Annotated in this window: 46 protein-coding genes and 1 pseudogene (1 of these 47 running past the window's edge); 26 read left to right on the top strand and 21 right to left on the bottom strand. The window is 73.0% G+C overall.

The features are described 5' to 3' along the window. From ACFVHI_RS05090 to ACFVHI_RS05065, 6 genes and pseudogenes are all read left to right on the top strand, one after another. A protein-coding gene (locus ACFVHI_RS05090; RefSeq protein ID WP_380335877.1) for a DUF6879 family protein crosses the window boundary here: on the top strand, positions 1–474 show its 3' portion. It extends 51 nt beyond the left edge of the window; only the last 474 of its 525 coding nucleotides appear in the window; its start codon lies beyond the left edge, outside the window; its stop codon occupies positions 472–474. 31 nt (positions 475–505) lie between these two features. After that, positions 506–712, top strand: a pseudogene (locus tag ACFVHI_RS05085) (helix-turn-helix domain-containing protein); the annotation flags it as partial. 84 nt (positions 713–796) lie between these two features. Continuing rightward, a complete protein-coding gene (locus tag ACFVHI_RS05080) occupies positions 797–1,354 on the top strand; it encodes a DUF5753 domain-containing protein (RefSeq protein ID WP_380336055.1) in 558 nt (185 codons plus the stop codon). A gap of 130 nt (positions 1,355–1,484) precedes the next feature. Then, entirely contained in the window at positions 1,485–1,724 is a 240-nt protein-coding gene (locus tag ACFVHI_RS05075) for a hypothetical protein (protein ID WP_063349800.1), read from the top strand. A gap of 79 nt (positions 1,725–1,803) precedes the next feature. After that, positions 1,804–2,244 carry a hypothetical protein gene (locus tag ACFVHI_RS05070; protein WP_380335874.1) on the top strand — a complete coding sequence of 147 codons (441 nt, stop codon included), beginning with the start codon at positions 1,804–1,806 and terminating at the stop codon, positions 2,242–2,244. A 117-nt stretch (positions 2,245–2,361) separates the two neighbouring features. Continuing rightward, complete coding sequence (locus ACFVHI_RS05065) at positions 2,362–3,141, top strand: VOC family protein (RefSeq protein ID WP_380335871.1); 780 nt, start codon at positions 2,362–2,364, stop codon at positions 3,139–3,141. Between the two features lie 116 nt (positions 3,142–3,257). Here the strand turns inward: ACFVHI_RS05065 and ACFVHI_RS05060 are convergent, their stop codons facing one another. After that, complete coding sequence (locus ACFVHI_RS05060; protein WP_380335868.1) at positions 3,258–4,964, bottom strand: 2-isopropylmalate synthase; 1,707 nt, start codon at positions 4,962–4,964, stop codon at positions 3,258–3,260. A gap of 181 nt (positions 4,965–5,145) precedes the next feature. On the opposite strand from ACFVHI_RS05060, the gene ACFVHI_RS05055 reads away from it, so the two are divergent. The 6 genes from ACFVHI_RS05055 to ACFVHI_RS05030 all read left to right on the top strand — a co-directional run bounded on the left by ACFVHI_RS05055 (position 5,146) and on the right by ACFVHI_RS05030 (position 11,921). Then, positions 5,146–5,838 carry a FadR/GntR family transcriptional regulator gene (locus tag ACFVHI_RS05055; protein ID WP_380335865.1) on the top strand — a complete coding sequence of 231 codons (693 nt, stop codon included), beginning with the start codon at positions 5,146–5,148 and terminating at the stop codon, positions 5,836–5,838. A gap of 229 nt (positions 5,839–6,067) precedes the next feature. Continuing rightward, positions 6,068–9,208, top strand: coding sequence for a nitrate- and nitrite sensing domain-containing protein (locus ACFVHI_RS05050; protein ID WP_380335862.1), 3,141 nt, complete (start codon positions 6,068–6,070; stop codon positions 9,206–9,208). Beyond that, positions 9,205–9,660 (top strand): roadblock/LC7 domain-containing protein, encoded by a 456-nt coding sequence (locus tag ACFVHI_RS05045; RefSeq protein ID WP_063349794.1) that lies wholly within the window; start codon positions 9,205–9,207, stop codon positions 9,658–9,660. The genes ACFVHI_RS05050 and ACFVHI_RS05045 overlap by 4 nt, the downstream gene beginning before the upstream one ends. A gap of 5 nt (positions 9,661–9,665) precedes the next feature. After that, positions 9,666–10,142 carry a DUF742 domain-containing protein gene (locus ACFVHI_RS05040; RefSeq protein WP_380335859.1) on the top strand — a complete coding sequence of 159 codons (477 nt, stop codon included), beginning with the start codon at positions 9,666–9,668 and terminating at the stop codon, positions 10,140–10,142. Between the two features lie 3 nt (positions 10,143–10,145). After that, on the top strand, positions 10,146–10,748 hold the full coding sequence (locus ACFVHI_RS05035; protein ID WP_363366746.1) for an ATP/GTP-binding protein: 603 nt from the start codon (positions 10,146–10,148) through the stop codon (positions 10,746–10,748). Between the two features lie 39 nt (positions 10,749–10,787). After that, positions 10,788–11,921 carry an FAD-dependent monooxygenase gene (locus tag ACFVHI_RS05030; RefSeq protein WP_380335856.1) on the top strand — a complete coding sequence of 378 codons (1,134 nt, stop codon included), beginning with the start codon at positions 10,788–10,790 and terminating at the stop codon, positions 11,919–11,921. Between the two features lie 75 nt (positions 11,922–11,996). On the opposite strand, the gene ACFVHI_RS05025 is transcribed toward ACFVHI_RS05030, so the two are convergent. Together ACFVHI_RS05025 and ACFVHI_RS05020 are read right to left on the bottom strand one after the other, a co-directional pair. Then, positions 11,997–12,758: a serine hydrolase gene (locus ACFVHI_RS05025; protein WP_063349791.1), complete on the bottom strand. Its 762-nt coding sequence runs from the start codon at positions 12,756–12,758 to the stop codon at positions 11,997–11,999. A 90-nt stretch (positions 12,759–12,848) separates the two neighbouring features. Then, complete coding sequence (locus ACFVHI_RS05020; protein ID WP_380335853.1) at positions 12,849–14,168, bottom strand: thioester domain-containing protein; 1,320 nt, start codon at positions 14,166–14,168, stop codon at positions 12,849–12,851. A gap of 420 nt (positions 14,169–14,588) precedes the next feature. On the opposite strand from ACFVHI_RS05020, the gene ACFVHI_RS05015 reads away from it, so the two are divergent. Beyond that, on the top strand, positions 14,589–15,557 hold the full coding sequence (locus ACFVHI_RS05015) for a helix-turn-helix transcriptional regulator (protein ID WP_380335850.1): 969 nt from the start codon (positions 14,589–14,591) through the stop codon (positions 15,555–15,557). 90 nt (positions 15,558–15,647) lie between these two features. Here the strand turns inward: ACFVHI_RS05015 and ACFVHI_RS05010 are convergent, their stop codons facing one another. The 4 genes from ACFVHI_RS05010 to ACFVHI_RS04995 form a co-directional block, all read right to left on the bottom strand. Further along, the gene (locus ACFVHI_RS05010; RefSeq protein WP_380335848.1) at positions 15,648–17,213 is read right to left on the bottom strand and encodes an alpha/beta hydrolase; all 1,566 of its coding nucleotides are present in this window, start codon (positions 17,211–17,213) and stop codon (positions 15,648–15,650) included. Positions 17,214–17,420: 207 nt separating this feature from the next. Next, on the bottom strand, positions 17,421–18,950 hold the full coding sequence (locus tag ACFVHI_RS05005) for a hypothetical protein (RefSeq protein ID WP_380335845.1): 1,530 nt from the start codon (positions 18,948–18,950) through the stop codon (positions 17,421–17,423). A gap of 67 nt (positions 18,951–19,017) precedes the next feature. Continuing rightward, positions 19,018–19,773 carry a leucyl/phenylalanyl-tRNA--protein transferase gene (locus tag ACFVHI_RS05000; protein WP_380335842.1) on the bottom strand — a complete coding sequence of 252 codons (756 nt, stop codon included), beginning with the start codon at positions 19,771–19,773 and terminating at the stop codon, positions 19,018–19,020. Further along, on the bottom strand, positions 19,770–23,090 hold the full coding sequence (locus ACFVHI_RS04995; protein WP_380335839.1) for an amino acid adenylation domain-containing protein: 3,321 nt from the start codon (positions 23,088–23,090) through the stop codon (positions 19,770–19,772). Before ACFVHI_RS04995 ends, ACFVHI_RS05000 begins: the two co-directional genes overlap by 4 nt. A 223-nt stretch (positions 23,091–23,313) precedes the next feature. Between ACFVHI_RS04995 and ACFVHI_RS04990 the strand changes: the two genes are divergently transcribed. Continuing rightward, positions 23,314–26,565 carry an EAL domain-containing protein gene (locus ACFVHI_RS04990; protein WP_380335836.1) on the top strand — a complete coding sequence of 1,084 codons (3,252 nt, stop codon included), beginning with the start codon at positions 23,314–23,316 and terminating at the stop codon, positions 26,563–26,565. Between the two features lie 61 nt (positions 26,566–26,626). On the opposite strand, the gene ACFVHI_RS04985 is transcribed toward ACFVHI_RS04990, so the two are convergent. Beyond that, the gene (locus ACFVHI_RS04985) at positions 26,627–27,586 is read right to left on the bottom strand and encodes a helix-turn-helix transcriptional regulator (RefSeq protein ID WP_363366734.1); all 960 of its coding nucleotides are present in this window, start codon (positions 27,584–27,586) and stop codon (positions 26,627–26,629) included. Positions 27,587–28,035: 449 nt separating this feature from the next. On the opposite strand from ACFVHI_RS04985, the gene ACFVHI_RS04980 reads away from it, so the two are divergent. The 5 genes from ACFVHI_RS04980 to ACFVHI_RS04960 all read left to right on the top strand — a co-directional run bounded on the left by ACFVHI_RS04980 (position 28,036) and on the right by ACFVHI_RS04960 (position 38,928). Then, positions 28,036–28,653: a papain-like cysteine protease family protein gene (locus tag ACFVHI_RS04980; RefSeq protein WP_063349784.1), complete on the top strand. Its 618-nt coding sequence runs from the start codon at positions 28,036–28,038 to the stop codon at positions 28,651–28,653. Between the two features lie 4 nt (positions 28,654–28,657). Further along, on the top strand, positions 28,658–29,509 hold the full coding sequence (locus ACFVHI_RS04975; protein ID WP_380335832.1) for a hypothetical protein: 852 nt from the start codon (positions 28,658–28,660) through the stop codon (positions 29,507–29,509). Positions 29,510–29,933: 424 nt separating this feature from the next. Then, entirely contained in the window at positions 29,934–37,982 is an 8,049-nt protein-coding gene (locus tag ACFVHI_RS04970; RefSeq protein WP_380335829.1) for a ricin-type beta-trefoil lectin domain protein, read from the top strand. Further along, positions 37,979–38,377: a hypothetical protein gene (locus ACFVHI_RS04965; protein WP_380335826.1), complete on the top strand. Its 399-nt coding sequence runs from the start codon at positions 37,979–37,981 to the stop codon at positions 38,375–38,377. The genes ACFVHI_RS04970 and ACFVHI_RS04965 overlap by 4 nt, the downstream gene beginning before the upstream one ends. A gap of 176 nt (positions 38,378–38,553) precedes the next feature. After that, the gene (locus ACFVHI_RS04960) at positions 38,554–38,928 is read left to right on the top strand and encodes a hypothetical protein (protein WP_380335823.1); all 375 of its coding nucleotides are present in this window, start codon (positions 38,554–38,556) and stop codon (positions 38,926–38,928) included. 52 nt (positions 38,929–38,980) lie between these two features. On the opposite strand, the gene ACFVHI_RS04955 is transcribed toward ACFVHI_RS04960, so the two are convergent. The 6 genes from ACFVHI_RS04955 to ACFVHI_RS04930 form a co-directional block, all read right to left on the bottom strand. Continuing rightward, the gene (locus tag ACFVHI_RS04955) at positions 38,981–39,217 is read right to left on the bottom strand and encodes a helix-turn-helix transcriptional regulator (RefSeq protein WP_380335820.1); all 237 of its coding nucleotides are present in this window, start codon (positions 39,215–39,217) and stop codon (positions 38,981–38,983) included. A gap of 116 nt (positions 39,218–39,333) precedes the next feature. Beyond that, positions 39,334–40,302 carry a DUF4331 family protein gene (locus tag ACFVHI_RS04950; protein ID WP_380335817.1) on the bottom strand — a complete coding sequence of 323 codons (969 nt, stop codon included), beginning with the start codon at positions 40,300–40,302 and terminating at the stop codon, positions 39,334–39,336. Positions 40,303–40,457: 155 nt separating this feature from the next. Next, the gene (locus ACFVHI_RS04945) at positions 40,458–40,643 is read right to left on the bottom strand and encodes a DUF397 domain-containing protein (RefSeq protein WP_380335814.1); all 186 of its coding nucleotides are present in this window, start codon (positions 40,641–40,643) and stop codon (positions 40,458–40,460) included. 2 nt (positions 40,644–40,645) lie between these two features. Continuing rightward, entirely contained in the window at positions 40,646–41,518 is an 873-nt protein-coding gene (locus ACFVHI_RS04940; RefSeq protein WP_380335811.1) for a Scr1 family TA system antitoxin-like transcriptional regulator, read from the bottom strand. A gap of 441 nt (positions 41,519–41,959) precedes the next feature. Continuing rightward, on the bottom strand, positions 41,960–43,099 hold the full coding sequence (locus ACFVHI_RS04935) for a serine hydrolase domain-containing protein (RefSeq protein ID WP_380335808.1): 1,140 nt from the start codon (positions 43,097–43,099) through the stop codon (positions 41,960–41,962). A gap of 60 nt (positions 43,100–43,159) precedes the next feature. Next, entirely contained in the window at positions 43,160–43,831 is a 672-nt protein-coding gene (locus tag ACFVHI_RS04930) for a DUF4097 family beta strand repeat-containing protein (protein WP_380335806.1), read from the bottom strand. A 446-nt stretch (positions 43,832–44,277) separates the two neighbouring features. On the opposite strand from ACFVHI_RS04930, the gene ACFVHI_RS04925 reads away from it, so the two are divergent. After that, positions 44,278–45,525: an alpha/beta hydrolase family protein gene (locus ACFVHI_RS04925; protein WP_380335803.1), complete on the top strand. Its 1,248-nt coding sequence runs from the start codon at positions 44,278–44,280 to the stop codon at positions 45,523–45,525. A 113-nt stretch (positions 45,526–45,638) separates the two neighbouring features. Here ACFVHI_RS04925 and ACFVHI_RS04920 read toward each other — a convergent pair whose 3' ends face one another. Further along, complete coding sequence (locus ACFVHI_RS04920) at positions 45,639–46,124, bottom strand: MarR family transcriptional regulator (RefSeq protein WP_380335800.1); 486 nt, start codon at positions 46,122–46,124, stop codon at positions 45,639–45,641. Between the two features lie 92 nt (positions 46,125–46,216). Between ACFVHI_RS04920 and ACFVHI_RS04915 the strand changes: the two genes are divergently transcribed. Further along, positions 46,217–46,573: an HGxxPAAW family protein gene (locus ACFVHI_RS04915; RefSeq protein ID WP_380335797.1), complete on the top strand. Its 357-nt coding sequence runs from the start codon at positions 46,217–46,219 to the stop codon at positions 46,571–46,573. Positions 46,574–46,669: 96 nt separating this feature from the next. Here the strand turns inward: ACFVHI_RS04915 and ACFVHI_RS04910 are convergent, their stop codons facing one another. From ACFVHI_RS04910 to ACFVHI_RS04900, 3 genes are all read right to left on the bottom strand, one after another. Beyond that, complete coding sequence (locus tag ACFVHI_RS04910; protein WP_380335794.1) at positions 46,670–47,422, bottom strand: hypothetical protein; 753 nt, start codon at positions 47,420–47,422, stop codon at positions 46,670–46,672. Positions 47,423–47,512: 90 nt separating this feature from the next. Then, positions 47,513–48,118 (bottom strand): PadR family transcriptional regulator, encoded by a 606-nt coding sequence (locus ACFVHI_RS04905; protein ID WP_380335791.1) that lies wholly within the window; start codon positions 48,116–48,118, stop codon positions 47,513–47,515. A 76-nt stretch (positions 48,119–48,194) separates the two neighbouring features. Continuing rightward, entirely contained in the window at positions 48,195–50,249 is a 2,055-nt protein-coding gene (locus ACFVHI_RS04900) for an FAD-dependent oxidoreductase (RefSeq protein WP_380335788.1), read from the bottom strand. Between the two features lie 184 nt (positions 50,250–50,433). Here ACFVHI_RS04900 and ACFVHI_RS04895 point away from each other — a divergent pair, with 184 nt between their 5' ends. Then, on the top strand, positions 50,434–51,693 hold the full coding sequence (locus ACFVHI_RS04895; RefSeq protein ID WP_380335785.1) for an FAD-dependent monooxygenase: 1,260 nt from the start codon (positions 50,434–50,436) through the stop codon (positions 51,691–51,693). Between the two features lie 69 nt (positions 51,694–51,762). Here the strand turns inward: ACFVHI_RS04895 and ACFVHI_RS04890 are convergent, their stop codons facing one another. Next, positions 51,763–52,338 (bottom strand): TerD family protein, encoded by a 576-nt coding sequence (locus tag ACFVHI_RS04890; RefSeq protein ID WP_063349770.1) that lies wholly within the window; start codon positions 52,336–52,338, stop codon positions 51,763–51,765. A gap of 226 nt (positions 52,339–52,564) precedes the next feature. Here ACFVHI_RS04890 and ACFVHI_RS04885 point away from each other — a divergent pair, with 226 nt between their 5' ends. From ACFVHI_RS04885 to ACFVHI_RS04875, 3 genes are read left to right on the top strand one after another with little or no spacing between them, the layout of a single operon-like run. Then, positions 52,565–52,858, top strand: coding sequence for a hypothetical protein (locus ACFVHI_RS04885; protein ID WP_063349769.1), 294 nt, complete (start codon positions 52,565–52,567; stop codon positions 52,856–52,858). Between the two features lie 57 nt (positions 52,859–52,915). Beyond that, positions 52,916–53,353 carry a MarR family winged helix-turn-helix transcriptional regulator gene (locus tag ACFVHI_RS04880; RefSeq protein WP_063349768.1) on the top strand — a complete coding sequence of 146 codons (438 nt, stop codon included), beginning with the start codon at positions 52,916–52,918 and terminating at the stop codon, positions 53,351–53,353. Then, positions 53,350–53,754, top strand: a complete 405-nt coding sequence (locus ACFVHI_RS04875; RefSeq protein WP_380335781.1) for a hypothetical protein — start codon at positions 53,350–53,352, stop codon at positions 53,752–53,754. Before ACFVHI_RS04880 ends, ACFVHI_RS04875 begins: the two co-directional genes overlap by 4 nt. Before the next feature lie 26 nt (positions 53,755–53,780). On the opposite strand, the gene ACFVHI_RS04870 is transcribed toward ACFVHI_RS04875, so the two are convergent. Continuing rightward, a complete protein-coding gene (locus ACFVHI_RS04870; protein WP_380335778.1) occupies positions 53,781–55,376 on the bottom strand; it encodes a glycerol-3-phosphate dehydrogenase/oxidase in 1,596 nt (531 codons plus the stop codon). Beyond that, positions 55,373–55,987: a TetR/AcrR family transcriptional regulator gene (locus tag ACFVHI_RS04865; RefSeq protein WP_063349765.1), complete on the bottom strand. Its 615-nt coding sequence runs from the start codon at positions 55,985–55,987 to the stop codon at positions 55,373–55,375. The genes ACFVHI_RS04870 and ACFVHI_RS04865 overlap by 4 nt, the downstream gene beginning before the upstream one ends. Before the next feature lie 20 nt (positions 55,988–56,007). On the opposite strand from ACFVHI_RS04865, the gene ACFVHI_RS04860 reads away from it, so the two are divergent. Beyond that, entirely contained in the window at positions 56,008–57,630 is a 1,623-nt protein-coding gene (locus tag ACFVHI_RS04860) for an FAD-binding oxidoreductase (protein WP_380335775.1), read from the top strand. Positions 57,631–57,671: the final 41 nt, after the last annotated feature.

The following is a 57,671-nucleotide window of genomic DNA, read 5'->3' as shown; positions in this document are numbered from 1 at the left end:
TCGGCGCTGCACCTTGAGATGCGAGACTGGTACTCGGTGGAGAGCGAAACCGAGGGGTTCGCCGCGTGGCGCCACGGGAAGAGGCTCGATCCCGACAACCGCGAGTCCTGGTGGCGACCTTGGCTCGATCTGGTACAGGAAGTCACCGGCCGAGGCATCGCGATTCGCCGCGCCCGTGTGGTCTCGGAACCGGTGAGCGATTACATCCGCTTCGAGCACTCCGGCACTTTCACCAACATTGCCGCTGGCGAAGATATCCGCTGGCTCCCCAGACGCAGCGCGTCCGGAATCGCTCTTCCCGGCAATGACTGCTGGATCTTCGACGGTCGACTCGTTCAGTTCAACATTTTCGATGGTGCCGGCCGATGGGTCCACACGGATCAGACGGAAGACGCCGCGATGGTAGCGCTGTGTGCTTCGGCTTTCGAAGCGGTCTGGGAGTCCGGGATCCCTCACGAGAAGTTCACCGTCTAGCTCCCCGCACAGAAACCCGATCGGCTAGTTCATGTCCTCCAATCCGCTCTCCAGCGCGAAGTCCGTGCGTGCGGCGCTAGCCGCGCGCCTGGACGCGATGAAGAAGGACGCCGGGCTCACAGGGGATGAACTAGCCGCTCGTTGTGGATGGCACAAGTCAAAGTCATCTCGGATCTCGCGAGGCGTGACTCCACCATCGGACGCCGACATCCGCGCATGGTGTGCCGCCTGTGGCGTCGATGACCAGGCGGCAGACCTCATAGCCGCCTCGCGTTCCGCTGATTCCATGTACATACAGTGGCAGCAGATTCACCGTGACGGCATGCGGAAGATCCACGAAAAAACGGTTCCGCTATACCAGCGAACCCGACACTTCCGCGTCTACGCGTCCAATGTCGTACCGGGGATGCTGCAAACCGCCGAATACGCATCCGGCCTTTTGCGCTCCATCACGGACTTCCAGGGGACACCTGACGACGTCGACCAAGCCGTCCAGGCCAGGATCGAGCGATCGAGTGTCATCCGCAACGCAGGGCAGCGGTTCGCGATTCTGGTCGAGGAATCGGTCTTGTATTACCGAGTGGCCGACGATGCCGCGATGGCGGGCCAGCTCGGTCACCTCCTGTCGGTGATGGCACAGCCGAACGTATCCTTCGGAATCATCCCCTTCGGAGTGCGTCGTTCGGTTTGGCCACTTGAAGCGTTCTACGCCTTCGATGAAGACCTGGTCGCCGTGGAGACCTTGACGGCGGAAATCAACATCTCGACGCCGAGCGAAATCGGCACCTACCACAGGGCGTTCGCCGAGCTGGCGAAACTCGCCGATCGGGGTGCGGCAGCACGCGCGTGCATCACCAGGGCCGTCGACTCCCTCGGGTGAACCGGTGCAACCGAGTGCAACTTCGTGGACCGTGTCACTCATGGCTTCCTACTGTCGATCTGACGGCGCCTCATCGGTCAATGCCGGTTGGGGGCCGCCTCCCTTCAGCATCGAACAGGAAGGCAGTGCAGTGAGCGACCTGTACGAGATCGAGATCCCGGCCGGACTCGCCGCCTACAAGGCGTGTGGCGGGAACCAGGGCGGGGGTGACGACGGGGAGTCGTGCGTGACCCTGCGGGAGGTGCCGGGGGTGGCCGGCGGGTTGTGGGTGATGGGTGACACCAAGGCGCCGGGGCGGGAACTGCGCTTCACCACCGTGGAGTTGAGCTCCGCCGGTATCGACCCGGACCGCTTCACGACCTCCGCCTGACGTACCACCTCGCACCAGTGGGCCCCGTTCCCAACGCAACTGGGAGCGGGGCCCGCCGCACACCCAGGGTAGAGCGCGCATGGATCACTGGAACAGGCCCGGCCTCCACTGGCACTGCTACGTGTGGGCGGGCGGCAAGCGGCCCGATGACGCCGAGCGGCGGCCGCCGGGACCGCAGAACGGCTTACGACCCGAATGGGCCAGCCCCGTACCGCCGTTGGAGGTCATGCACTGGCTCGCCAAGTCGGCGGCGCAGATCAGGCTCACCACCAACGACCCGGCCGAGGTGCTCGACTGGCTGGGCAAGCAGCTCGCCGACTCCCCCGCCTCGGAGGCCGACCTCCCCGCGTCCACCCGGCTGGATCACGCCCTGGCGTTCCTCGACACGTTCCCGCACGACGTGGTGTGGACGTACTGGACACCCGGCCAGCAGCTCCGGTCGGTCGCCGCCGTGGCGTGCCCCCTGACGTTCGGCCCCACGTCCGAAACGCCCCCGCCCTGCCCGCTTCGACGGCGCTGACCGGCGCCGCCCGGCTAACCGCCAGCCGCTCGGCGGGTCGTGACAGCGTGTCGAGTGGCGGAGCGCGATCCGCGACGAGAGGGTGACCGACGCAGGACCTCACCTGAAGGAGCGAGAATGCCCGAAGTCACCACTCCGTACGCGACCGGCACCCCGTGCTGGGTCGATCTGATGGCGCAGGACCAGCAGGCGGCACTGGACTTCTACCGCGACCTGTTCGGCTGGCAGGGGCAGGTCGGCCCGGCCGAGTTCGGCGGGTACGCGGTCTGTGAGCTGAACGGCAAGCCGTCCGCCGGGATCGGCCCGGCGATGGCGCCGGAGGGGATGCCCACCCCGCCGACCGTGTGGACCAGTTACCTGTCCACCACCGACGCCCAGGCCACCCAGGACGCGATCGTCGGCGCGGGCGGCACCCTGCTGGTCCCGGCGATGGACGTCGGCGAGCTCGGCAGGATGCTGATCGCCGCCGACCCGCAGGGCGCGGTGTTCGGCGTCTGGCAGCCGGGCGAGTTCTTCGGCGCCCGGGTCGTCAACGAGAGCGGCGCGCTGACCTGGAACGAGCTGCACACCAGCGACGTGCCCGGCGCCACCGCCTTCTACGGCGAGGCGTTCGGCATCGAGGTCCAGCCGGCGCAGGGCGCCGAGCAGTACTGGGAGCTGCGGGTCGGCGGCCGGGCCGTCGGCGGGGTCTCGCTGCTCGCCAACGACCCGCCCGGCACGCCCGCGCACTGGCTGACGTACTTCGCGGTGGACGACGTCGACTCCACCGTGGACGCCCTGGTCAAGCACCGCGGCACCGTCCTCGCCCCGCCGTTCGACATGGTGGCGGGCCGGATGTCGGTGGTGACCGACCCGCAGGGCGCGCCGTTCGCGGTGATCACACCGAAACCGATGTAGGTAGACGGCACGGCCCACCGCGCACGGTGTCGCGGTGGGCCGTCTCCGTCCGACTTCCGTCCGTACAACTCCCGCCCGTACGGGTCACTCCGGCGCGACGGCCGTCACCCCCGCCGTCACTCCCGCTGCGCGCGGCCGACGGCGCTGAGCACCGCCCGTACGCCCGCCGTGAGCACCGAGCCGTCCCGCCCGGCGCCCCACACCACCTGTCCGCCGACCCGGGCCTCGACGTAGGCGACAGCGTCGCTACCAGCACCAGCACCCGCCCCGACGGCGTGCTCGCTGAAGTGCAGGATGTCGACCCGCAGCGCGTCGGCCACCGCGTCGAGCGGCCCGGCGCCCTCGCCGCGCCGGCCGTCCACCTCCGCCCAGTCGTCGCCGGCCTGCCACGGCCGGTCCGGCGCCGCGTCCAGGTACTCCGCGCGGAAGAGCCCGTACAGTTCCTCCGCCGTCACCTCCCGCCCGCTGTCGTCGGTGGCCTCCTGCACGACCCGGGAGAACTCGATCTGGAGCCGCCTCGGCAGTTCCAGCCCGTGCCCGGTCTGGAGCAGGTAGGCGATGCCGCCCTTGCCGGACTGGCTGTTGACCCGGATGACCGCCTCGTAGTCGCGGCCGAGGTCGGCCGGGTCGATCGGCAGGTACGGCACCGACCAGGGCGCCTCGCGCGCCGGGACGCCGGACTCCGCCGCCACCTTGGCGTGGTGGGCGAAGCCCTTCTTGATGGCGTCCTGGTGGGTGCCGGAGAAGGCGGTGTGCACCAGGTCCCCCGCGTAGGGGTGGCGCTCGTGCACGGGCAGCCGGTTGCAGTGCTCGACGGTGCGGCGGATCTCGTCGAGGTCGGAGAAGTCGAGCATCGGGTCGACGCCCTGGGTGTGCAGGTTGAGCGCCAGCGTGACCAGGTCGACGTTGCCCGTCCGCTCGCCGTTGCCGAACAGGCATCCCTCCACCCGCTGGGCGCCGGCCAGCACGGCCAGTTCGGCGCAGGCGACGCCCGTCCCCCGGTCGTTGTGCGGGTGGACGGAGAGGATCACCGACTCGCGGCGCTCCAGGTGCCGGTGCAGGTACTCGATCTGGTCGGCGTAGACGTTGGGGGTGGCGATCTCGACGGTGGCGGGCAGGTTGTGGACGACGGGCCGGTCGGGGCTGGCGTCCCACAGTTCGGTGAGGCCGTTGCAGACTTCCAGGACGTAGTCCGGTTCGGTCAGGTTGAACACCTCGGGCGAGAACTGGAAGCGCACCCCGGGCCGGCCGTCGGCCCGACGTGCCAGGTGGGTGGCGGCCTCGGTGATCAGGGCCCGCAGTTCGTGCCGGTCGCGCCCGAGGACGACCTCGCGCCAGAGCGGGGCGGTGGCGGTGTAGAGGTGGACGACGACGCGGGGCAGGCCTTCGACGGCTTCGAAGGTGCGGTCGATCAGGTCGGCGCGCGCCGCCGTGAAGACGACGACGGTGACGTCCTCGGGCACCGCGCCGGGCACGGTGGCCAGTTGCCGGACGAAGTCGAAGTCGGTGCGGCTGGCGGAGGGGTAGCCGACCTCGATCTCCTTGAAGCCCATGGCCAGGAGCAGGTCGAACATCCGCTGTTTGCGTGCCGGGTCCATGGGTTCGGCCAGTGCCTGGTTGCCGTCGCGCAGGTCGACGGGGACCCACAGCGGGGCGTGGCCGATCCGCCGGCCGGGCCAGCGCCGCATCAGTGCGGGGACGTGCACGCGCTCGTGGGCGGGCCGGTAGCGGTGGGAGGGCATGGCACCCGGGCGCTGCGGGTTCCAGGCGGGGGCGGTGACCGGGACGGGGCCGGCGGGGGTACGCAGGGTCGGGAATCGCATGATGAGTCCTTACGGAGGTACCGGTGGACCGGCAGGACGGCGCCCCGCAGCGGGGTGCCGGTCCGGTCACGCCCCGCTGCGGCCACCAAGAAGAAGGCCACCCAGGGGGAGACTCCACGGCTGCATGCCGGGTAGACTAACCACGAACCAAGTCCTCAGACAAGCTGACAGGTGAACGCGAATGTCCCCGCTCGGCCCCCTCCACCGCTCCCCCCTCGTCGACCAGGCCACCCGACGCCTGGAGGAGCAGATCACCGCAGGACACTGGCCGGTGGGCGGGAAGCTGCCGGGCGAGGTGACCCTGGCGAAGGAACTGGGCGTCGGGCGCTCGACCGTCCGGGAGGCGCTGCGCGCGCTGGCCGGCGCCGGGATGGTGCAGAGCCGGCAGGGGTCGGGCGTGTTCGTGACGGCGGACCGGCCCGCCCTGGACTGGCCGACCCGGCTGCGCCGGGCCGAGCTGGCGCACGTCTACGAGGTGCGCACCATGGTCGAGGTGCAGGCGGCCCGGCTCGCGGCCGCGCGCCGTACGGAGACGGACCTCACCGCCGTGGACGCGGCACTGGCCACCCGGCTGGCGGCGGGCGGCGCGGACGACACGGCCTTCGTGGACGCCGACATCGCGCTGCACACCGCCGTGGTGGCGGCCGCGCACAATCCGGTGCTGGACGATCTGTTCGCCCAGTTCGCGCCCGTCCTGAGGGAGCACCTGGTGGCCCTGGTGGGGGTGCTGGGGCTGCGCAGCGGGGACCCGAACCACGGCTACGCGTCGCACGCGGAGCTCGTCGGGGCGCTGCACCGGGGCGACCCCGAGGAGGCCGGGCGGGTGCTGGCGGCCGAGCTGGAGGCCACCCGGTCGCGCCTGCTGGCCGACTGAGCGGGGCAGGCGGGGCGGGTGGAGCGGCCGGGGGCGATATCCGGAGCGCGGGCACACAGTTTTCACACAGCGGCCACCCGGCCGCCCGCTCCGGCGGCCGACGCCTCGTCAACCCGCTCCGAACTGGGATGCTTCGAGCACGTACGATCAACCGTCAGATGACATTGTGTCCGGAGCGTGTGTGACCACGGTCCAGGCGGCGAACGCACTTTCACTCCAATCACACGGTATGACTAGTATCGCCTCGTCAAGCCCGTGCCCCGGACGGCCCGCCCCGCTCAGGCCGGCCGCCATCCCCAAGGAGACTGCTCTGCGCGCGCGTGCGAATCGGCGGCCCCCGACGCCGAAGGCCCCCCGCAGGCGTCCGCGCCTGTCACTGCGGACGGCGCTGCTCGTCCTCGCCGTCGTCCCCAGCATCGCCCTGGCCGCCCTGTGGGCGGTCACCAGCGGCGAGACCGTCTTCGCCTTCCAGCGCCAGGCCGCCCAGGGCCTGCTCGCCCAGAAGGCCGGCCAGCCGTCCAACATCGTCTACTACAGCCTCCAGGAAGAACGCCGGCTCAGCGCCGAGGCGCTCGCCCGGCCCGGCGGCAACACCGACCAGCTGCGCCGCCAGCGCCAGCAGACCGACGACGCGGTCCGCCAGTTCCAGGTCCTCTCCGGCGAGACCGCCGACAGCGCCCCCGAAGAGGTCCGCACCGCCGTCACCGAGGCCCGCCAGGCGATGGGCAAGCTCGCCGAACAGCGCGCCGCCGTCGACCACGGCTCGATCGACCAGCAGACCCTCTACACGTACTACACCGACCTGATCGCCGTCGACCTGCGGCTGTTCACCGCACTCAGCCACGTCGACACCGGCGAGGTCACCTGGATCTCCAAGACCCTGGTGAACGCCTTCTGGGCCAAGGAGATGCTCGCCCGCGAGGACGCCATCCTCGCCCGCGGCTGGCCCACCGGGCGGCTCACCGTCACCGACTACCAGCAGGTCCAGCAGTCCGTCGGGGCGCAGGAGCACCTCTTCGCCGTCCAGGTCGTCCCGTACATCCCGGACGGCGAGTCCGCCGCCTGGCACGACCTGATGAACAGCCCCGCCTGGCAGGCCAAGGCCGCCGTCGAGCAGTCGCTCACCAAGCCCACCGCGGCCGAGGCCAACGGCACCGTCAGACTCCCCGCCGCCCAGGACCAGTGGCGCCAGGCCCTCGACCAGCTCAACCCGCAGCTGGTCAAGGTCATCGAGACCCGCACCAGCGGCATCGTCGACGTCGGCAAGGGCACCATCCTCTCCCTCCTCACCACGGTCGTCCTGACCACCGTCGTCGGCCTGATCACCGTCGTCGCGGTGATCATCGCCTCCTGGCGGCTCAGCCGCTCGCTGCGCCGGCGCATCAAGGAGCTCCAGACCCAGGCCGAGGAGATGGAGCGCACCCTCCCCGAGGTCGTCGAACGCCTCGGCCGCGGCGAGCAGGTCGACGTCGAGACCGACTCCCGCACCATCACCGCCGGCCCGCACGGCAACGGCACCGACGAGCTCGCCCGCCTCGGCCAGGCCCTCAACCTGGCCCGCGCCTCCGCCGTCGAGGCCGCCGTCAAGCAGGCCGAACAGCACCGCGGCTTCGAGCGGCTGCTCCAGCGCATCGCCCGCCGCACCCAGCTGCTGATCGGCCGCCAGCTGCGCAAGCTCGACGAGCTGGAGCGCAAGCACGAGGACCCGGAGGTCCTGGAGGGCCTGTTCGACCTCGACCACCTCACCGCCCGCCTGCGCCGCTACGAGGAGAACCTCGTCATCATGGCCGGCGGCCAGCCGCAGCGGCGCTGGCGCAAGCCCGTCCCGCTGCTGGACGTGCTGCGCGCCGCGCAGGGCGAGGTGCAGGACTACCGCCGGATCATGATCGACGTCGAGGGCCACCCGTGGCTGTCCGAGCGGGCCGTCGGACCGGTCGCGCACGTGCTCGCCGAGCTGATGGAGAACGCCACCACCTTCTCCAAGCCGCCCACCCCGGTCGAGGTCCGGGCCGCCATGGTCGGCCGCGGACTCGCCGTCGAGATCGAGGACCGCGGCCTCGGCATGGACCCCGAGCAGTACGACGCCGCCAACGAACTGATGAGCCGCCCGCCCCGCACCGACGTGCTCGCCCGGGCGGACGACGTCCGCCTCGGCTTCTACGTCATCGCCCGGCTGGCCGCGCACCACGGACTCAAGATCGAGTTCCGGCCGTCGGCCTTCGGCGGCACCCGGGTCGTCGTGCTCGTCCCCGACGAGCTCGTCATCGACGGCGACGCCGGACTGCCCGACGACGCCCCCGTCGAACCGATCCCGCTCGTGCGGCGCTCCCGCAAGGCGCTGCTCACCGCCTCCAACGAGGCCCCGGCGCCGGCGCCGGCGGGGCCGCCGGTCGCGCCCGTGGACTCCTTCCCGCCGGGAGAGTCCTTCGCGCCGGCGGAGCCCCTCCCGCCCGTGGAGACCTTCGCCGCGGCCGACTCCTTCCCGCCGGTGGAGTCCTTCCCGCCGGTGGAGGCGTTCGGGCAGGTCGAGGCCTTCGGGCAGGTCCAGCACGTGGAGCAGCCCGGGTACGCCGAACCGCTCGGGTACGTCGAACCGGTCGGGCACGTCGAACCGCTCGGGCAGACCCAGCAGCTCCCGCAGACCCAGCAGTTCCCGCACGACCCGCTGACCGCCCCCGTCCAGGCCTTCGGCCACGTCGAGTACGTCCAGCCCGAGGCCGCGCCCGCCGCCGAGCCCGCGCCGTTCCCCACCCCGTACGCCGCCCCGTACGCCGAGCAGCCGATCGAGCACAGCTCCCCGGCCCCCGACGCCCCGGCCGACCAGCGGCCCTCGCACGACGTGCCCGCCTACCCGGACATCGCCTACGCCCGGGTCACCGACGCCGAGGCCCCGTACGCCGACGAGCAGTACCGCCCGGCCGACCACTACCGGCTGGCCGAACGGCGTCAGCGCCGCGAGTACGCCTCCGCGGTGCCGCTCAGCCCCACCGAGACCGAGCAGCCCCCGCTGCCCCAGCGCGTCCGGCAGGCCAGCCTGGCCGCCGAACTGCGCGTCCCGCCGGCGCCCCGCCCGCAGTGGGCCGAGCCCGCCGCCGGGCCCCGCGCCGAATCCGCCGCCCAGGGCACCGAGCCCGCCGGCGGCCCCTTCCAGCGCCCGGCGAAGCGCTCCGGTGCGACGATCGGCGCCTTCCAGCGCCAGTCCCGTGCCGCCCGCGCCCAGGACAGCGGCGAGCACCCGCTGCCCGGGGCCGTGACCCCACCGGCTCCCCCCACCGCCCCCGCCGGCTCCCCGACGCCCGCGTCCGGCCCCTCCCCCTGGGCCCTGCCGGCCGCGGACCCCCGAACCACACGAACGGATGACCAGTCATGAACCGAACGATCGCCACCCACCAGGACCTGGACTGGCTGCTGGACGGACTCGTCGACTCGGTGCCCGGGACCAGGAACGCCGTCCTGCTCTCCGACGACGGCCTGGTCGTCAGCCACTCCCGCACCATCGAACGGGCCGACGCCGAGCGCCTCGCCGCCGTCGCCACCGGCCAGCAGAGCCTGGCCCGCGGCGTCGGCCAGCTCTTCGACGGCGGGGCCGTCCACCAGGTGATCGTCGAACTCGCCGAGTGCTGGCTGTTCATCATCGCCGCCGCCCAGGGCACCCACCTGGCCGTCGTCGCCTCCCAGGAGGTCGACGCCGAGGTCATGTCGGTCGCCATGCACACCCTGGTGCAGCAGGTCGGCCAGAAGATGACCACCCCGGTGCGGGCCGAGGCCGGCGCCGCCTCCCCCGCCGGCTTCGACGCCTTCGCCGCCCGGAACCGGAGCTGACACCGGTGGGCCCGTACGGAAACGGGAGCGGTAGCGGGAACGGGAACGGGCAGCGCGGCGGGGTCCCGCACTGGAGCGAACTGACGGACGAGGACGCCGAGGACGAGTCGGGCGCCATGGTGCGCCCGTACACCATCACCCGCGGCCGCACCGCCCCCGAGCGCGACGACCTCACCCTGATCACCGTGCTCACCACCGTCGAGGACGAGGCCGACCGGGCCCTGGCGCGGGGCAGCCGCGCCGGTGCCCGCGGCCTCCAGCCCGAGCACCGGATGATCCTCGACCACTGCCGGCGGCCCGCCGCCGTCGCCGAGGTGTCGGCCGGCCTGGACCTCCCGGTCTCGGTCACCAAGATCCTGCTGGGCGACCTGGTCGCCCAGGGCCTGCTGCGGGCCAGGGCACCGCTCTCGGTGGCCCGGGCCGCCGGAGGCGTGGACCTCGGCCTGCTCACGGCCGTTCGCGAAGGACTCCGGAGACTCTGAACCATGGCAACACCCCACCCCAGCAGTGCCGCCGACGCCGGCGTCGCCACCGCGCCGGCCGCCGTCAAGATCCTCATCGCGGGCGGCTTCGGCGTCGGCAAGACCACCCTCGTCGGCTCCGTCAGCGAGGTCACCCCGCTGCGCACCGAGGAGTACCTGACGCGGGCCAGCGTCGGCGTGGACGACCTGTCCGGCGTCGACCAGAAGGACACCACCACCGTCGCCCTCGACTTCGGCCGGATCACCGTCAGCCCGGACCTCGTCGTCTACCTGTTCGGCACCCCCGGGCAGGAACGCTTCTGGTTCATGTGGAACGACCTCGTCAACGGCGCCCTCGGTGGCATCGTCATCGCCGACACCCGCCGGCTCGACACCAGCTTCGCCTCCATCGACTTCTTCGAGAGCCGGGGCATCCCCTTCGTCGTCGCCATCAACTGCTTCCACAGCCACAACACCCGCACCCCCGACGAGATCCGGGCCGCCCTCGACCTGGACCCGCAGGTGCCGATGCTCCTCGGCGACGTCCGCGAACGCGCCTTCGGACGCGACCTGCTGCTCGCCCTGGTCGACCACCTGATGGACCTCTCCGCCGCCCCCGTCGGCTGAACGTCGGCTGAACCACCTCCCTTCCCCAGGAGCCACCCCATGACCTCACCCCTGCGCGTCCTCGTCCACGGCGGCGGCATCGGCGGGCTCACCCTCGCCACCGCCCTCGCCAAGCGCGGCCACCACGTCGACGTCGCCGAACTGCGCGACCAGCTGGAAGCCCTCGGCGTCGGCATCATCCAGCCCTCCAACGCCCTCCACGTGATGCGCGAGATCGGCGTCCTCGACGACTGCCTCGCCGCCGGCTTCGAATGGGAGGTGCTGACCATCTGCGACCCGACCGGCGCCACCCTCGCCAAGATCCCGCAGCCCCGGATGGGCGACGCCCCCTCGAACAACGGCATCCCCCGCCCCGCCCTCGCCCAGGTGCTCGCCACCGCCGCCACCCGGGCCGGCGCCACCCTGCGCTTCGGCACCACCATCGCCGACCTCGCCGAGGACGCCGACGGCGTCGACGCCACCCTCACCGACGGGCACCGCGGCCGCTACGACCTCGTCGTCGGCTTCGACGGCATCGGCTCCCCGCTGCGCAAGCGCCTCTACGGGGAGAAGTACGCGCCCGAGTACACCGGCTTCGCCAACTGGCGCGTCACCCTGCCGCGTTCACCCGAGGTCCAGGGCGTGGTGATGTCCACCGGCAACCTCAAGGCCAAGGCGCTGCTCACCCCGATCAGCGACGACCTCATGTACCTGGGCTCGGTGTTCGCCGAGGCCGAGGACTTCCGGCCCGACCCCGGGCACGCCCACGAGCAGCTCGCCGAACGCCTGGCCGGCTTCGGCGGCCCGATCGCCGAGGCCCTCACCCAGGTCACCGACCCGTCCGCCGTGGTCTACTCGCGGATCTCCCAGGTCAGCGTCGAGGAGCCCTGGCACGTCGGCCGGATCGCACTCGCCGGCGACGCCGCCCACGCCTCCACCCCGCACCTCGCCCAGGGCGCCGCGATGGCCGTCGAGGACGCCCTCGTCCTCGCCCAGAGCCTGGACGCCGCCGAGACCGTGCCCGCCGCGCTCGCCACCTGGGAGGAGCGCCGCCGACCCCGCGCCATGTGGGTCCAGGCGCTCTCCCGGGCCATCCTCAAGCAGGAGACCGGCATGCCCACCACCCCGGAGGAGGACGAACTCCTCAAGGTCGGCATCCCCGGCGCCGCCCACGTCCTCGTCCAGCCGTACTGAGGCCCCTGTCCGGCCTGCTGCACAGCCCCGTGCAGCAGGCCGGCGGCCGGGTCACGCGCCGGCTCACGCGTCGGCTCACGCGCCGGCGAGCTCGTGCCGCCGCTGCCACACCGCCGCCGAGACCCGGGCCAGCAGCCGGGCCGCCGGGTCCGTACGATCCTCACCCGAGGCCAGCGGGCCGGTGTAGCAGACCGCGATCAGGTAGGGCGGGCAGTCCTGCGGGTGGACCAGGCCCACGCTGTGCCGGGCGCCCGGCACCCAGCCGTTCTTGAAGGCGATCCGGGTGTCCGGCGGCAGGCCCGCCGCCAGATCCACCCGGAACGCGTTGCGCTCCAGCAGCGCCAGCAACTCCGGCTCCCCGCCCAGGGAGTGCAGCAGCCGCACCAAGTCCCGCGCGCTCACCAGGTTGTGCACCCCGGCGTCGCGCGCCGCGTAGTCCTCGATCCCGCGCGGGCTCGCGCTGCGCGTCGCCCCGGCCCGCCGCCACGCCTCGGCCACCGCCGCCCGGTCGACCCGGGCCAGGCACAGGTTGGTGGCCAGGTTGGAGGAGTGCGTGATCATCCGCTCGGCGAGCAGCCGCAGCGGCACATGCGTGCCCAGCAGCTCCCACGGCAGCGGATCGCTGTCCCAGTCGGGATCGTTGCCGAACTCCCCGCCTACCACTGACTCGAACCGGTTCACCACCGGCACCTCGGCATCGAGATCCACCCCGCCACGGGCGAGCGCCGCCAACACCGCGACCTTCATCGTGCTCGCGGCATCATGCAGTTCGTCCGGCGCCCGCACGAACACCGGCTCCGCCTCGCCCGCCCAGGGGGCCACCACCACAGACAGCATGGAGGAAGAGTAGGGGAGATCGGGCCGAACCGGGCGGGCGCGGGGAACGGGAAGTCGGCGGCTCCGACGTCCCGCTCCCCGCGACCGCGCTCAGGCGCCGTTGCGGCGGCGGCGTCGCTCGTGGAACAGCACCGCTCCACCGCCCAGCAGCAGCAGCCCGAGGCCGACCACGGCGGCGAACAGGACGCCGTCACCCGCCCCGGTGGAGGCGAGCGGCCCGCCGGGGGCCGTACTCGGGCTCGTAGTCGGGCTCGGGCTCGTAGTCGGGCTCGGGCTCGTAGTCGGGCTCGGGCTCGTAGTCGGGCTCGGGCTCGGGCTGCCCGAGGCGGTCGACGCGGCGGACTCGCCGAGGCCCGTACCCGTACCCGGACTCGCGCTCGCGCTCGCCGAGGCGCTCGGGGTGGCGCTCGGGGTGGCGCTCGGGGTGGCAGTGGGCGAGGGCGAGGCGTCCGCCGCCGTCCAGCTCACCCGCGCACTCGCACCGACGGGAATCCGACCACCGCCCACGAGGATCAGCGGCTTGCTGCCGGGGCTGAGGAGCGCCCGGCCCGCCACGGCCGGGAGCGACGCCGTCGCCGAGACGGTCGCGCTGCCCGACCGTGCACCGGCCGGGGCCGTCACGAAGAGCGCGTCGCCGTTCGCGGCGGGCTCGGTGAGGGAGCCGCAGTCGTCGGAGCGGACGTTTCCGGCACGGTCGGTCAGGACCGCGCCCGCCGCCGGGCCGAGGGACGCGCCGACCGGACCGCCGGTGGAGGTGACCGCGATCGGCCCGAGCGGAGATCCCGCGGCCCCGGTCACGGCACCGGGGGCGAGGGCGAGCGGGGCGGCGGGCTCCTCGACGTCCTCGGCGTGGGACACCAGGTAGTCCACGAGCCTGGTGGCGACCGGGTCTCCCGGGAGGACCCCCTTGACGTGGTTCGTGATGCGCCAGATGGCGGCCTGGGTCGCGCCGCCCGCCCCCGCCTCGGAGAGCTCGCCGCCGACCAGTGCGCCGAGCTCACTCGCGGAGGCCCTCGGGTACCCGTTGCGCAGGATCCAGTTGACCTTCCCCGCTTCGGGATTGCCCTTCAGCAGGGGCGCCTCGGACGGGCCGGTCTCGCGATAGACCGCGTCGTCCTTCAGCTCGGACCGGGCGTCGAGCGAGTATCCGGACAGGTGGACCGCCTTATCGGTCACCATCTCGAACAGCCCGCCGAACATCCGGTCGCCCTCGTCATCGCCCAGCTCGACGGTACGGCCCTGGATGACGTCGGATTCCCCCGTCACGGTCACACCGGTGTCGACCCCGGCGCAGGCACCGCCGGAACCGCCCTCCGATCCGGCCGCCCCCGTCGGCGCGAGCCCGCCGACCGCCAGCACCCCGGTCGAGAGCACGACGGCTGCCGCGCGGATCGCACATGTCCACTTCACTGCTGCTTCTTCTCCTATGTGAGCTCCGGAACCGGGTGGGGGTGGCCGCTCTATGGCGCCATAGGCCCGGCCTATGGCCCGCCGGACGAAGTGCGGACCCGGGCGGCCGGGCCGCCGGAGTCCCCCTCCCGCTCCGGCGGCCCGGCGTCCTGCACCCGACAGCCGCAACTGCGGTGTCCCCCGTCGGGCTTGTCCCTGCGGACACGAACCAACCTAGCGACGGCCGGGCCCGGCCAGAGCCCGCTCCCGGCGGAACTGCCTGCACGACCCGCGTGCAACGTGCTGCGGGCCCCGGGACGTTGGTCCCCTCCGATCGGGGCGGAGGTCCCTGGGGAGCCCCCGGCGGCTGATGGACGATCACTCTCCTGCGGCGGCCCACCCGGGCCGCCGTCCCCGCTTCGACACCCCGAGGGCACCCGCGTGGAAGGCAACGCACTGGCAGTACTGGGCGTGAGCACCCGGGAGGAGTCGGTCTACCGGCTACTCCTGCGCTCCCCCGGAATCGGAATCACCGCGATCGCCCTCGGCTGCGGACTCGACCGGGACACCGCCGCGGCCGCCGTCCTGCGGCTCCGGGAGCTGGGCCTGGCGATCGCCGCGAGCGATCCGCCCGTGTTCGACGGCGTCGACCCGGGAGCCGCGGTCGAACGACTGGCCCGGCGCCGGCTCGACGGGCTGCAGGAGGAGATCCGGCAGGTCGTCTCCGCCCGTCACCTGGTGGACGGACTGCTGGAGGACCACCGGGCCGGACAGCGGGCGCCGTCCGGCGAGTTGCAGCGCGTCGACGGCATCGACCAGGTGATCGCGTGCATCGACGAGCTGTCGTTCTTCGCCCGCGAGGAGCGCCTGACCACCCATCCGGGGCCGATCATCTCCGCCGCGCTCGACGCCGTCCGGACCTCCGACCTGAAGTACCTGCGGCGCGGCCTGCGGATGCGGACCATCCTGCACAGCAGCGCGCTCGATTGCCGGCGGATCAGCCGCTTCGCCGGGGAGCTGGCGGAACAGGGCGCCCAGGTGCGCGGCACCGCCAGGCCGCTGCACCGGATGGTGATCTTCGACCGGCGGACCGCCCTGGTCGCGACCGACCCGCACGACATCACCCGGGGCGCCCTGGTCGTCCGCCAACCCGGGCTGCTGGCCCTCCTGTTGACCCAGTTCGAGCGCCACTGGGCACAGTCCTGCGAGCTCGGGGACACCCTGCCGAACCCGACCGAACGAGAGGTCCTGCGGACCATGGCCGGCGTCGACAAGGACGAGGCCGGGGCACGCGCCCTGGACATGTCGCTGCGCACCTACCGCGGCCACGTCGCGGCGCTGATGCGCCGGCTCGGTGCGCCGAACCGGTTCCAGGCCGCGCTGGCGGCCCGCGACCGGAACTGGATCTGACCGGCGGGCGGGGAAGGGCCAGGTGCCTCCGTCCCGTTCAGGGACGTCGGCCCGTCCGGGAAGGCCGGAAGGCCGGAAGGCCCGCGAGGCCTACTTGGCGCAGGTGCGGTCCCTGCCCGGGAGGCGGCCGGTGGCCAGGTAGGTGTTCACCGAGTCGTCGACGCAGGCGTTGCCGTAGACGCCGAAGCCGGCGTGCTGGAAGGCTCCGTCGAGGGTGACCAGCCGGGAGCTGGGCAGCATGCCGTGCAGGGCGACGCTGCCCCGATACGGGGTGCGCGGGTCGCCGCTGGCGGCCACGAGCAGGGCCGCGGTGTCGCGCCGGACCTGGGTCGGCTCCTCGCGCGGCGCGTCCCAGAACGCGCACGGGGTGATGTTCTCGGTCATCGGGCTGAACAGCGGGTGGGCGGCGCGGCCGCGTTCGATGTCGCGCCAGTACTGCTCGGGGTCGCGCGGGGCGGCCACGTCCGCGCACAGGATGGCGGTCTGCACGCTGCCGGTGGCCGAACCCGCGCTGGTGAACGCCTCCCGCAGGAAGGCGGCGAAGCCGGGCGACACCCGGGTGGGCTGCCCGTCGGCGGCCTTGGCCAGGACGGACAGCTGCTCGGCGAGGCCCGCCCGCGCCGGGTCGAGGTCGCTCGCGAGCCCGGCGAACAGCAGGGCGGGCACCTGGCTGCCGTCGAGCCGGAAGACGTCGGGGGCGGTGCCGACGGTGAGCGGCTCCCGCTCGGCCGCCGCGACGACGCGGTCGATCGTGGCGCGCACCTGCGCGCGGGTGTCGCCGAGGCCGTAGTCGGCGTGGTGCGCGGCCGCCCAGTCGGCCCAACTGTCGAGCGCCCGCTCGTGCTCGTTCTCGGTGCCCCGCATCAGCCGGGGGTTGTAGCTGCGCGGGTCGATCGCCCCGTCGAGGACCACCCGGTCGTAGCGGCCGGGGAACAGCTGGGTGTAGGCCGTGCCCAGGTAGGTGCCGTACGAGTAGCCGAGGTAGGAGATCCTCCGCTCGCCGAGCACGGCCCGGACGACGTCCAGGTCGCGGGCCGTGTTGCGGGTCGTGACGAACGGCAGCACCGAGCCGTTGGTGGCCCGGCACTTGTCGGCCACGCTCTTGGCCCGCGCCGTCTGGCTGTCGAAGCCCGCCCGGTCGGGGCCGGCCGAGGGCAGACCGGGGGCGGCGGGCAGGCCGCAGTCCAGCGGGGTGCTGCGGCCGACGAAGCGCGGGTCCATGCCGATCACGTCGTAGCGGGCGCCGGTCTCCTTCATCGCCCCGCGCACCAGGACGGAGTTGGCGAGGCCCGGCCCGCCGGGGCCGCCGAAGTTGAGCAGGAGGGAGCCGATCCGGTGCCGGGTGTCGGTGGCCTTGAGCCGGGAGATCGCGACGGTGACGGTCCGCCCCCGGGGGTCGCTGTAGTCGAGCGGCACGGTCACGTCCGCGCAGCGCGCGCCCGCGCTCTCCAGGCCGCGGCCCACCTCGTCGTCGGGTCCCAGGACGCAGCTGCGCCAGTCGAGGCGCTGGTGGTGGTAGCGGTCGAGTCCGGCTGCGGCGCTCGCGGGGCCGTCGTCGCGCTCGGCGGCGGCCGTGGCGGCGGGCGCCGTGGCGAGGCAGGCGGTCAGGGCGAGGCCCGCGGCCGCGACGCGGCGCAGGGCCTTGGGGGTGGTCATGCGGTCTCCTGGCGGTGATGGGTGCGGATGCGCAGGAAGTCGGTCAGGCCGACTTCCTGCGCGTCAGCCTTCCAGCGCACCCGGCACCGGATCATCGCCCTGGGACACGAACTGCCGGTACGTCAGAAGTACGTCAGGAGCAGTAGCCCCGCTGCCCGGCGTACCGCCCGAGCAGTAACCGGACCCCGAGCCCGGGGCGTGCCCGGGTCAGCTGCTCGGGCGCGGGGACGGCAGGGCCGCGGAGCCCGCCGCCAGGGGCCATTCGCGGTGGAACGGCGGCAGCGGGTACGTGCCCTCAATGACCGGGGTGCCGAAGACCTTGAGGTGGGCGAGCAGCGAGCCGGTCAGGTCGACGCCGCCGACCAGCGACCAACTCCCTTGGGCCTGCGGCGGGTTGCCGGAGGAGTCGGCGGTCAGCGAGCCCTCGGCCTGGGCCCGCAGGTAGGGGGCGACGGTGGTCTGGACGCCGACGGTGTCGTAGAGGCCGACGGAGACCTCGGCGCCGAGCGCGGCCCGCACGCCGGCCTTGCCGGTGAGGCGCACCCGGATCGGGGAGACCTTGGTGTCGGCGTCGGTGGTCGGGGTCCAGCCCTTGCCGCCGGTGTAGTCGGCGCGGACGGCCCAGGTGCCGGTGGCCTCCTGTTCGGCCTCCAGGTGGACCTGGCCGTCGGCGCTAACCTCCAGGTAGCAGGTGAGCTTCAGGTTGACCACGACGGGCAGTCCGGCGACGGTGAGAACCGGGCTGGCCTGCAACGTGGCGAAGGGCAGCCGGACGGGCGCGGCGCCGGTGCTGCGCGCGACGTCGCCGGTGACCTTCCACTGGGCGTGGGCGCCGAGGTCGAAGCCGATGGAGGCCGTGCGCGGGCTGCCGGCGGCGGCGCCGTGGTAGGCGAAGTGGACGGCCGGGTGCAGCTGGAGGGAGCCGGAGGCGTCCACGCTCGCGCCGTCGGGCAGCGGGACGGGGGCCTTGACGTCGACCTCCAGGGTGCCGGAGGCGTCGGCCTTCACGCCGCCGCCGTCCGCACCGACGACGGCCTTGAGGTCCTTGACCAGCGGGGTGACGGTGATGCCGTGCGGGTCGACGGGCACCTGGCCGTCGGCCTCGGTGCCGCCGAGGAGTTCGGCGAGGGTGGCGGGGCGGGTGGTCAGGTTGAGGCTGGCGCCCACGCCGGGGCGGACGCCGGTGACGGCGACCAGCGCACCCTGGGGCGCGGCGGCGGTGGGCGGGCTGGCGATGAGCTGCCCGGGCTGGACGGCGGGGGCGGGGGTCGGCGTCGCGCCGGCGGTCGCGGTGGGCCCGGCTGCCGGTGGCGCCGAGAGGACGGCCGTGCCGCCCGCCGGGTCGTAAGCGGTGAGCTGGAGGTTCTGCCCGGCGGGGGTGGCCGCGCCGCCGTCTTTGGCGGGGGCGGCGACGGCGGCCTGCCGGTCGCCGGCCGGGGCGGCGGTGACCGGCGCACCGGCGGCACCGGTCGGCCGTGCGGTGGCGGCCGCGGTGGTCGGGGCGGCGGCGGCCCGGGCGCGCGGGGTGCCGGCGGCCGGGGCCGTCGGGGCCTGGCCGCCGGCGGCGGCCGTGGTCGTGGTCGTGGTCGTGGTCGTGCCGGTGGTGACGGCCGCTTCGGTGGTGCCGGCGGCGGCCTGCGGAGTGCCGGAGGTGGTCGGCCCGCAGGCGGCGACCCCGGCGAGGGCGAGGGTGAGGAGGGCGGGGCCGAGGGCCCTGCCTATGGAGCTTTTGAACACGCGGCGTCATGTTACTGACGGGGAATAAGTTTGTCGAAGACAGGCCAAGCAAGGTAAAAGGCGCAGGTCAGACCAGCCGGGCCACGGGCAGCGGAGCTCCCGGCAGCGGGCCCACCACGGCGTCCGCCGCCAGCTCGGCCAGGTACCGGGAGCGGGGTACCGGCTCGGCGCCGAGGCTGCGGATGTGCGGACTGTCCCACTGGGCGTCGAGCAGCCGCCCGCCGGCCGCGCCGAAGCGCACCCCGAGGTCGGCGACGGCGACGCGGGCGGCGTCGGGGCGGCGGTGGAACATCGAGTCGAGGCTGAGGACGGGCCCGGCGGCGACGCCGAACACCCCGCCGATCAGCTCCTCGCCCTCCCACACCTCGCCGCTGTGGGCGGCCCCGAGCACATGCAGCTGCTCCAGTGCGGCCCTCAACTCACCCGTCAGCCAGGCTGGTTGGCGGCCCTCGGCACAGCGGGCCAGCACCTCGCCGAAGGCCCGGTCGGCGCTGGTCCACCACTGCGGCCGGTGGCGCAGCCGCCGGGCGAGGCGGCTGCCGAGCCGGACGCCGTCGGGCGGCAGGACGGGCCGGGGGTCGGGCGACCACCAGGCCAGCGCGTACGGGTCGTCCCCGCCGGGCAGCAGCATCACCTCGCCCGCCTCGACGGCCTGTTCGTAGCGCGCCTCGTTGTAGGCGCCGGCATACTCGTCCGCCGCGGGCATCGGGAACAGGCCCCGACGGTACGCCGCCAGCAGGTCCGGCGCGCCGAGACCGGCGCCGAACGCCACCGGCCCGTCCCCGGGCCCCCGTTGGACGTCCAGCCCGTCGAAGGGGCTCATGCCGGCGGCCCGAGGAAGCCCTCCGCCGCCAGCCGGCCCAGGTAGTGGTCGAGCAGGCCGGCGTCGACGGCGGGCAGGTCGATCCCGCTGCCGGCGAGCGCGGCATTGGTGTTGGCGCGGTCGAACAGCGGGAAGACGGGCCGGAAGTACAGCTCGCTGATCGACAGCGCCGATCCGGGGGCGCGGTCGACGAACAGCGGGACGAACGGCGTGACGGGGTGGGCGGGGTGCCCGGCGGCGAACCGGACCAGGCCCTGCACCCAGTCACCGTACGGGAGTTCGGCGATCGGGTGGCCTCGGGCCCGGAGCCGTTCGGCGAGGTCGGCGAGGTCGGCGGGGCGCGGCGAGGTGAGGTGGTAGACCTCGCCGTCGGCGGGGGCGTGGGCGGCGATGTGGGCGACGGCGCGCGCGAAGCGGTCGGCCGGGACGAAGTCGAGCGGCAGCAGCACGTCCGGGCAGGTGCCGCTGTCCGCCAGGTACGCGATGAGCGCGCAGATCTCGGTGCCGGTGTTCATCACGCCGGTGGCGAGGTCGCCGGTGACGTCGCTGGTGCGCAGCACGGTGACCGGGAGCCCGGCGGCGGCCGCCTCGTGCAGCAGTTGTTCGGCGACCCACTTGCTCTCGACGTAGCCGACGCCGAGCCGGTCGGGGTGGGCGAGCGGGGTCCGTTCGGTGACCTCGCGGACGCCGGCCGCGCCGAAGCCGGCCAGCACGGCGAGGGTGGACAGGTAGTGCACGGGCACGCCCCGGCTGAGCCCGGCGAGGCGGATGATCTCGCGGGTGCCGCCGACGTTGGGCGCGCGCAGCTGGTGGTACGGGTAGAGGAAGTTGACCTGCCCGCCGAGGTGGTGGACGGCGTCCAGACTCCCGGCCAGCCCGTCGAACTGACGCTGCGTCAGCCCGAGTCGGGGTGCGGCGAGGTCGCCGACCAGCGGCACCACCCGGGTGTCGGTGAGGTCGTGCCGCAGGAAGCGCTGCTGGGCGGCGCGCAGGCGTTCCAGCGCGTGCTCCTCGTCGGGGGCGCGGACCAGGCAGTGGATCCGGGCCCGGGTGGTGGCGAGCAGGGCGTGCAGCAGGTGGGCGCCGCAGAAGCCGGTGGCGCCGGTGAGCAGGATCTCGGCGGGTTCGGCGCGGCTGGGCGCCGGGCTCCAGGACTGCCGGACGGGGAGGGTGAGCCGGGCCTCGGCAGCCCAGTCGACGGCGGCCTCGCCGGGGCCGGGGCTGGGGCCGGCGGTGCGGGCGGCCTGGACGGCGGCCGCGAAGGCGCGCAGGGTGGCGTCGCGCAGCAGGGCGCGGGTGAGGGCGCGGACGCGGGTGACGTCGAGGCCGAGCATAATCCGGGCGCGGGCGAGCATCTCCATGGCCAGCAGCGAGTTGCCGCCGAGCGCGAAGAAGTCGTCGGCGGGGCCGACGTCCTCGACGCCGAGCAGTTCGGCCCACAGCTGCCCGATGGCGTCCTCGACGGCTCCCCCGCCGCCCGCCGCCCCGGTGCCGCCCGCGTCGGCCCGGCCCGGGGTGCGCGGCTCGGCGTGCGGCAGCCGGCGGCGGTCGACCTTTCCGGCCGGGGTGAGCGGCATGCGGTCCAGCGCCACGAAGGCGGCCGGGAGCATGTACTCCGGCAGCCGTTCGGCCAGGTAGGCGCGGAGCCGGTCGCGGCGGGCCCCGGCACCGGCCGCGGCGTCGGCGTGGTCGGCGAGCGTGTAGTAGGCGGTGAGCGCGCGGCCCCCGTCGGGGTCGCCGCCGTCGGCGGCGACCCGGGCCTGCCGGACGTCGGGGTGGGCGGCGAGGGCGGCCTCGATCTCGGCGGGGTCGACGCGGTGGCCGAGCACCTTCACCTGGTCGTCGAAGCGGCCGAGGATCTCCAGCTGCCCGTCGGCCCGCCAGCGCCCGGCGTCGCCGGTGCGGTACATCCGCTCGCCGGGCACCGGCGCGTACGGGTCGGGGACGAAGGCCTCGGCGGTCGCCACGGGGGCGCGCCAGTAGCCCCGGGCGAGGCCGGGCCCGCCGAGGTGGATCTCGCCCTTCTCGCCGGGCCGTACGGGGGACAGCCGGGCGTCCAGGACGTGCACCCGCACGCCGGGCAGCGGTCGGCCGATCGGCACCGGCGCGGCCGGGCCGCCCGGGCCGCCGGCGTCCAGCAGGGCGGGGGTGACCTCGCAGAGCGTGGAGGTGACGGCGGCCTCGGTGACCCCGTAGGCGTTGACCAGCCGGACGCCGGGCAGCCGGTCCAGGCAGCTGCGGCAGTCGTCGGCGTGCACGACGTCCCCGCCGACGACGACCAGCCGCAGCCCCTCCGGGCCGGGCCCGCCGGGCGGGAGCAGCGTGAGCACGTGGTGCCAGTAGGCGGGGGTGAGGTCGGCGACGGCGAGGCCGAGTCCGCGCATCCGGTGGACGAGTTCGGTGGGCGCCCAGGTGCGGCCGCCGCCGAGGACGAGGGTGGCCCCGGCGAGCAGGGTCGCGAAGACCTGCTCCAGTGCGGTGTCGAAGCCGAGCGCGGCGAGTTGCAGCACGCGTTCGCCGGGGGCGAGGCCGTAGGCGTGGACGACCCGGTCGAGGGTGAACACCAGGGCGCGGTGGGTGACGGGGACGCCCTTGGGGGTGCCGGTGGTGCCGGAGGTGTAGATCAGGTAGGCGAGGTCGTCGGGCCCGGCACCGTCGAGCTCACCGGCGCCGTCGGGCCCGCCCGCACCGTCCACGCCGTCCACCGGCAGCGGCTCGACGCCCGGCAGCGCCCCGCCCTCGGTGACCGCCACCCGCGCCCCGCTGTCCTCGACCAGCCGGGCCAGGCGCCGCGCCGGGTACGCCGGGTCCAGCGGCAGCAGCGCCGCGCCCGCCTTCAGTACGCCGAGCCAGGCGACGACCAGGCCCGCGCCGCGTTCGAGGCAGACCGGCACCACCTCCTCGGGGCCGACCCCGCGGGCCCGCAGCGCCCACGCCAGGCGGTCGCTGCGCCGGTCCAGCTCGCGGTAGCTCAGCGTGGCGTCGTCTGCGGCGACGGCGACCGCGTCCGGGTGCTGCGCGGCGCGGGAGCGCAGCAGTCCGGGCACGGTGCCGCCGCCGCCCGCGGCCCGCCCGCGGCCGCGCTCCCCGGGGGAGCCGAGCCCGGGGAAGCCGAGCCCGGGCGGGCGCCATTCGCGGGCCACGTGGGCCCGGCAGTCGTCGCGGCCGGCCGGCCCGTACACCAGGTGCCAGCCGCCCGGCACGGTCAAGTCGCCGGGCCAGATCGCGTACTGACCGCTGTCGTTGCGAACCACGGCGTGACGCCCGGAGTTCACATCCGTTCGTACGCCCTGTGCGCTGTCTGCTGCGTCGTCCACCGGCTTGACCTCGTGCTGTGGCGGCAGTTTCCTGGGAGGTGCGACATTTCCGACTATACGCACTCAGGGCACAGGACGAACGTCCGATCGCAACCCGACCGGACGCGACGCTGCCGTGTGCCCGTCAGCCCGGGACGAGACGACCCCGCGACCGCCGAGACCCGTCCTCGCCCGAACTCCCCCGTCCCACCGGCCGGGTGGCGACGCGGAGGAGGTAGCCCCGTTGACACGTCGGCGACAACGCCTGATGGTCTGTTACCTGCTGTGGATGGTGCTGTTCACCGGCGTCTACTACATCAACCCCTCGCAGCGGATCATCTGGTGGACGGGCATCGGACTCGGCAGCAGCGCGGCCATCGTGGCCGGCGTCCGCCTCAACCGCCCCGCGCACGCGCTGTTCTGGTACGTGCTGGCGCTCGCCAACCTGAGCTTCACCGCGGGCGAGGTCGTCCAGGTCGTCCAGACCCAGTTCCTGCACCTCCACAACCCGTTCCCGTCCGTCGCCGACGGCTTCTACCTGGCCGAGTTCGTGCTGTACGCGGCCGGCGTGCTCGGCTTCATCCGCTGGCGCACGGCCCGTCAGGACCGCGCCGGCCTGCTCGACGCGCTGATCCTCACCATGGGCCTGGCGCTGCTCGCCTGGATCTACCTGATCCTCCCGTACGCCCGCAACCCCGACCTCTCCTGGTTCCAGAAGGCCGTCTCGATCGGCTACCCGCTCGGCGACGTGGTCGTCCTCGCCCTGCTGCTGCGACTGCTGACCCCGCGCGGCGGCACCAGCCGGGCGCTGCAACTGCTCACCGTCGGCACCGCCGGCATGCTGGTCTCGGACACCCTGTACGGGCTGATCCAGTTGCACGGCAACTGGCACATCGGCACCCCCGTCGACTTCGGCTGGGCCGCCTTCTACACCGCCTGGGGCGCGGCCGCGCTGCACCCGTCCATGGTCGAGCTGACCAGACCCGTCCCCACCCAGCAACCCGACCTGAGCGCCGGTCGCCTCGCCCTGCTCACCCTGGCCTCGCTGATCGCCCCGGCGATCCTGATCATCGAGTCGCTGAACGGCAACACCAGCAACGCCGGCGTGATCGGCGCCTTCTCCGCCCTCCTGTACCTGCTGGTGCTGGCCCGACTGGCGGTCGTCGTGGTCGCCCGCCGGCAGGCGATCGCCCGCGAGCGGGCCCTGCGCGAGGCCGGCGCCAGACTCACCGCGGCCGTCACCGTCGAGGAGGTCGCGGACGCCGTCCAGGCCACCGCCTCCACCCTGATGCCCACCGAGCCCGGGCACGTCGCCCTGCTCGCCGTCACCGAGGCCGGCGTCCTGCACGTGCGGCACGCCGAACGCGGCGCCGCCCAGCACCACCTCGGCCCCGTCACCGACTCCGACGAGGCGCTCGCCCTCGCCGCCTACCGAGAGACCCGGCTGCTGCCCGTCGAGGACATCGGCAGCGACCTCGCCGCCCGCCTCGACGGCATGCCCTCCGCCCTGCTGTGCCCGCTCACCCTCGACGAGCGCCCCTCCGGCGACCCGCTGATCGGCGCGCTCATCGTCACCGGCACCGCGCAGGAGCTCACCAGCCTGTGGGGCTCGCTGGAGATCCTGGCCGCGCAGGCCGCGCTGGCCGTCGAACGGGTCGTGCTGAGCCAGGAGGTCAACCGCCGCAACAGCGAGCTGTACTTCCGCACCCTGGTGCAGAACGCCAGCGACGTCATCCTGATCCTGGACGCCGACGACGGCGTCCGCTACGCCTCCTCCTCCGCCGAACGGGTCCTCGGCTACCCCAGCCTGGACGGCACCCTGCTCACCGAGCTCGTCCCGCCCGAGGACAGCCGGGCCGTCGGCAAGGCGCTGGCCCGGATGCGCGGCCCGGTGGACGCCGCCCCGGTGCACGCCGCCCCGGCGCACGCCGCCCCGGCACACGCGCCGGAGCACTCACCACCACACGAACCGCTGCGCGAGCAGCCGCACTCGCCGCCACACGAACCGCTGCGCGAGCAGCCCCGTGAGCACTGGCGGCTGCTGCGGCAGGACCGGACCCCGATCGAGGCCGAGGTCCGCTTCAACGACCTGCGCGCCGACCCGACGGTCGGCGGCCTGGTGCTCACCCTGCGCGACGTGACCGAGCAGCGCCAGATGGAGCGCGAACTCACCCACCGGGCCTTCCACGACTCCCTCACCGGCCTCGCCAACCGGGTGCTGTTCCTGGACCGGGTCGGCCACGCGCTGTCCCGCGGCGAGCGCAGCGGCGCCGTCACCGGGGTGCTCTTCCTCGACCTCGACGACTTCAAGGTGGTCAACGACACCCAGGGGCACGCCGTCGGCGACGAACTGCTGATCGCCGTCTCGCTGCGGGTCTCCACCGCGCTGCGCAGCTCGGACACCGCCGCCCGGCTCGGCGGCGACGAGTTCGCCGTCCTGGTCGAGGACGCGCTGCGCCCGGCCGACGTGGACGCCATCGCGGACACCGTGCTGACGGTGTTCGCAGAACCGTTCAGGCTGAGCGCGGGCGCCGTCCGGGTGACGGCCAGCATCGGCGTCGCCACCACCGAGGACAGCGTGGACGCGGCCGAACTGCTCACCCACGCCGACCTCGCGCTCTACTCCGCCAAGGCGGCCGGCCGCCGCCAGTGGCGCCACTACCAGCCCGCCCTCCAGACCGGGCTGGTGGAGCGGCACGAGCTGAACGAGAACCTGGACGCGGCGATCGCCGAATCCTCCTTCCAGCTGTACTACCAGCCGATCGTCGACCTGCGCACCGGTGACCTGGTCGCCTTCGAGGCGCTCGTCCGCTGGCCGCACCAGCGGCGCGGCATGGTGCTGCCCGACGAGTTCATCGCCCTCGCCGAGGAGAGCGGCCAGATCGTCCCCCTCGGCGCCTGGGTCCTGGAACGCGCCGCCCAGGAGGCCGCCGCCTGGCACGCCGCCAGCTCCGCCGACCGCGCCGCCGCCGGCCTCCCCCCGCTGCGGGTCAACGTCAACGTCTCCGCCCGCCAGTTCCGCGACGCCGGCTTCGTCGACGTCGTCCGCGGCGCCCTGCGCAGCTCCGGCATCGACCCGCACACCCTCGTCCTCGAACTCACCGAATCCGTCCTGATGCGCCGCGACGACCGCGTCCACGCCGACATGGCCACCCTCGGCGACCTCGGCGTCGGCATCGCCATCGACGACTTCGGTACCGGCTACTCCTCGCTCTCCTACCTGCGCGAGTTCCCGATCTCCATCCTCAAGATCGACAAGTCCTTCATCGACGGCCTCGGCCTCTCCCCGCAGCAGTACGCCCTCGTCGAAGGCATCACCCGCATCGCCGACACCCTCGGCGTCCGGGTCATCGCCGAAGGCATCGAACACCCCGAACAGCGCGACCTCCTCGCCGCCATGGGCTGCCCGCTCGGCCAGGGCTACCTCTTCGCCCACCCCATGACCGCCCCGCAGGCCCGCGCCCTCGTCGGCGGCACCGCGCACGAACCGGCCTGACCCCCGACCTCAGGTCCACGTCCCACGTCCACGCCTCAGACCCACGCCCCAGGCCAGCGCCTCAGGTCCACGCCCAGCGGATGCCCGCGACCCCGGGCCCCAGCGCGGTCGCCACCACGTGCGCCAGGTGGTGGCTGTCCAGGGTGAGGTCGGCCAGGCTGTCGTCCGGACCCTCCGAGTCACTCGCCGTGAACCACTGGCACTGCACCGGGAGTTCGCCCGGATCGAAGCGCACCCGCAGGACGTAGTGGTCCGCCGGGAAGCGGAAGGCCGCACGGTAGCGGCAGCACTCGGCCGCGCTGTGCGGGCGCACCTCGAAGGAGAACACCTGGGTCTCGGAGCAGTGCAGCGAGCGGTCGAACAGCAGCTCCGCGAGCACCACCCGGGCCACCGGATCCCGGCGCACCCGGCCCAGCCGGCAGCTGTCCCCCGCCACGATCTCGACGGCCCCCTCGTCCACCCCCTCGTCGCAGTCGTAGATCAGCAGCGCCCGGTCGACCCCGTCCTGACGGGCCCGGACCGCCACCATCGAACTGAGCGCCGCCAGTTCACGACGCGGCCCGACCGTCACCGTCGCGTACTCGGTGACCACCTGGAGCTTCCCGGCCGCCGGGCTGTCCAGATCCGCGAGCAGCCCGCCCAGATCACCGGGGGTGCGCACCATCTGCGGGTACGGGCGGGGCCCGCCGCCGTCGCGGTCCGCCCCGCCACGCGGCCGCGGCGCACCCAACAGGGCGGTGAGCGCGTGCGCCGGCAGCCCGAGGATCTCCTCCAGCGCGGCCACCACCCGTAACGACTCCGGGCGCTCCGGCCGGCGCAGCCCGCGCTGCCAGTAGCTCAGGGTCGTGACGGCGATCCGCAGTCCGCGCTCGGCCAGCCGGCTGCGCAGCCGCTCCAGCGGCAGCCCGCGGGCCTCGATCGCGGTGCGCAGCGCGAGGCCGAAGGGCCCGCTCCGCAGCGCGGCCAGCACGGCGGCGCTCTCCGGGGCAGCACCGGGCGGCGGTTCCTGACGACTGGCCATCGGGGCTCCCGGGGCTACTGGCCCGGCCGGCGCGCGGCGGCGGCGGGGCCGAGGGGACACGGCGGCGGTGCGGGGGGGCGAAGGGTGCGGACGGCGGCGGTACGGAGGGAGGGGGACGCGGTACGGGGGGACGCGGCGCGCTGTGAAATTACCGGCTTACCCCGGCCGCGTCCATATCCGGGAGCCCCGCTCCCGGCCACCCGTCTGCGGCGCAGCACCTCCGCCGCACCACCCCTCTTCACAGCCCCGTTCACAGCACCGCCCGCTCCCCTCCCGGGGGTCTGGGAGCGGCCCGGCCTGCTGCCTACGCTTCCTAGCAACCCCGGTCCGGGCCCGCCGCGTCGGCCGCGCGGCAACCCCCACACATCACACCCCCACACAAGGCACACCCCAGGGCGGCGCCGGGTGCACACGGAGCCGCCCGTGCCCCCGCACGAAGGAGTTCCCCCATGAGCGGACCCATCCGTGGGTCGTCCCTGCGCGCCGCACTGGCCGCGCTGTGCATGCTGGCCGCCGTCGTGACCACCGGCGCCGGCACCGCCGCGGCCTCCCCCCAGGCCGCCGCCGGAAGTTCCCAGACCTTCGCCGCCAGTTCCCGGCTCAACATCTCCATGCAGGCGCAGGAGCAGGACCAGTGGTGCTGGGCCGCCTCCGGCAACACCATCGCCACCTTCCTCGGCCACGGCACCGACCAGAACTCGTTCTGCGACCTCGCCTACGGCCAGGACACCTCGTACCAGTGCCCCAACCAGCCCGGCCAGCTCTCCTGGGTGCAGAACGCGCTCTCCGCACTCGGGGTGTCCCCCGGTCAGGAGACCGGCGCCCTGTCCTTCAACACCATCGTCAGCGAGATCAACGCGGGCCGGCCGATCGAGACCGGCATCTCCTGGCTGGCCGGCGGCGGGCACGCCCAGGTCATCTACGGCTACGACCAGAGCAACAAGTCCATCTACTGGGGCGACCCGTGGCCCAGCAGCAACCGCTACAACCTGGCGTCGTACAGCTACTACGCCGGCTACAACGGCCAGTTCAACTGGAACGACTCCCTGTACCGGATCGGGGCGTGACACGATGACGCACTTCCGCGCCCCGCGCGCCCTCGCCGCCATCGCCCTCGCCGGCAGCGGACTGCTCGCCGCCGCCCCCGCCCTCGCCGCCACCCCGGCCACGGCCGCCGGCGTCCCGTCCGCCCCGTCCGCGGCCGACGTCACCGCGGCCGCCGCGGCGGCGAAGGCCGCCCCCGTCGTGCAGACCCTCGGCGGGTTCTTCGCCCACGGCTCCGGCCAGGGCTCCTCCGACGCCCGCCAGGCGCAGGCCGCCGCCCCGGCCCGGGTGGTCGGCGACACCGTCCCCGTGTACTACCTCAACCCGGACTTCGTCGCGGCGGCCTCCGCCGGGGCGCCGGTCGCGAAGTTCGCGTTCATGGCGACCGAGGCCGACGCGGCCGACGGCCGCAAGGCCTCGGTGTGGACGGCCCCCGACCCGCACGCCGGCGGGTCCTGGGCCGAGATCAACATAGCCTCCGGCAGCGACGAGACCGACCACGCCGCCGCCGCGGCAGCACTGGGCCGCGGCGCCGTCGCCTTCGAGGAACCGCAGATCCGGGCCTGGTACGCCCTGGTCGACGGCCAGGTACGGCCGCTCAACCCGGACGCGGTCCGGTCCGTGGGCGACGCGGGCATCACCCTCGCCCAGTACCAGCAGGTGGTCCACGACCGGTACGCCGACAAGCTGCCCGGCACCGACTACGCCAAGGCGCACCTGCTCGGCGGCTTCGACCGGGGAACGGTCCCCGTCGCGGCGCCGGCCGGCGACTCCACCCCGACCGCCGCCCTGCTCACCGGGGCGGGCACCCTCCTCGCCGCCCTCGGGCTCGGCACCGCGCTGCTGCGCCGCCGCCGGGCGGGCCGCGGCACCGCCTGACGGCACCGCCGTTCGGCTTCCACACTGCGAACGGCGCTGACGGCGGGGCACCTCCGGGTGTCCCGCCGTCGGCGGTTTTCGGCGGAAAGCCCGCACGGTAATTGACGGCACATCACTTCTTAATTCACGACCATCCGGGCCCTTTCGCGCACGCGATCGGGGGCCCTCTTCGCATCTCGGACACCTCGCCCACCTGGGGTGATGTCATCGAAATGACTCCATTTCTCACGACTCCTCAGCGTAAGCGATCTGTTACGCAATCGTCATCCTGATTGGTCACTGGGAGTCAGCTGAGAATGAGAGATTGTGCTTCGGCTTCAATCGAGCCATTCAAAACAATGCACATCTCTTGAGAGAGTCTTTGATGAAACGACGGTCTCGGGCCTCGTCCGCTTTTGCGGGCGGGGCCTTCTCTACGCGTCGGATGCGCCCCGTATCAGCGCTCCTGACGCTCGGCCTGCTGGTGCAGGCCGGTGTGGTGGTGGACGCGGTGACGGCCGCTCCGGCCACCGCCGCACCCTCACCCGCCACTCCGCCCGCCGCTCCGGCCACCGAGGCACCTGACGAGGCTTCGGCGCTGCTCTCGGCCCGGCTGCAGAAGCGGCGGATCGAGGTCACCAACGCCCGGACGGAGTTCACCACCCTGTGGGCGAACCCGGACGGCACGCTGACCTCCGACCGCTCCACCGGGCCGATCCGGATGAAGGTCGGCGACGCCTGGGTGCCCGTCGACACCACGCTGGTGCAGACCCCGGACGGCAAGGTCGCACCGAAGGCGCACCCGGGCGGGGTGGTCTTCGAGGGCGGCGACGCCGGGGTGACGGTCGGCGACAGCCTGCCGGGCGCCGCGATACCGACGGCCGCACCGAGCACTGCTCCGGCCACGACTCCGAGCGCCGCGGCCACCACTGCGCCGGCCACTGCGCCGGCCACGTCGCCCAGTGCGATACCGACGGCCCCCGCTTCCGCGTCCCCGTCGTCGTCCCCGTCGTCGTCTCCGTCCGCCTCGGCTTCGGCTTCGGCTTCGACCTCGGCTTCGACCTCGGCTTCGGCTTCGGCCGAAGCGAACCGGGCCTCCCGCAGCGGCGCCCGCGCCGCCGCCCCGGCCGCCGACCCGCAGTCCACCCCGGCCGCCCCGGTCCCCGCCGAGCGCGAGCTGGTCAAGATCGGCTCCGGTGAGCAGCAGGTCAAGTTCGGCTGGCTGGGCAAGCTGCCCAAGCCGAAGTTGGAGGGCAACAAGGCGACTTACGTCAACGCCCGCCCCGGTGTCGACCTGGTGCTGGAGGCCACCCGGACCGGTTTCGAGCAGTTCCTGATCGTCAAGGACCGCTCCGCCGTCGCCCAGACCGGCACGGTGACGCTCCCGCTGGACACCACCGGGCTCACCGTCTCGCCGCAGCAGGACGGTTCGATCCAGCTGCTCGACAAGGCGACCGGCAAGGCGACGGTCAAGATCCCGACCCCCGTCATGTGGGACGCCGCGGTCGACCCGGCCTCGCAGGAGCACCTGAACCGCGGCCCGGTGACGATGGAGGTGCGCGGTCAGGGCGCGGACACCGAGCTGGTGTTCACCCCGGACGCCGCCTTCCTCGCCGACCCGAAGACCCAGTTCCCGGTCACCATCGACCCGGTGGTGGACGTCGGCACGACCTTCGACACCTACGTCCAGACCAACGAGAACATCGACGCCTCCGCGTCGACGGACCTCAAGCTGGGCAGCTACGACGGCAAGGTCGTGGCCCGGTCGTTCCTCACCGTCCCGGGCGGGTCGTTCAACGGCAAGCAGATCCTGGGCGCCACGCTCAACCTCGCCAACCATCACTCCTCGTCCTGCATCCCGAAGCAGTGGGAGGTCTGGAACGCGCCCGGCGCGGCCTGGTGGACCCGCTGGGGCAACCAGCCCGCGATGGAGCGCAAGTGGGCCACCTCGAACGACACGTACGACGTGGCGAACGACGGTGACACCCACGACTGCTACGCCTCCGACGGCACGTTCTGGGCCAAGGCCGACGTCACCGAGATGATCCGGTACTTCGCCGGGTTCGGTCACAACGAATACGGGTTCGCCCTCAAGGCGGCCGACGAGTCCAGCAACCTGTCCTGGAAGAAGTTCAGCTCCGCCGAGGGCTACTGGCCTCCGTTCCTCTCGATCACCTACAACACCGTCCCGGCCACCCCGGCGACGGTGGAGGTGCAGCCCTCGCAGCAGGGCAACCCCCGCTACACCTCGGACGCGAACCCGCGCTTCCAGGTGCAGGCGGCCGACCCCGACGGCGACCCGCTGAAGGTCTACCTGGACCTGTGGCGCGGCGGCACGTTCATCGGCAGCATCGTCCGGGACACCCCGAACGGCGCGATCGCGACCGTCCGCCCCTCCGACTACGGCATCGCCAAGCTCGACGAGGGCGTGCAGTACACGATCTGGGCCATGCTCGACGACGGCAAGTCCCGCTCCGGCTGGGTCGGCACCAACGTCATCGCCGACACCGTCAAGCCCGGTACGCCGTTCGTGAGTTCGGCGGACTACCCGGCGGACGGGCTCTGGCACGGCACCGCCAACCAGGCCGGGTCGTTCACCTTCTCCCCCGCCCCGGGCACCGACGACACCGCGGCCTACGTCTACACCCTGGACGGCGGCACCCCGGTGACGGTCGCCGCCACCGGCGCGCTGACCACGTCGATCACGCCGACCACCGAGGGCCGGCGCGTGCTCAGCGTGCAGTCCAAGGACCGCGCGGGCAACCTGTCCCCGCCCGCGACGTACACCTTCCAGGTCGGCCAGGCGGGCATGAGCTCGCCGGTCAACGGCACCCAGTCCGCGAAGCGCGTCAAGCTCGCGGTCGACGCCCAGGCGCAGTTCCAGCGCGTCGTCTACCAGTACCGCCGTGGCCCCGGCGCCGCGGAGTACAACGTCCCGCGCACCAACCTGACCAAGGCGGACAACACCGCGGTCACCGAGGACAAGCCGCGGCTCGCGGACCTCGGCCCGCACGCCAACTGGAGCGTCCTCGACACGCTCGGCCAGGTCGGCGGCGTCGTCCAGGTCCGCGCCCTCCTCTTCCCCGAGGACGGCTCCGGCAACGGCTACGCCACCGTCTGGAACACCATCACGGTCGACCGCAACGCCGACGGCGCGACCGGCGCCAACATCGGCCCCGGCTCGGTCAACCTGCTCACCGGCGACTACTCGACCGACGTCACCGACGCCGACGAGCGCGGTCTGTCGGTCAAGCGCACTGCCTCCTCACGTGACCTCGGCCGCGGCTGGCAGCCCCAGGGCGAGCGTCTGACGCTCAACCAGCGCCAGGTCGGCACCGACCTGACCGGCTTCACCGCCGGCCAGGCGACGCTGTCCCGCTCCACGGTCCGCGGCCACGACAACTCGCCCGACTCGCTCCTGGTCGTCCCGGCCGGCTCCGGCTGGGACTCCTTCGCCGCGCTCGGCCCCGAGTACACGCTCGGCCAGGGCATGCAGCCCGGCAAGACCTACCGCCTCACCGGCTGGATCTACGTCCCCGGCGCGACCGGCCTGGACAACCCGCTGGCCAACCGAGGCCTGCGGATGGTCGGCGTCTACCGCACCCCGGCAGGCTACGGCGAGACCGCCTCTCCGAAGGCGTCGTTCACCGACGGCTGGCAGCAGCTGACGCTGGACCTGACGGTGCCCAAGGACGCCACCGAGGCCTGGTTCCGCCTCTACAACGGCAACACCGCCGGCAGCGGCAAGGAGGTCTTCTTCGACGACCTGTCGCTGAAGGAGATCGTCGCCCCGTTCGGCCCGCAGTGGGCCGGCGGCCCGGACGCGGGCACCGGCTCGGACTACCGGGCGCTGTCCTTCCCGCAGTCGGACCTGGTCGAGATCAAGGACAACGACGACACCTCGCTGACCTTCGCCAAGGGCACGGACGGAACGTTCTTCCCCGAGCCGGGCGCCGAGTCGCTGTCGCTCAAGGCCGTTCCGGCCAAGTCCGGTGCGATCGTCCTGTCGACCAGCGGCCAGTGCCTGGAGGTCCCGAACGGCGCGGCCGGTAACGGCGCCCGGCTGCAGCCCGCTCCGTGCACGGGCGCGTCGAACCAGCAGTGGACCCGCGGCGACGACCTGACCCTGCGCCTGCTCGGCTACTGCCTGGACAACCCCTGGGGCCAGACCGGCAACGCCACCCCGCTCACGCTGTGGGGCTGCAACGGCGGCGACAACCAGCAGTGGGAGGTGCGCACCAACGGCACGGTCATGAACCGCCACTCGGGCCAGTGCCTGGACGCCGACAAGGGCGCCTCGATCTGGGTCTGCTGGGCCGGCCCCAACCAGGTCTGGGACATCCAGACCGCCGGCACCGCCTACGAGCTGAGCGAGCTGGACGGCTCGAAGACCGTCTTCGCCCGCCAGGCCGGTTCGAACATCTACCAGGTGGTCAGCGAGACGGGGCCCGACGCGGCCTCGACCACCCGCTACCAGTACGACACCACCGACGGCCGCTCGCTCGTCAAGCGCATCGTCCCGGCCGTCGAGCCGGGCATCGACGACGTCAACGGCTGCACCGTCGACCCGCTGCCGCGCGGCTGCGAGGTGATGGAGTACGACTACGCCAAGGTGACCACCGCCACGGCCGCGACCCCGGGTGACTACCTGGACCGCGTCCGCGGCGTGAAGGTCTGGACGTGGAACCCGGCCACCTCCAAGCAGGAGGCCGTCGAGGTCGCGCACTACGCGTACGACGACCGCGGCCGCCTCACCCAGGTCTGGGACCCGCGCCTGGCCACCCCGCTGAAGACCGCCTATGGCTACGACGACGCCGGCCGGGTCACCCGGATCGGCAGCGCCGGTGAGCTGCCGTGGAACTTCGACTACGGCAAGGCGGCGGCCGACCAGGACCCTGGCCGTCTCCTCAAGGTCCGTCGCGGCATGCTCGCGCCGGGCAGCAAGGACCAGGTCACCGGCGAGGCCGCATCCAGCGTCGTCTACGACGTGCCGCTGACCCGCGGCGCCGGCGGTCCGTACGACCTGGCGGGTGCGGACGTGGCCAAGTGGGCGCAGACCGATGCGCCGACCGACGCCACCGCCGTGTTCGGCCCCGAGGACGACCCGGGCACCAACACCGCCTCGGCCGCCAAGCCGGGCCCGGACGCCTACAAGTCGGCCTCCATCCACTACCTCAACGCCTCCGGCAATGTGGTCAACACCGCAATCCCGTCCGTCACCCCCGGTGGTGACATCGACACCAAGGAGTACGACCGCTACGGCCACGTCGTGCGCGGTCTGGGGGCGGCCAACCGCTCGATCGCGCTGGGCACGTACCCGGATGCGGACAAGTTCGCCGCCGAGCTGAACCTCCCGGCGGACTCCGCCTCCCGCGCGCGTCTGCTCGACTCACGTACCACGTACTCCGCCGACGGCCTGGACGTGACGGAGACGCTCGGTCCGGTCTACCGTGCCTCGCTCGCCGAGCAGGTCAACGGGCAGACCAACCCGGCCGTCGTCACGGCCGAGGCCGAGAAGCTGCCGCAGCTCGGGACCAACGCCAAGGTCCAGATCGACAACGACTGCTGCGGCGTCACCTGGTCCGGCGGTGCCCAGCTGGGCATCCGCGGCACGGCGGCGGGCGCGTTCGACGCGATGCGCGTCACCGTTCCCGAGGAGGGCGAGTACGTCCTCTCCGGCCAGCTGACGAAGAACAGCGACCACGGCGTCATCCAGTGGGCGATCGACGGCAAGGACGTCGGCCAGCGGATCGACACCTACAGCGCCAGCGGCGCAGTGGCCCCGTACACCACCGGCGCACCCGTGAAGCTCACGCGCGGCGACCACGAGCTGAAGCTCACCGTGGTCGACACCAACGCGGCCAGCGGCGGCGAGCGGTTCCACACCGGCATCGACACCGTCACCCTCACCAAGGCGACCGTCAACCCGACGCTCGCCGCCGGGACCCCGGTCGTCGCGCGGGACCACAACACCAACACCTACGACGAAGGGAAGCCCGACGGCCAGACCTACCACCTGGTCACCACCGCGACCGACGGCGCCCGCATCGACGGCTACGCCGACGACGTGGAACTGCGCGTCACCAAGACCGGCTACGACACGCCGATCGGCGGCACCTCCGGTTGGACGCTGAAGGCGGCCACCTCGGTGACCACCGACGCACTCGGCGCCAAGCTGACCGCCTACGTCAAGCTCGACGCCTCCGGGCGGGCGCTGGAGTCCCGCAAGCCGGGCTCCACCGGCAATGACGCTGGGACGGTCAAGTCGGTGTTCTACACCGCCGGAACCAACCCGGACGACGCCGCGTGCGCCAACCGCCCGGAGTGGGCGGGCCTGCCCTGCGTCACCATGCCGGGCGGCGCCGTCACCGGGGCGGACGCCTCGCGGATGTCCACCACGCTGCCGGTGAAGCGGGTCACCCGCTACTCCGCGTTCAACGAGCCGGAGGAGACGACCGAGACCAACGCGGGCAAGTCCCGCAAGACCGTCACCGTCTACGACGCCCTGGACCGGATCGTCTCGACCGAGATCACCTCGGACGAGGGCAAGCCGCTGCCGAAGGTCACCACCGAGTACGACCCGGCCACCGGTGACATCGTCAAGACGACCGCCGGCGGCAAGTCGCTCACCCGCGTCCTGGACGCGCTCGGCCGTCTGATCTCCTACACGGACGCCGACGGTGCCACCACCACCACCGAGTTCGACCGGTTCGGCAAGCCGGCGAAGGTGAGTGACCAAACCGGGTCCACCACCTACGCCTACGACCGGGCGAAGGAGCCGCGCGGGCTGGTCACCTCCGTGACCGACAGCGTGGCGGGCGAGTTCACCGCCAAGTACGGTCCGGACGGCCAACTGGTCGAGCAGACCTACCCCGGCGGGATCGTCCGCAAGGACACCTTCAACGCCGTCGGTGAGGCCACCGGCCGCACCTACACCCGCACCTCGGACAACACGGTGGTCTGGGCCCAGACCACCGACATGTCCACCCAGGGCCAGGTCGCCAAGGACACCAGCTCCACCGCCACCCGCTCCTACCAGTACGACCGGCTCGGCCGGCTGGTGAAGGCCGAGCAGACCACGGTCGCGGCCGGCTGCGTCACCCGCCAGTACGCCTTCGACGCCCACTCCAACCGCCTGTCCAAGCAGACCTCCCCGCGCGGGGCGGCCGGCGAGTGCAGCACGGCCGGGGCCACGGCGGAGAACCACACCTACGACAGCGCCGACCGGCTCACCGACGCCGGCTTCGTCTACGACGCCTTCGGGCGCACCGTGAAGACGGCCACCGGCGCGACCAACACCTACTGGGCGAACGACCGCGTCGCCGCCCAGGAGAAGGGGGACACCAAGCAGGAGTGGGCCGTCGACGCCGCCCACCGCCTGACCGCGTTCACCACCAGCAAGAAGCAGGCCGACGGCTCCTGGGCCAACGCCACGTCGAAGCTGAACCACTACAGCGACGACTCCGACGAGGTCCGCTGGACCGTCGAGGACACCGCCCAGGGCACCCTGACCCGCAACGTCTCGGGCCCGGACGCCGATCTGACGGCCACCACCAGCAAGACCGGTGACGTCCAGCTCCAGCTGACCAACCTGTTCGGCTCGGTGGTCGTCACCACCGACACCGCGCTGACCAAGCCGGTGGTGCTGGACTTCGACGAGTTCGGCATCCCGCAGGACGGTCAGGCCAACGTCCGCTACGGCTGGCTCGGCGGCAAGCAGCGCTCCGCAGAAGCCCAGGACGGCGACATCCTCATGGGTGCCCGCCTCTACAGCCCGGCCCTGGGCCGCTTCCTCCAGATCGACCCGGTCCCCGGAGGCAACGCCAGCCCGTACGACTACTGCACCGGCGACCCGGTCAACTGCACCGACCTCGACGGCAACTGGGGCATGCCCAAGTGGCTGAAGAAGACGGTCGAGGTCGTCGCCAAGGTCGCCGAGGTCGCCGCCTACATCCCCGGCCCCATCGGCGCGGTGGCAGCAGCCGTTTCCTCGGTCTCCTACGCAGTGGCCGGGGACACGGCGAAGGCCGCCGAGATGGCGGTGGTCGCGGTGGCTCAGGTCGTCGGCGGTGGAGCCGTTGCCAAGGCCACCATCACAGCGGTGAAGGCCGTACGGGTTGCGGCTCGGGTGGATCGGATAGCGACCAAGGCCAAGGTGGTCTACCGATACGCGCGGATCCAGAACACGGAGGCCAAGGCCCGCTACGCCAGCAAGTTGGCCGACAAGTACAATGGCGGCAAGAGCCGGGTGATCGTCGAGGGCCGGAAGACGAAGTGGTACTACGACCTTCGTGGGAAGACCCACACCAACAAACTCGGTGGCGGGAAGACCGAGAAGGTCCCGACCCCGCACAAGGTACCGAGCTACCGCGAGCCCCGGGCACCGAGCGGCTGGGGTCCGCTCCAGCGGAACAACACCCAGCGCATGACCTGGCGTGACATCGGACGGGCCCAGTTCCATCTGATGAAGCCGAAGAAGAAGGGAATCAAGTGAAGGCCCGATTCAGCGGTCTGGAGGCATGGGAGGCCCCGGGCGACTACGTCGAGCTCGACGTGCCGGGCGGCTTCATCGACCTCCACAACGACTGCGAGCTTCACGGCGTCGCCCTGGTGGGCTACCCCAAGGCGACGGTGAGCCTGGAGTTCAGGCACCCGACCCGCGGTCGCTTCGCGCTGGAGTTCCACGACGCCGGCGAACTGGTCATGCAGCAGACCGCGGTGAGCTCGGACGGCTGGCAGGGTGACCCTCCGGAGGAACCGGACGGGATCGACACTGTCACGTACTACGAGTACGGGGCCGACCTGCCACCGGTGTTCGAGATCGTCGCCTCCACGCTCCGGCTGAAGTTCCGGGCCTGGGAGGTGGCGCTGCGGCCGCTCGCGGCGTAGCACCGAACTGAGGGAGCCCCCGGCCTCCGCGATCGGCCGAGAGCCGGTCGCGGGGGCCGTTCCACGTTCTGCCGTGGCCGGTCACCGTGTCACTGGACGCGCCTGGTAGAGCGGGAATCGACCTGCAGAGTGGAGGCAGTTGGATGGGACAGGAAGGACTACCCCCGGGGTGCTCGGTGGAGGATCTCGTGGCGGCGGCCCATCGGTCCGGGCGGTTCGCCGGGATCGAGGCGGTCGAGGTCGCGGCCGAGCCGAGGCTGGTCGACCTCCATCTGGAGGCCCTGTCCGGGCACGAGTATCTGGTGATGTTGAGGGAAGACCTCGGCGAAGCCAGAGTTCTCTACGAGGACTACGTGTTCGACGGCGTCCCCGCCCATCGGGTCCTGGATTTCGTGGACCTGGTGGCACGGGGTGAGGTCGACCTCTCGCCCACGCGGTTCGGGCGGCAACTGGTCCTGCGGGTGTCCCTGCCCGAAGGGACCTGGGCCGATCGGCGCCGATTCGCCGACGATCTCTCGGATTGGGAGAAGAGCGTCATCGAACGTCGCTGACGGTGGGAGCGGACATGCACCAGCCGCAGGGGCCCTGCCCGTCCTGAGCCCCTCACGACTCCACGTTCAGCGCCCGGGAGAGGGCGGTGAGGAGGGGGAGGGTGGGGGCGGCGTGGCCGGCTTCGATGGCGCGGATCTGGGCGTCGGTGAGGTCGGCGCGCTTGGCGAGGTCCGCGATGGAGAGGCCGAGGGCGGTGCGGCGCTCGCGGACGGCGCGGGCGAGGGCGCCGGCCGGGTCGCCGTCCGGGTGGGCGGGGAAGTCCTCGATCAGTGGGTGCGCGCGGTTCACCGGACCTCCTCATTGCCGGGCGGGGGCGCACAGCCTGACACGTGATCACAGCGGGAAGTGCGAAGCGGCGGTCAAGGATTCTTGACCGCCGCTTTGTCGTCCGGCCACTTGACTCGCTACTTGACGGGGTGCGGGTGGCCGAGGTGGGGGAAGACGGGGAGGACGTCGGTGTGCGGGGGGATGTGGTCGCTGGTGATCTTGCCGCCGGAGACCATGGTGAGGCGGGCCGAGGTCACGTCGTCGACGAGGGTGCGGCCGTTGGGGTAGGCGGCGGGGCGGGAGCGGTCGTAGCGGAGGATGTCCGGGAGGACTAGCTTCAAGGTCTCGGTGGCGGCGGCGGTGGTGTAGTCCCCGGTGTGCTGGAGGACGGCCGTCCAGGCCTCGCGGTAGGTGTCCCAGTCGTCGGCCGGCTCACCCGCGTTGTACGCGTCCTTCACCTCCTCCTTGTTGAAGTAGGCGGTGAGGGAGGGGTGCGCGCCACGGTCGACGGAGACGAGCCGGCCGTCCTGGCGGAGGCTGACCCGGGCCCAGACACCGATCGTCGGGTCGGGGCCGAGGTCGGTGTCGGGGACTTCGAGGGCGATGCCGAAGACGTTGGCGTCGGCCATGGCGTCCTTGCCGGTCCAGGTGAAGTCGTTGACGATCCCTTCGAGGTCGGCGAAGAAGGGATCGCTGCGCAGGCCGACGGAGAGCTTGCGGCCGTTCGCCTCGATGACGTCGGGCGCGTCCCCGAAGGCGACCGGGGCTTCGGAGAACAGGACGTCCCCGGTGGGCTCGTGCTTCTGCGCGGCGGCGCCGGTCGCCCGGTGGACGGTGACGGTCTGGGCGCCGGTGTGGGTGGGGGCGGAGAAGGTGAAGGAGTAGGCGACGTCGGCGCGGTGGTCCCCGTCGGTGTCGATGTTGATGCGGTACACGGCGTCGGGGTGGAACTCGGCCGCCTGGGTGGGGGCGTAGGGGTTCGCGTTCATGATCAGGACGGTCCGGCCGGGCGCATCGGCGGCCGGGAAGGCGAACACGTCGGTCAGGTCGAGCCGCGAGTCGCCTCGGGGCGAGCGGAGGTTGGGGCCGCTGAGGTGATGGGACATGGGACCGTTGGTAGCAGCCCCCACCCGACACCGGCCCGACGACACCCGCATTCCACCCGCCCGTCCGCCGATTGGCCGTCATCTCCCGACGGACCCCCGACGGTACGCCGACGGCTCGCCGCGCGGAAGCGGCGAGCCGTCGGGAGAAGGCTGAATCAGACCTCGGCGGCCGCAGCGAACGCCACGAACGCCTGCCACGAGGCTGGCTCGAAGGCCAACTGCGGGCCGCTCTTGTCCTTGGAGTCACGCACGTGGACCACACCAGGCGTCTCAGCGACCTCGACGCACTGAGCCTCCTCGTTCGTGCTGTAGCTGCTCTTGAACCACGCCAACTCGGACATGCTCACCGCTCTCCCAGGATCATCTCGATCAGGGCCAGGGACTCCCTCAGGCCCAGGGCCTGTGCCCTGATGCTGCTGTACCGTGCGGCCATATTACGGACTTCCACCGGATCCGTGATCAACCGGTTCACGTGCTGCGCAGCCGCATAGGCGACCTGCGGCCGACCGGGAGGGGTGAGGATCGTGAAGGAGCCGCCCATGCCAGCGTGGTTCATCCGGTCGAGCGGCATCACCTGGAGCTCGGGCCCTCGCACCTGCCCCACCTTGAGGAGATGCCGGAGCTGCTCCGCGTGGACGTCCCACCCACCCAGGGGTCGACGCAGCACGCTCTCGTCTACCACCCACGTCACCACCGGCAGGGGCCATCGGGTCAGGATCTCCTGCCGAGCCAGCCGCGCCGCTACCCACTCATCGATCTGCTCGGGAGAGAGCAGCGGCCGCCGCATCTCGTACAGCGCCCGAATGTAGGCCTCAGTCTGGAGAAGCCCCGGGATGACCATCGTGCTGTACTCGTGGATCTCAACGGCCCGGCCTTCCTCGGACGTGAAGGCCCTTGAGGAAGCCGGGTGCCGCTCGCTGATCCGAATCTTCGCCTTCATCACGTCGTCCGCGACGACCAGCAACGCGCCGCCCGCGCCGAGGACTTCGTCCGCCTTCGTGAGGATCTCGACTCTGGGCGTCCGCTTGCCGCGCTCGACCGCTCCCAGCTGGTCCTCGCTGTACCCGAGCTTTTCAGCCAGCTCACGCTGCGTCAGCCCGGCCCGCTCCCGGAAGTGCCTGATCAGCTTGCCCACCGCAGCGTAAAACTCCGCAACTCCATCGGAGTTCTCCACCGTCTCGCCGTCATCGAAGACCGTGCGCTCGACGCCACCCACGATAATCACCCACCCGTTCGACCGACTGATCCGGGCCGACCTGCGGGCCAACCCTCCGCATTCGAACCAGCACTCTCGGTGCTCGTCGAATCCACGGCCAGCGTACGTCCAGGGCGCTGCGGGTTTTCCCGCGCCAGTCGAAGTCCCCCTCGACGGCCCGCGCCACCATCTCCAGAGCGCAACAATCTTCCGACGCATAGGCAGATACCAACTCCCGTTTCGGGAAAGGAACTTGCCTGACAAGGAACTGCATTACGCCACGCCGCTTCACCATCGCGGAGCGCGACGCTAACGCGACGACGCCGACCACCTTCCGGAGCGCGGCTTCGCGCTTCACCACCACCTCACCACCGCTGCGCGCCGGGGCACCACCCCTTCAGCGAACGGAGTGGGAAGTCGGGCCTGTCGACTTCCCACTCCTCACGCCGAAACCGCACGCCGTCAGCCCTCGGCCCGCACACCGCTGCCGCCGCCGAACACCGCCGTGATGAGCCGGTCCAGCGCCTTGGGGAACTCCTGTGCCGGGTCGGATGCGGAGTCGCCGGTGGTGAGCCCGGCGGTCAGGGTCTTGCTGCCGTCGGGTGTGCCGATCATCAGGGCCCCGTAGCCGCCGGGGGCGCCGCCGTTGTGGTGGACGATGGTGCCGCCGTCGGGGCCGAGGTCCTGGATGAACAGGCCCAGGCCGTAACCGAGCATCCCGTGCGGCGTGCGCATCTCGTCCAGCAGGGGGGCGGGCAGGAGCTTGCCGCCCAGGAGTGCGGCGAAGAACGTGTGGAGGTCCCGGGTGGTCGAGATCAGGTCGCCGGCGCCGACCAGGAGGGAGAGGTTCTGGCGGGCGACGTCGACCAGCTTCCACTGGTCGCCGTCCTGGTAGCGGTAGTAGCCGTGGGCGTGCGGCGCGGGGAGCTCCGGCGAGTCGCCCGGCACCACGGTGTCCCGCAGTCCGAGCGGCCGAAGGATCCGCCGCTGCATCTCCTCGGCGTACGGGCGGCCGGCGGCCTGCTCGATCAGGAGCACGGCCAGCGTGTAGTTGGTGTTGGAGTAGCTCTGGTCGGTGCCCGGCTCGAACCGTGCCGGCTTGGACAGGGCGAACTGCACGAGCTCCTCGGGCCGGTAGCTGTGGAACCGGTTGTCCACCCACTCCTTGCCCATCGCGGGGATCCCCGGCACGAACGTCCCGTCGGGTTCGAGGTCGCCGGTGTAGCTGGCCAGGCCGCTGGTGTGCTGGAGCAGCATCCGCACGGTGATCCGCCGGTCCAGCCCGAACTGCGGCAGGTGGTCGGCCACCGGGGTGTCCAGCCCGGTCGCGCCGTCGGCCACCAGGTGCAGCACCAGGGTCGCGACGAAGGTCTTGGTGGTGCTGCCCACCCAGAACTTCCCGTCCACCGACGGCTTCGCGGCCTCGCCCAGCTTGCGCACCCCGGCGCTGCCGACCCACTCCCCGTGCTCGTCGTGCACGCGCAGCTGTATCCCGGCGAAACCGGCGTCGACGAACTCCTGGATGGCTTGCTGGAGCTCCGGGCGGTCCTGACCTGCGGCGTCCTCGACGGCGATCTCGGCGGCGTGGCGGGATTCACTCATGGTTGTTCCTTGTCTCGCGATCGGAGTGTGCGGGTGCGGGCTGGGGCTGGGGCTGGGGCTTCAGAGGCTGCGGGCGGTGATGTCGCCGTAGGCGGTGGTCGCGTGGATGCTCAGGCCGGCGGCGGCGCCGTCGGTGTTCTTGAGCGTGTTGTGGATCCGGCCGTAGGTGGTGCCGGCGTCCAGGGAGGCGGAGACGCCGCGGGCGGCGCCGACGGACACGTCGCCGGCCTCGGTGCGCAGCGTGATCGTGCCGTGCACGGCTTCGGTGATGTGGATGTCGCCCTTGGCGGTGGTGATCTCGGCGGGGCCGTCGAGGCGGCCGACGGAGATGTCGCCGGCGAGGACTGCGAGGTGGGCGCCGGCGGTCTCGTCGAGCTTGACCGAGGCCTGCGCGCCTTCGAAGGTGACGTCGCCGAGGCGTCCGACGCCCCGGAGTTCGGCGCTGGCCGTCTTCGCCTGGATGCGGGAGCCGGCGGGCAGTTGGACGGTCACCTCGACGGTGCCGGACTGGCCGAGGATCCGGTTCTCGGCCGCCGCCGCCTCGATCCGCAGGACGCCGTCGGCGTACTCGACGGTGGTCCGCTCCGCCGCCTTCACGTCGCGGCTCTTCGAGGCGTCGGCGGGCAGGACCTCGACCGTGGTGTCGGCCCGGTCGGCGGCGATGAGCCGGATGCGCCCGGCGGGGATGTCGAGGACGGCGGAGACCGGGGCGGGGGTGGCGAACTTCTGCATGATGCTCTCCTGTGGCTCGTTCTTTCTGACAACGGAAACGCTACGTTGCCTTCACGCTTCACGGCAACAGGCATGTTGCGCACAATCAGCATTATCACAGGTCAGAACCTCATTATCGTTGCAACAGTTACGGATTTAACGCAACGTCAGTCACGTCGCCCGTTGCATTGGATTGAGCGTGAACGCTATGCGCCACCCCGCCCCGGCACGCCGCCGCATCAGCCCACGGATGTAAACCCCCGGGCCAATGCGCGCCCCCGCACCGTCATCCGGTGGTCGGATGTGGCCGGGTACGCCGCGATGACAGCCTTCCGTTCAGGTGCACGGAGATCCATCGGACGGTCCGTCAGGGGCGCTTCCCCGGCCGTCCGGTGTCGAACGACGGCCGCACCTGCGAAGACCGCGCGCCTCGGCCCGGTTCTGTCCAGCACACCCAGGGAGGGCCCATGACCACCACGCCGTTCACGAGCCGACACGCCATGACGCGCCGCCGCCTGCTGGGGGCCGCACTGGCCGCCGGGGCCGCCGGGGCGGCCGCACCGCTCGCCCTCGCCCGCCCCGCGTGGGCGGCGGGCGGGGCCGCCACACCCGGGACCGTCACCACCGCCACCACCCCCACCGGCGGCCCGGCGCGGCTCACCCTGCCCGAGCCCACCGGGCCGCACCCCGTGGGCACCGTCCCGCTGCACCTGCTCGACGCCTCCCGCCCGGACCCGCTGGCCGGCCCGGGACGGTTCCGCGAGCTGATGGCGAGCGTCTGGTACCCCGCCCGCGAGGCCGGGGAGTACCCGCTCGCGCCCTGGATGGCCGACGGCGCACTGCGGGCGTTCCTCGCGGACACGGGCTTCGCCATCGACCCCGCCCTCGCCCCGCTCACCTCCGGCCGCGTGGGCGCCCCGGTCCACCGCGCGGGCCGCCGCCTGCCCGTCGTCGTCTACTCGCACGGCGCGCACAGCCACCGAGCCGACCACACCGTGATGGTCCAGGAACTCGCCAGCCACGGCTACGTGGTGGTCACCGTCGACCACACCCGCGACGCGATCACCGAGTTCCCCGACGGCCTGGTCCTCACCCCGGACCGGAGCATCCCGATGGGGCCGAAGGACTTCGCCGCGGACATCCGCTTCCTCCTCGACCAGGTCGACGCCCTCGCCGCCGGGCGCAACCCCGACACCGACGGCAGGCCGCTGCCCGCCGGCCTGCTGCACGCCCTCGACCCGGACCGGATCGGCATGTTCGGCTGGTCCAAGGGCGGCACGGCCACCGCCTACACCATGCTCGCCGACCGGCGCGTCCGCGCCGGGCTGAGCCTGGACGGCCCGATGCAGCCGACCATCACCACCGACCTGGACCGGCCGTTCATGATGATGACCGCCGCGTTCACCCGGGCCGGCCAGCCGGCCGTCGCCGAGTTCTGGCCGCACCTGCGCGGCTGGCGGCTCGACGTCCAGGCCCAGGGCGCCGTGCACGTCTCGTACGGCGACGACCAGGTGCTGATCCCGCAGGCCGCCAAGCTCCTCGGCCTGACCGACGAGCAGGTCCGGGACATGATCGGCACCCTCGACCCGGTCCGCGCGGTGAAGATCCAGCAGGCGTACCCGGTGGCCTTCTTCGACCTGCACCTGCGGCGCCGCCCCAGCCGCCTCCTCGACGGCCCGTCCGCGGCCTTCCCCGAGGTGACGTACCTGCCCTGAGGCGCTGCCCAGAGGCGCTGCACCAAGACGTCGCCCCGCGACGCTGCTCCACGACGCTGCACCGAGGCGCTGCTCCGAGACCGTGGCGGCCGACCCCTCCCCGGGGTCGGCCGCTACGGCATGTCGGCCCGGATCTCGTCCAGCGACTCCCCCAGCACCCCCTTGGCCCGGGTGAACCAGTCGGCGATCACCGCGATCTCGTCCGGCGTGTAGTCGGCGAACAGCGCGCCGATCCGCTCGTAGAACGGGCCGTAGACCTGGAGGATGCGCTGCTGCGCGTCCTCCGCCATCACCACGCGGACGCGCCGACGGTCGGCCGGGTCGGCCTCGCGGCGGGCGTAGCCGGTCTTCTCCAGCCGGTTGAGCACGCCGGTCACGGCGCCGGTGGTCAGCTGCGCGCGCTCGGCGAGGTCGCCGGCGGCCAGCGGTTCCCCGGCCATCGCGGCCTCGATGACGAAGCCGAGGCAGGTCAGGTCGGTGACGTTGAGGCCGAGCCGGGCGGCGATGTCCTGCTGGCCGAACTGCGCCAGCGCGATCATCCGGTCCATCGCGTAGAGCGCCTGCTCGGGCGTCGCCCGGGGGCGCGGCTTGCCCTTCACTCGATATCTCCTTAGCATCTAAGTTACTTAGCTCGTGAGATAAACGGCCGACCCGTCCATCCCGACCCGCCCATCACACCAAACGAGGAGCAATGAGCGCACACGGCGACCACGACATGGGGCACACCATCGCCGGCTGGACCGGCTCCGTCATCGCGATCCTCGGCTTCACCGTCGCGGGCGCGGCCCTCGTCCTCGGCTCGGCCGCCGGGCTCTGGGCCGGCGGGATCCTCACCGCCCTCGGCGCGCTCGCCAGCTGGCTGCTCCACCTCGCCGGCTGGGGCAAGCCCACCGGCCCGCGCCCGCCCGCCCACCGGCACTGGCGCACCCCCGACCCGGCCGGCCGCCAGGGCCACCCCCACTGCCTCGGCTGCCGCCTCGCCGGCCGCACCCCGGCCCCGATCCAGGCGCGGGCCCCGGTTCGAAACCGGCGGCGCATCAGCGCCTGACCGGCCGACACCGCCGGCTCCGCACCCGCCCGATACAGCCCACGCCGCGGCCCCCGTCGGGCTGCCTGCCCGACGGGGGCCGTCGCGTTGTCCGGGTCAGACCGAGGTGCCCTGGGTGACGGGGGCCGTGGCGGTGGGCGGGGTGGTGCTGCCGGCGGTGGCGCCGAGGGCGCGCTGGACCTTGGCGACAGCGGCGCGGTACTGGAAGGAGGCCAGCTGGGAGGAGTCGCCGCCGCGCTGGAAGAAGCCGAAGGCCATGCCGACGGTGCCGAAGCGCTCGACGCCGACGAAGGCGTTCAGCTGGACGCCGGCCAGGGTGCCGTCGAGGCGGACGGCGGGCGCGTCCTGGCGGTCGCCGAGGGTGACCGGGGTGACGGTGAAGGTCACCGAGTCGTTGGTGCCGGCGCTGAAGGTGATGGTGTGGCAGCTCTTGAGGGCCGCGGTGGCGGCGTCGAGGTCGGTGGTGAGCTTTCCCGCGTCCTCGGCGGTGAGGGACTCGGTCACCATCGGGTTGCCGCCCGGGCCGTCCAGTTCGGCCTCGGCGTGCGGGGTCTCGGGGCCGGGGATGCCGGTGTGCATGTTGACCAGGTCGCTGAGGGCGTCGCAGCCGTTGGCCGGGGACGGCATCGTACTGGGGCCGGCGCTGGGGCTGGCCGTGCTGGGGACCTGGGTGAAGCCTGGGCCGACGTCGTCGACGGTGAGCAGGGCCGCGGTGAGTTGCTCGGAGGTGGGCAGGCCCTGGGCGGGCTGGCCGGGCGTCGCGGCCGCGGCGAGGTGGGCCGGGCCCAAGGCGACCGCCGCGGCGAGGGCGGCGGCGGCGAGGGCGTGGAGCGGCTTCGGGTGGGACATGCGGGCCCCCCGGTCGAGAGTTCGGGCAGGGACAGGCACCAGTGTCCCACCGGGCCTGTTACGGGGCTCGCGGGCGCGGATCACCGCAGGTCAGGCCCCCTGGTCCGGCTGGTCCGGCGGAAGCGGTCCGGGGGTTTCGAGCGCTTCGAGCGCTTCGGGGGTTTCGAGGGTTTCGAGGGTTTCGAGGGTTTCGGCGAGCCACTGCACCCAGAAGGCCTCCAGCCCGATGCCCGCCCGCAGCACGGCGTGCTGAAGGCGGTTCTCCCCGGCCGTCGTCTCGGCCGGGAAGTCGTGCCGCTCGATCTCCCGGTAGTCGTCCAACTGCGCGCGGTGCAGCGCCAGGTGCCGCCGCACCTCGGCCGCCAGACCGTCCGTGCCGACCACCGCGGCGGCGCGCAGCCGTAGCAGCAGCGGTTCGCGGACGGCGCGCGGCGCGGCGCCCTCGGCCGTCCAGCGGGCGAGTTCGGCGCGGCCCTCGGGCAGGACCTCGTACTCCTTCTTCTGTCCGCGGACGGGGCCGGACGGCTGGAGGGCCCGGATCTGTCCGGAGGCCTCCAGTCGGCCCAGTTCGCGGTAGATCTGCTGGTGGGTGGCGGGCCAGAAGAAGCCGATCGACTTGTCGAAGCGCCGGGTCAGCTCCAGCCCCGAGGACGGTTTCTCCAGCAGGGCGGTGAGGATGGCGTGCGGCAGCGACATGCCGTCGATCCTAGGGCGTGCCCAAGGCGTGCCCAGGTCCTGTCCGGCCGAACAGGACCCAGCGCGAAAGGAAGGGTCAGATCGCGGCGGCCAGTTCGGTGCCCTGCTTGATGGCCCGCTTGGCGTCGAGTTCGGCGGCGACGTCGGCGCCACCGATCAGGTGGGCCTCCAGGCCGCGCTCGCGCAGCGCCTCGTACAGGTCGCGGCGCGGCTCCTGGCCGGTGCAGAGCACCACGCTGTCCACGGGCAGCAGTTGGCGCTCGCCGTCGACGGTGAAGTGCAGGCCGGCGTCGTCGATCAGGTCGTACGTCGCGCCGGCGACCATGGTGACGCCGCGGTGTCGGAGTTCGGTGCGGTGGATCCAGCCGGTGGTCTTGCCGAGCCCGGCCCCGACCTTGCTGGTCTTGCGCTGGAACAGGTGGACGGCGCGCGGCGGTGCGGGCCGCTCGGGGCGGCGCAGTCCGCCGCGCTCGCGGTACTCCGGGTCGATGCCCCACTTGGCCTGGAACACGGCCGGGTCGAGGCTGGCCGCGTCGCCCGGGTCGGTGAGGAAGCCGGCCACGTCGAAGCCGATGCCGCCCGCGCCGAGGATGGCGACCCGCTCGCCGACGGGGGCACCGCCGCGCAGGACGTCGAGGTAGCCGAGCACGCTGGGGTGGTCAACTCCTGGGAGGTCGGCGGGGGTTCGCGGGGTGACGCCGGTGGCAAGGACGAGTTCGTCGAAGTTCTCGGCGGCGAGCTGCTCGGCGGTGGCGGTGGTGCCGAGGCGCCGAGTGACGGCCAACTCGGCGAGCCGGGTGCGGTAGTAGCGCAGCGTCTCGTCGAACTCCTCCTTGCCGGGGACGAGTCGGGCGGTGTTCAGCTGCCCGCCGATCGCCGCGGCGGAGTCGAACAGGGTGACGTCGTGGCCGCGTTCGGCGGCGGAGACGGCGAAGGCGAGCCCGGCCGGTCCGGCTCCGACGACGCCGATGCGCTTGCGCAACCTGGTGGGCGCGAGCACGAGTTCGGTCTCGTGGCAGGCGCGCGGGTTGACCAGGCAGGAGGTGATCAGGCCGCTGAAGGTGTGGTCGAGGCAGGCCTGGTTGCAGCCGATGCAGGTGTTGATGGCGTCGGCGCGGCCGTCTTCCGCCTTGGCGACGAAGTCGGCGTCGGCGAGCAGCGGGCGGGCCAGCGAGACCAGGTCGGCGCAGCCGTCGGCGAGCAACTGCTCGGCGATTTCCGGGGTGTTGATGCGGTTGGTGGTGACCAGCGGGATGCCGACCGTGCCCATCACCTTCCTGGTCGCCCAGGCGAAGGCGCCGCGCGGCACGGAGGTGGCGATGGTGGGGATGCGGGCCTCGTGCCAGCCGATGCCGGTGTTGATGATGGTCGCCCCGGCGGCCTCGACGGCCTGGGCGAGGCGGACGACCTCGTCGAGGGTGGAGCCGCCGGGCACCAGGTCGAGCATGGAGAGGCGGTAGACGATGATGAAGTCCTCGCCGATCCGCTCGCGGACGCGGCGGACGATCTCCACCGGGAAGCGCATCCGGCGCTCGTACGGGCCGCCCCACTCGTCCTCGCGCCGGTTGGTGGCGGCGACGACGAACTCGTTGATCAGGTAGCCCTCGGAGCCCATGACCTCGACGCCGTCGTACCCGGCGCGGCGGGCGAGTTCGGCGCAGCGGACGAAGTCCTCGATGGTCTGCTCGACCTGTGCGGTGGTGAGCTCGTGCGGGACGAAGGGGCTGATCGGGGCCTGGAGGGCGCTGGGGGCGACGAGGTCGCGGTGGTAGGCATAGCGGCCGAAGTGCAGGATCTGCAGGGCGATCTTCCCGCCGGCGGCGTGCACGGCGTCGGTGACGACGCGGTGGCGGTCGGCTTCGGCCCCGGTGGTGAGCATCGCGCCGCCCTCCCAGGGGCGCCCGGCCTCGTTGGGGGCGATGCCGCCGGTGACGATGAGGCCGACGCCGCCGCGGGCCCGTTCGGCGTAGAAGGCGGCCATCCGCCGGTAGCCGTCGGGGGCCTCCTCCAGGCCGACGTGCATGGAGCCCATGACGACGCGGTTGGGCAGGGTGGTGAAGCCGAGGTCGAGCGGGCTGAGCAGGTGCGGGTAGCGGCTGCTGCCGGGGGTGGTGCTCATCGACGCGCTCATCGACGTCTCCTGGGGGCGGCGGGGGTCGTTGTTACCGCAGGGTAGGGGACGGTGGCTCGATGTGCAACTAGTTGCATAACGGGGTCGCGGGCCGGGTCCCCGCGCTCTGCCGGTTCCCACCAACTCGCGGACATGATCCGCGTATTGTCAGATCGATAGTGTGGGCAGCTGGGAGAGGACCGCCATGCGGGATAGCTCGATAGCCGTGATCGGCGGCAGCATCGCCGGAAGCGCCTTCGCCGGGGCCGCCGCCCGGCTGGGAGCGGACCGGATCGTGGTCCTGGAACGCAGCGAGGGCCAGCTGGAGGACCGCGGCGTCGGGATCTGCATCAACGACGACCGCTTCGACGAACTGGTCCGCGCCGGCCACCTCCACGACGGCGTCCGCCGCCACCGCCTCACCGTCCGCCGCTGGGTCACCCGGGAGACGGCCGAGGACCGCGGCGGCGACGGACCGGACGGGCGCGGGCGGGTGCTCTGGAACCAGCCGATGCCGTTCCACTCCCACCACTGGGCCGTCCTCTGGCAGGCCCTGCGCGAACGCACCCCCGACCGGATCGAGTTCCGGCAAGGCCACACCGTCACCGCGGCCGGCACCGACCAGGACGGCGCCTGGACGGCCGGCCCCGACGGCACCCGCGAACCGTACGACCTGGTGATCGGCGCCGACGGCTACCGCTCGGTGGTCCGCGCGGCGGTCTGCCCGCAGGCCCGGCCCGAATACGCCGGGTACGTGTGCTGGCGCGGCAGCTACGACGCCGCACTGCTGGCGGAGCTGCCCGGCGGGTCCGCGGCCTGGCCGGAGGACGAGTGCGCCACCGTCTGCTACCCCGGCGGCCAGGTCGTGATCTACCGCATCCCCGGGCTCACCCCCGGCAGCACCCAGGTGAACTGGGTCTTCTACGCGCCCACTCCCGCCTGGCTGCGCCTCGACGGCCCGACCAGCATCCCGGCGGGCACCCTCACCGACGGGCAGCTGGACGACCTGCGCCAGCTCGCCGAACGGCACCTGCCGCCGTACTGGGCCGCCCTGGTCACCCTCACCCCGCGCGAGCGGACCTTCCTCCAGCCCGTCTACGACCTGGAGACCCCGCGCCGCACGGCCGGCCGGCTGCTCCTCGGCGGGGACGCGGCCACCGTCGTCCGCCCGCACAACACCAGCGGCGCGGTGAAGGCCTTGCAGGACGCGCACGCCTTCGAGCAGGCCGGGCGGGCCGCCGCCGCGCACGGCGACTCCTGGCCGTCCGTGCTGGCCGCGTACGACCAGGAGCGGGGCGTGGTCGGGCGGGAGCTGGTGGAACTGGGCCGACGGCTCGGCCGGGAGCAGGTCGCCGCCGCACCGGACTGGTCGACCATGGACGAGCCGGGGATGGTCGCCTGGTGGCACGGCCAGCTCACCGGCAGCGGGGGTTTCGGCGGCCACGCCCTCGGGCGTCCCGAGTGAGCGTGGGCCGCACAGGCCCGTGGCCGCCGAAACCCCGTCAGATCACCTGCTGCGATCCACCTGCTGCGATCAGACGTTGACGCCGTAGTCGGTCGCGATGCCGCGCAGACCGGAGGCGTAACCCTGCCCTATGGCGCGGAACTTCCACTCCGCGCCGTTGCGGTACAGCTCACCGAAGACCATCGCGGTCTCGGTGGACGCGTCCTCGCTGAGGTCGTAACGGGCGATCTCCTGGCCGTTGGCCTGGTTCAGCACCCGGATGAACGCGTTGCGGACCTGCCCGAAGCTCTGCAGCCGGGCGTCGGCGTCGTAGATCGACACCGGGAAGACCACCTTCGCCACGTCGGCCGGCACCCGCGCCAGGTCGACCTTGATCTGCTCGTCGTCGCCGTCGCCGCCACCGGTCAGGTTGTCGCCGCTGTGCTCGACCGAACCATCGGGGCTGCGCAGGTTGTTGAAGAAGACGAAGTGCTGGTCCGAGACCACCTTGCCGAGCGCGTTGCAGAGCAGCGCGCTGGCGTCCAGGTCGTAGTCGGCGCCAGTGGTGGTGCGCACGTCCCAGCCGAGACCCACGATCACGGCGCTCAGACCGGGCGCCTCCTTGCTCAACGAGACGTTGCCGCCCTTGGCCAGCGAAACTCCCACAATGCCCTCCTCGATCTCTCCCTGCGGACGAATCTACAACACTGTAGAGATCACGGGAATCCACCTGCGGTCGGGCCCCACCCCGGGAATTTCTCAGGGGCTCCACCGGGAACCACCCGCCACCCCGGCCGCCGCACCCGCCGGGCCGAGGCCCGGTGGCCACCCTAGACTGGCGGTGGATCCCCTGGTCCGCCCCGACCGGCGGCCCCCGCGCGGGAGGTTCCCCATGCGCCAGCGGTACAGCTTCCACTTCGACCAGGCCGGGCACTCGGTCACCGTCAACGTCCGCTCCGGCTGGATCACCGAGACCGAGCTGCTGGTGGACGGCAAGGAATGCGCCTTCCACCGCGTCCACGGGCACGGCGTCTACCCGCTGACGCTCGCCGCCCAACTCGCCGAGGAGCCGCCGCTGCCGCTCTCGGTACGGCTGGACCGCACGGGCGCGGCCGAGCACCCGTACTCCTGCGTCCTGGAGGTCGCGGGAGCCGAGCACCCGATGCCGGAGCGCGCGGCGCGCTGAGCGCCGCCTCCCGGGCGACTTGCCCGCCGATAGTACGAAACCGTACTATCCGAAAACGTGAAGTTCGAAACCGAAGCGTCCGGCGAGCAGTCCGCACTGCTCGCGCTCCAGCGCGCGACCCACGCCACGCTCCACCTGCTCGCCACCGAGCTGGTCGACCTCGACCTGACCGCCTCCGAGATCAACGCCCTCGCCAACCTCGCCGACGGGCGCGGCCGGACGGTCTCCGAGCTCGGCACCGCCGTCGGCACCCGGCCGACCACGCTGACCGGCGTCCTGGACCGCCTGGAACGCCGCGGCCACATCACCCGCGGCACCCGCGCCGGGGACCGCCGCTCGGTACTGATCGAGCTCACCCCCACCGGCCGAATCACCGCCGACACCATCCGGCAGACCGTCGCCGACCTCGAACGCCGCGCACTCGGCAACCTCTCCCCCGCCCAGGTGGACGGCTTCCACGCCACCCTCCGGGCCCTGACGAAGGCCTCCTCATGAGCTCCCCCGAAACTCCCGAAACCCCCGACCCCTTCGGCGAGTTGCTGCGCGAGGCGATGGCCGGCGCAGACCGCTTCGGCCACCGTCAGCACGTCCGGCTCAGCTGGCTCGCCGTCCGCCGCCACGGCAGCGCCACCGCCCTCGACCTGGTCGGCGACGGCATCCGCCGCACCGCCGCCAAGGCCGGGGCGCCGCAGAAGTTCCACGTCACCATGACCCGGGCCTGGATGGAGCTGGTGGCCCACCACGCAGACGCCGCAACCGACTTCGAGGACTTCGCCGCCCGTCACCCCGAGCTGCTCGACAAGGACCTGCTCGCCCGCCACTACCGCCCCGAGACCCTCACGAGCGACCAGGCCCGCACGACCTGGGTCGAACCCGACCTGGTGCCGTTCCCCTAGCCCTCCCCAGCCCTCCCCAGCCTTCCCTAGCCTTCCCGGCTGCCGTCCCGGACCTCCGTCACGATCTCCTCGATCGCCTTGCGGGCCCGCTCGGCGTCCTCGGCGACCAGACCGATCCTGGTCCGGCGGTCGAGCACGTCGGCGACGTCCAGCGCGCCCTCGTGCGTGACGGCGTAGGCGACCTCGGCGCGCGTCACGTCCAGGCCTTCCGCGATCGGCGTCAACTCCCCGGCGGCCACCACCTCCTGGGACGATCCGCCGTAGCGGGCGAGCAGCGAGCCGGGCACGGCGCCCGCCGGGAGCGGACGGCTGTCCCGGTGGGTCGGGGCCCCGACCAGCGGCAGGCGGGCCGTCCAGCAGGCCCGGGCCGGCAGGCCGCGCAGCCGGACGGCGGCGTCCACCGCGTCCTCGGCCATCCGCCGGTAGGTGGTGAGCTTGCCGCCGACCACCGTGACCAGCCCGGACGGCGACTCCAGCACCGCGTGCTCCCGGGAGATGTCGGCGGTGCTGCCGCCCCCGGTGTCGATCAACGGCCGCAGCCCCGCGTACGCGCCGCGCACGTCCGCCCTGGTCAGCGCGGTGCTCAGGGCGGCGTTGACGGTGTCGAGCAGGAAGGCGAGCTCCCCCTCGGCGGGCTGCGGCTCGTCCGGGATCGGACCGGGCGCGTCCTCGTCGGTCAGCCCGATCGCCACCCGGCCGAGCTGCTGGGGCAGCGCGAAGACGAAGCGGCTGGTCGAACCGGGCACCGGCACGGTGAGCGCCGCGGTCGGGTGGCCGAGCGCGGCGGCGTCCACCAGGAGGTGGGTGCCCCGGCTGGGGCGCAGCCTGATCGACGGGTCCACCTCGCCCGCCCAGACGCCGGTGGCGTTGACCACCGCGCCGGCCTCGACGGTCAGCGACTGCCCGGTGACGGTGTCGGTGAGCCGGGCGCAGCCGCCCGTCACGGACTCCGCCCGCACCCTGGTCAGCACGGTGGCGCCGTACTGCGCCGCGGTCCGCGCCAGCGCCACCACCAGCCGTGCGTCGTCCACGAGTTGGCCGTCGTGCGCGACCAGCGCGCCGGACAGTCCGGCGGTCCGCACGCCCGGCACCAGCTGCCGCGTCCGCGCGGCGCCGATCCGGCGCACCCGGGGCAGCAGCGCGCCCGGCGTCCCGGCACTGAGCCGCAGCGCGTCCCCGGCGTGGAAGCCCACCCGGATCAGCGAGGCCTGCCCGGGGCGCAGCAACCCCGGGAGCAGTGGCACCAGTTGGGGCAGCGCGCGGATCAGGTGCGGGGCGGTGCGGGTCATCAGCACGCCGCGCTCGATCGCGCTCTCCCGGGCCACCCCGATCCGCCCGGAGGCGAGGTAGCGCAGGCCGCCGTGCACCAGCTTGGAGCTCCAGCGGCTGGTGCCGAACGCCAGGTCGCGGGACTCGACCAGCACCGTGCGCAGCCCGCGCGAGGCGGCGTCCAGGGCCACCCCGGCGCCGGTGACGCCGCCGCCGATCACCAGCAGGTCGACCTGCGGGCGGTCCCCCAGCGCTTCGAGTTCCGCCCGGCGCCGGCCGGCGTCGAGTCGGCTGGAGCCGGCGTAAGGAGCGGCGGAGCGAGCGGCGGAGGATCCGGCGGGCGTCGAGGTCATGGCGCGAGGTATCCGTTCAGTGCTCTGGTCAGTTCGCGCCGCCAGGCGGCCTCCGGCAGCAGGGAGGCGACCATGCGGTGCGACTGGACGGTGGACTGGGCGATCAGCAGGACCATGGCGGCCAGTTCGACCGGCTCCCCTGACCGGATCGAACCGTGCGCCTGCCCCTGCTCGATGCCGGCCCGCAGCGCCTCCAGCAGGCCGCGCTGGCTGGTGCCGAGCCGCTCGACGACGTATTCCAGCAGCAGGTCGGAGTCGGCGGAGCGCAGCAGCGCGCCGAGCACCGGGTGGTCCCGCAGCCGGACGGCCACCTCGACGACCCCGTCCACGAAGGCCTCCCGGCCGATCGGGGCGCCGTCGCCCCCGAGGGTCAGGGCGACGCCCTCCCGGGTGGCCCGGATCTCCCGGGTGAGCAGGGCGCCGATCACCGCCCGGACGTCCGGCCAGCGCCGGTAGACGGTCGGCCGGCTGACCCCGGCGCGGCGGGCGATCTCCGCCAACTGCGTTCGGCGCACGCCGAGATGGACGATCAGGTCGGCGGCGGCGTCCAGGATCGCGTCGTCGGTGCTGCGCGCAGGACTGCCAGGGGGCTCGGCGTTACTACTTGACATGATGTGTGAAACTGTAACGCATGGCATCTGAGACGCAAGCGGGACCGGCCGGCGCCGCGCTGCCGCTCCCCCCGATGAAGTGGGACGCCTGGGGCGACCCGGCCCTCGCCAAGGAGCTGTCCGCGGACATCAAGGGACTGCTCGCCGCCGCCCTCGGCGTCACCGGCGACGCCACCCCCGGACCGGCCGCCGACGAGATCGTCCTGCACCCCTCGCGGATCACCGCCGACGACCTCAAGGCCCTCGCCGCCGCCGTCGGCGAGACCAACGTCAGCGCCGCCGACGCCGACCGGCTCCCCCGCGCCGGCGGCAAGTCCACCCCCGACCTGCTGCGCCGCCGCAGCCGCGACCCCCAGGACGCGCCCGACGCCGTCGTGCTGCCCGGCGACGAGCAGGAGATCGCCGCCGTCCTCGCGCTCTGCGCCGAACGCCGCATCGCCGCCGTCCCGTTCGGCGGCGGCACCAGCGTCGTCGGCGGCCTCGACCCCGAACGCGGCGGCCTCACCGCCGTCATCTCGCTCGACCTGCGCCGCCTCGACCGGCTCCACGACCTCGACGAGACCTCCGGCGAGGCCGTCCTCGGCGCCGGCCTCACCGGCCCCGCCGCCGAGGCCCTGCTCGCCGAGCGCGGCTACGAACTCGGCCACTACCCGCAGAGCTTCCGCTACGCCACCCTCGGCGGCTTCGCCGCCACCCGCTCCTCCGGCCAGGACTCGGCCGGCCACGGGCGCTTCGACGAGATGGTCCGCGGTCTGCGCGTCGTCACCCCCGCCGGTGTGCTCGACCTCGGCCGCGCCCCCGCCTCCGCCGCCGGCCCCGACCTGCGCGAGCTCTTCCTCGGCTCCGAAGGCACCCTCGGCGTCATCACCGCCGTCCGCCTGCGCGTTCACCCGCTGCCCGCCGTCAAGGCCTACGAGGCCTGGAGCCTGCCCGACTTCGCCACCGGCAGCGCCGCCCTGCGCGCCGTCGAACAGGCCGGCACCGGCCCCACCGTCATCCGGCTCTCCGACGAGGCCGAGACGATGGTCAACCTCGCCACGACCGAACAGATCGGCGGCGCCCCCGCCATCACCGGCTGCCTCGCCGTCACCGTCTTCGAAGGCACCGCCGAACAGGTCGCCACCCGCCACCGGCTCACCCGCGACACCCTGCTCGCCGCCGGCGCCACGTCTGTCGGCGAGGCCCCCGCCCGGGCCTGGGAACACGGCCGCTTCAACGCCCCCTACCTGCGGGACTCCCTGCTCGGCGCCGGCGCCCTCTGCGAAACCCTGGAGACCGCGACCAGTTGGAGCCGGCTCCCGCAGCTGCGGACCGCCGTCACCGAGGCCCTCACCACCGCCCTGCCCGGCGCCCTCGTCCTCTGCCACATCTCGCACGTCTACCCGACCGGCGCCTCGCTCTACTTCACCGTCGTCGCCGCCCTCGGCGAGGACCCGCTCACCCGGTGGGCCGCCGCCAAGCGCGCCGCCGGCGACGCCATCGTCACCGCCGGCGGCACCATCACCCACCACCACGCCGTCGGCGCCGACCACCGGCCCTGGATGAGCGACGAGATCGGCGAGCTCGGCGTGCGCATCCTGCGCGCCGTCAAGGCCGAACTCGACCCGGCGGGCATCCTCAACCCCGGCAAGCTGATCCCGTGACCGGCGGTCCGCGAGCCATCAGGCGAGTGGCCGTCCTCAGC

The organism is Kitasatospora sp. NPDC127121, assembly GCF_042677305.1.
In the GTDB taxonomy this organism is placed as follows: Bacteria; Actinomycetota; Actinomycetes; order Streptomycetales; family Streptomycetaceae; genus Kitasatospora.
The sequence above is the reverse complement of the archived record's forward strand: the minus strand, read 5'-3'. Positions and strand labels throughout refer to the sequence as shown.

Coding starts and splice junctions, on each gene's coding strand:
- ACFVHI_RS05055 (WP_380335865.1), top strand. CDS start 5,146: ATGTCCCCGCTCGGCCCCCTCCACCGCTCCCCCCTCGTCGACCAGGCC.
- ACFVHI_RS04915 (WP_380335797.1), top strand. CDS start 46,217: ATGAGCGCACACGGCGACCACGACATGGGGCACACCATCGCCGGCTGG.
- ACFVHI_RS04950 (WP_380335817.1), bottom strand. CDS start 40,302: ATGTCCCATCACCTCAGCGGCCCCAACCTCCGCTCGCCCCGAGGCGAC.
- ACFVHI_RS05025 (WP_063349791.1), bottom strand. CDS start 12,758: ATGCTGTCTGTGGTGGTGGCCCCCTGGGCGGGCGAGGCGGAGCCGGTG.
- ACFVHI_RS04885 (WP_063349769.1), top strand. CDS start 52,565: ATGCGCCAGCGGTACAGCTTCCACTTCGACCAGGCCGGGCACTCGGTC.
- ACFVHI_RS04905 (WP_380335791.1), bottom strand. CDS start 48,118: ATGTCGCTGCCGCACGCCATCCTCACCGCCCTGCTGGAGAAACCGTCC.
- ACFVHI_RS05030 (WP_380335856.1), top strand. CDS start 10,788: ATGACCTCACCCCTGCGCGTCCTCGTCCACGGCGGCGGCATCGGCGGG.
- ACFVHI_RS05050 (WP_380335862.1), top strand. CDS start 6,068: ATGACTAGTATCGCCTCGTCAAGCCCGTGCCCCGGACGGCCCGCCCCG.
- ACFVHI_RS05000 (WP_380335842.1), bottom strand. CDS start 19,773: ATGAGCCCCTTCGACGGGCTGGACGTCCAACGGGGGCCCGGGGACGGG.
- ACFVHI_RS04895 (WP_380335785.1), top strand. CDS start 50,434: ATGCGGGATAGCTCGATAGCCGTGATCGGCGGCAGCATCGCCGGAAGC.
- ACFVHI_RS04980 (WP_063349784.1), top strand. CDS start 28,036: ATGAGCGGACCCATCCGTGGGTCGTCCCTGCGCGCCGCACTGGCCGCG.
- ACFVHI_RS05045 (WP_063349794.1), top strand. CDS start 9,205: ATGAACCGAACGATCGCCACCCACCAGGACCTGGACTGGCTGCTGGAC.
- ACFVHI_RS04945 (WP_380335814.1), bottom strand. CDS start 40,643: ATGTCCGAGTTGGCGTGGTTCAAGAGCAGCTACAGCACGAACGAGGAG.
- ACFVHI_RS04870 (WP_380335778.1), bottom strand. CDS start 55,376: ATGACCTCGACGCCCGCCGGATCCTCCGCCGCTCGCTCCGCCGCTCCT.
- ACFVHI_RS04925 (WP_380335803.1), top strand. CDS start 44,278: ATGACCACCACGCCGTTCACGAGCCGACACGCCATGACGCGCCGCCGC.
- ACFVHI_RS04910 (WP_380335794.1), bottom strand. CDS start 47,422: ATGTCCCACCCGAAGCCGCTCCACGCCCTCGCCGCCGCCGCCCTCGCC.
- ACFVHI_RS04935 (WP_380335808.1), bottom strand. CDS start 43,099: ATGAGTGAATCCCGCCACGCCGCCGAGATCGCCGTCGAGGACGCCGCA.
- ACFVHI_RS05035 (WP_363366746.1), top strand. CDS start 10,146: ATGGCAACACCCCACCCCAGCAGTGCCGCCGACGCCGGCGTCGCCACC.
- ACFVHI_RS05010 (WP_380335848.1), bottom strand. CDS start 17,213: ATGACCACCCCCAAGGCCCTGCGCCGCGTCGCGGCCGCGGGCCTCGCC.
- ACFVHI_RS05060 (WP_380335868.1), bottom strand. CDS start 4,964: ATGCGATTCCCGACCCTGCGTACCCCCGCCGGCCCCGTCCCGGTCACC.
- ACFVHI_RS04865 (WP_063349765.1), bottom strand. CDS start 55,987: ATGTCAAGTAGTAACGCCGAGCCCCCTGGCAGTCCTGCGCGCAGCACC.
- ACFVHI_RS04985 (WP_363366734.1), bottom strand. CDS start 27,586: ATGGCCAGTCGTCAGGAACCGCCGCCCGGTGCTGCCCCGGAGAGCGCC.
- ACFVHI_RS04975 (WP_380335832.1), top strand. CDS start 28,658: ATGACGCACTTCCGCGCCCCGCGCGCCCTCGCCGCCATCGCCCTCGCC.
- ACFVHI_RS05080 (WP_380336055.1), top strand. CDS start 797: ATGCGGAAGATCCACGAAAAAACGGTTCCGCTATACCAGCGAACCCGA.
- ACFVHI_RS05065 (WP_380335871.1), top strand. CDS start 2,362: ATGCCCGAAGTCACCACTCCGTACGCGACCGGCACCCCGTGCTGGGTC.
- ACFVHI_RS04860 (WP_380335775.1), top strand. CDS start 56,008: ATGGCATCTGAGACGCAAGCGGGACCGGCCGGCGCCGCGCTGCCGCTC.
- ACFVHI_RS04930 (WP_380335806.1), bottom strand. CDS start 43,831: ATGCAGAAGTTCGCCACCCCCGCCCCGGTCTCCGCCGTCCTCGACATC.
- ACFVHI_RS04875 (WP_380335781.1), top strand. CDS start 53,350: ATGAGCTCCCCCGAAACTCCCGAAACCCCCGACCCCTTCGGCGAGTTG.
- ACFVHI_RS04970 (WP_380335829.1), top strand. CDS start 29,934: ATGCGCCCCGTATCAGCGCTCCTGACGCTCGGCCTGCTGGTGCAGGCC.
- ACFVHI_RS05070 (WP_380335874.1), top strand. CDS start 1,804: ATGGATCACTGGAACAGGCCCGGCCTCCACTGGCACTGCTACGTGTGG.
- ACFVHI_RS04900 (WP_380335788.1), bottom strand. CDS start 50,249: ATGAGCGCGTCGATGAGCACCACCCCCGGCAGCAGCCGCTACCCGCAC.